This window comes from Mariniflexile sp. HNIBRBA6329 (genome assembly GCF_043558645.1).
In the GTDB taxonomy this organism is placed as follows: Bacteria; Bacteroidota; Bacteroidia; order Flavobacteriales; family Flavobacteriaceae; genus Mariniflexile.
This window is the reverse complement of the sequence record NZ_JBIFXS010000011.1, coordinates 1-57,671: the sequence shown is the minus strand read 5'-3', so window position 1 is coordinate 57,671 and position 57,671 is coordinate 1. Positions and strand designations below refer to the sequence as shown.

General features: G+C 35.2%; 51 protein-coding genes and 1 tRNA gene (1 of these 52 running past the window's edge). 28 read left to right on the top strand and 24 right to left on the bottom strand.

The annotated features are described in order from the left end of the window. The 3 genes from ACGK9U_RS12280 to ACGK9U_RS12270 all read left to right on the top strand — a co-directional run. Positions 1 to 693: the end of a right-handed parallel beta-helix repeat-containing protein gene (locus ACGK9U_RS12280; protein ID WP_394466674.1), read on the top strand. 870 nt of this gene lie to the left of the window's left edge; only the last 693 of its 1,563 coding nucleotides appear in the window; the start codon falls outside the window, past its left edge; its stop codon occupies positions 691 to 693. Between the two features lie 193 nt (positions 694 to 886). Next, positions 887 to 1,366, top strand: coding sequence for a DUF1877 family protein (locus tag ACGK9U_RS12275; protein WP_394466673.1), 480 nt, complete (start codon positions 887 to 889; stop codon positions 1,364 to 1,366). A gap of 207 nt (positions 1,367 to 1,573) precedes the next feature. Next, positions 1,574 to 2,191: a DUF4386 domain-containing protein gene (locus ACGK9U_RS12270; protein ID WP_394466672.1), complete on the top strand. Its 618-nt coding sequence runs from the start codon at positions 1,574 to 1,576 to the stop codon at positions 2,189 to 2,191. Positions 2,192 to 2,353: 162 nt separating this feature from the next. On the opposite strand, the gene glyA is transcribed toward ACGK9U_RS12270, so the two are convergent. Further along, positions 2,354 to 3,625 carry a serine hydroxymethyltransferase gene (gene glyA / locus ACGK9U_RS12265; RefSeq protein ID WP_394466671.1) on the bottom strand — a complete coding sequence of 424 codons (1,272 nt, stop codon included), beginning with the start codon at positions 3,623 to 3,625 and terminating at the stop codon, positions 2,354 to 2,356. Positions 3,626 to 3,825: 200 nt separating this feature from the next. Between glyA and fahA the strand changes: the two genes are divergently transcribed. After that, a complete protein-coding gene (gene fahA, locus ACGK9U_RS12260) occupies positions 3,826 to 5,109 on the top strand; it encodes a fumarylacetoacetase (RefSeq protein ID WP_394466670.1) in 1,284 nt (427 codons plus the stop codon). A gap of 264 nt (positions 5,110 to 5,373) precedes the next feature. Continuing rightward, positions 5,374 to 6,552: a hypothetical protein gene (locus tag ACGK9U_RS12255; RefSeq protein ID WP_394466669.1), complete on the top strand. Its 1,179-nt coding sequence runs from the start codon at positions 5,374 to 5,376 to the stop codon at positions 6,550 to 6,552. Positions 6,553 to 6,708: 156 nt separating this feature from the next. Here ACGK9U_RS12255 and ACGK9U_RS12250 read toward each other — a convergent pair whose 3' ends face one another. The 4 genes from ACGK9U_RS12250 to ytxJ form a co-directional block, all read right to left on the bottom strand. Then, a complete protein-coding gene (locus ACGK9U_RS12250; RefSeq protein WP_394466668.1) occupies positions 6,709 to 8,394 on the bottom strand; it encodes an RluA family pseudouridine synthase in 1,686 nt (561 codons plus the stop codon). A gap of 93 nt (positions 8,395 to 8,487) precedes the next feature. After that, the gene (locus ACGK9U_RS12245) at positions 8,488 to 8,901 is read right to left on the bottom strand and encodes an SRPBCC family protein (protein ID WP_394466667.1); all 414 of its coding nucleotides are present in this window, start codon (positions 8,899 to 8,901) and stop codon (positions 8,488 to 8,490) included. A 96-nt stretch (positions 8,902 to 8,997) separates the two neighbouring features. Further along, complete coding sequence (locus ACGK9U_RS12240; protein WP_394466666.1) at positions 8,998 to 9,402, bottom strand: gamma-glutamylcyclotransferase; 405 nt, start codon at positions 9,400 to 9,402, stop codon at positions 8,998 to 9,000. Positions 9,403 to 9,415: 13 nt separating this feature from the next. Further along, positions 9,416 to 9,805, bottom strand: a complete 390-nt coding sequence (ytxJ, locus tag ACGK9U_RS12235; RefSeq protein ID WP_394466665.1) for a bacillithiol system redox-active protein YtxJ — start codon at positions 9,803 to 9,805, stop codon at positions 9,416 to 9,418. Between the two features lie 192 nt (positions 9,806 to 9,997). Here ytxJ and clpB point away from each other — a divergent pair, with 192 nt between their 5' ends. Both clpB and deoC read left to right on the top strand, forming a co-directional pair. After that, positions 9,998 to 12,604: an ATP-dependent chaperone ClpB gene (gene clpB, locus ACGK9U_RS12230; protein WP_394466664.1), complete on the top strand. Its 2,607-nt coding sequence runs from the start codon at positions 9,998 to 10,000 to the stop codon at positions 12,602 to 12,604. 316 nt (positions 12,605 to 12,920) lie between these two features. Continuing rightward, positions 12,921 to 13,664, top strand: a complete 744-nt coding sequence (gene deoC, locus ACGK9U_RS12225; RefSeq protein ID WP_394466663.1) for a deoxyribose-phosphate aldolase — start codon at positions 12,921 to 12,923, stop codon at positions 13,662 to 13,664. A gap of 19 nt (positions 13,665 to 13,683) precedes the next feature. Here the strand turns inward: deoC and ACGK9U_RS12220 are convergent, their stop codons facing one another. The 18 genes from ACGK9U_RS12220 to glp all read right to left on the bottom strand — a co-directional run bounded on the left by ACGK9U_RS12220 (position 13,684) and on the right by glp (position 33,031). After that, entirely contained in the window at positions 13,684 to 14,529 is an 846-nt protein-coding gene (locus ACGK9U_RS12220; protein WP_394466662.1) for a biotin-dependent carboxyltransferase family protein, read from the bottom strand. Continuing rightward, on the bottom strand, positions 14,522 to 15,253 hold the full coding sequence (gene pxpB / locus ACGK9U_RS12215; protein WP_394466661.1) for a 5-oxoprolinase subunit PxpB: 732 nt from the start codon (positions 15,251 to 15,253) through the stop codon (positions 14,522 to 14,524). The genes ACGK9U_RS12220 and pxpB overlap by 8 nt, the downstream gene beginning before the upstream one ends. Before the next feature lie 4 nt (positions 15,254 to 15,257). Then, positions 15,258 to 15,998 (bottom strand): 5-oxoprolinase subunit PxpA, encoded by a 741-nt coding sequence (gene pxpA, locus ACGK9U_RS12210; protein ID WP_394466660.1) that lies wholly within the window; start codon positions 15,996 to 15,998, stop codon positions 15,258 to 15,260. Next, positions 15,998 to 17,230, bottom strand: a complete 1,233-nt coding sequence (locus ACGK9U_RS12205; RefSeq protein ID WP_394466659.1) for an Nramp family divalent metal transporter — start codon at positions 17,228 to 17,230, stop codon at positions 15,998 to 16,000. Before ACGK9U_RS12205 ends, pxpA begins: the two co-directional genes overlap by 1 nt. Then, entirely contained in the window at positions 17,223 to 18,338 is a 1,116-nt protein-coding gene (locus tag ACGK9U_RS12200; protein WP_394466658.1) for a DUF2891 domain-containing protein, read from the bottom strand. The genes ACGK9U_RS12205 and ACGK9U_RS12200 overlap by 8 nt, the downstream gene beginning before the upstream one ends. Before the next feature lie 194 nt (positions 18,339 to 18,532). After that, positions 18,533 to 21,361 carry a T9SS type B sorting domain-containing protein gene (locus ACGK9U_RS12195; RefSeq protein WP_394466657.1) on the bottom strand — a complete coding sequence of 943 codons (2,829 nt, stop codon included), beginning with the start codon at positions 21,359 to 21,361 and terminating at the stop codon, positions 18,533 to 18,535. Positions 21,362 to 21,626: 265 nt separating this feature from the next. Continuing rightward, complete coding sequence (locus ACGK9U_RS12190) at positions 21,627 to 23,162, bottom strand: YifB family Mg chelatase-like AAA ATPase (RefSeq protein ID WP_394466656.1); 1,536 nt, start codon at positions 23,160 to 23,162, stop codon at positions 21,627 to 21,629. Positions 23,163 to 23,299: 137 nt separating this feature from the next. Beyond that, the gene (locus ACGK9U_RS12185) at positions 23,300 to 25,534 is read right to left on the bottom strand and encodes a nitric-oxide reductase large subunit (protein WP_394466655.1); all 2,235 of its coding nucleotides are present in this window, start codon (positions 25,532 to 25,534) and stop codon (positions 23,300 to 23,302) included. 272 nt (positions 25,535 to 25,806) lie between these two features. Continuing rightward, positions 25,807 to 26,814: a GTP 3',8-cyclase MoaA gene (gene moaA, locus ACGK9U_RS12180; RefSeq protein WP_394466728.1), complete on the bottom strand. Its 1,008-nt coding sequence runs from the start codon at positions 26,812 to 26,814 to the stop codon at positions 25,807 to 25,809. A 78-nt stretch (positions 26,815 to 26,892) separates the two neighbouring features. Beyond that, the gene (gene moaCB, locus ACGK9U_RS12175; RefSeq protein WP_394466654.1) at positions 26,893 to 27,804 is read right to left on the bottom strand and encodes a bifunctional molybdenum cofactor biosynthesis protein MoaC/MoaB; all 912 of its coding nucleotides are present in this window, start codon (positions 27,802 to 27,804) and stop codon (positions 26,893 to 26,895) included. Between the two features lie 25 nt (positions 27,805 to 27,829). Further along, positions 27,830 to 28,183, bottom strand: a complete 354-nt coding sequence (locus ACGK9U_RS12170) for a four helix bundle protein (protein WP_394466653.1) — start codon at positions 28,181 to 28,183, stop codon at positions 27,830 to 27,832. Positions 28,184 to 28,219: 36 nt separating this feature from the next. Beyond that, positions 28,220 to 28,663 (bottom strand): molybdenum cofactor biosynthesis protein MoaE, encoded by a 444-nt coding sequence (locus ACGK9U_RS12165; protein ID WP_394466652.1) that lies wholly within the window; start codon positions 28,661 to 28,663, stop codon positions 28,220 to 28,222. Between the two features lie 64 nt (positions 28,664 to 28,727). Beyond that, on the bottom strand, positions 28,728 to 29,816 hold the full coding sequence (gene moeB / locus ACGK9U_RS12160; protein WP_394466651.1) for a molybdopterin-synthase adenylyltransferase MoeB: 1,089 nt from the start codon (positions 29,814 to 29,816) through the stop codon (positions 28,728 to 28,730). A 103-nt stretch (positions 29,817 to 29,919) separates the two neighbouring features. Next, positions 29,920 to 30,153, bottom strand: coding sequence for a MoaD/ThiS family protein (locus tag ACGK9U_RS12155; RefSeq protein ID WP_394466650.1), 234 nt, complete (start codon positions 30,151 to 30,153; stop codon positions 29,920 to 29,922). Further along, a complete protein-coding gene (locus tag ACGK9U_RS12150; RefSeq protein WP_394466649.1) occupies positions 30,150 to 30,722 on the bottom strand; it encodes a molybdenum cofactor guanylyltransferase in 573 nt (190 codons plus the stop codon). The genes ACGK9U_RS12155 and ACGK9U_RS12150 overlap by 4 nt, the downstream gene beginning before the upstream one ends. Before the next feature lies 1 nt (position 30,723). Next, the gene (locus ACGK9U_RS12145; RefSeq protein ID WP_394466648.1) at positions 30,724 to 31,464 is read right to left on the bottom strand and encodes a sulfite exporter TauE/SafE family protein; all 741 of its coding nucleotides are present in this window, start codon (positions 31,462 to 31,464) and stop codon (positions 30,724 to 30,726) included. Between the two features lie 39 nt (positions 31,465 to 31,503). Next, positions 31,504 to 31,842, bottom strand: a complete 339-nt coding sequence (locus tag ACGK9U_RS12140) for a winged helix-turn-helix domain-containing protein (protein WP_394466647.1) — start codon at positions 31,840 to 31,842, stop codon at positions 31,504 to 31,506. 10 nt (positions 31,843 to 31,852) lie between these two features. Continuing rightward, a complete protein-coding gene (glp, locus tag ACGK9U_RS12135) occupies positions 31,853 to 33,031 on the bottom strand; it encodes a gephyrin-like molybdotransferase Glp (RefSeq protein WP_394466646.1) in 1,179 nt (392 codons plus the stop codon). Positions 33,032 to 33,385: 354 nt separating this feature from the next. Here glp and ACGK9U_RS12130 point away from each other — a divergent pair, with 354 nt between their 5' ends. The 12 genes from ACGK9U_RS12130 to ACGK9U_RS12075 all read left to right on the top strand — a co-directional run bounded on the left by ACGK9U_RS12130 (position 33,386) and on the right by ACGK9U_RS12075 (position 46,652). Next, complete coding sequence (locus tag ACGK9U_RS12130) at positions 33,386 to 34,033, top strand: Crp/Fnr family transcriptional regulator (RefSeq protein WP_394466727.1); 648 nt, start codon at positions 33,386 to 33,388, stop codon at positions 34,031 to 34,033. A 593-nt stretch (positions 34,034 to 34,626) separates the two neighbouring features. Continuing rightward, on the top strand, positions 34,627 to 35,040 hold the full coding sequence (locus ACGK9U_RS12125) for a globin family protein (RefSeq protein WP_394466645.1): 414 nt from the start codon (positions 34,627 to 34,629) through the stop codon (positions 35,038 to 35,040). 25 nt (positions 35,041 to 35,065) lie between these two features. Beyond that, positions 35,066 to 35,893: a DUF3365 domain-containing protein gene (locus ACGK9U_RS12120; protein ID WP_394466644.1), complete on the top strand. Its 828-nt coding sequence runs from the start codon at positions 35,066 to 35,068 to the stop codon at positions 35,891 to 35,893. A gap of 550 nt (positions 35,894 to 36,443) precedes the next feature. Further along, positions 36,444 to 37,472 (top strand): 2Fe-2S iron-sulfur cluster-binding protein, encoded by a 1,029-nt coding sequence (locus ACGK9U_RS12115; protein ID WP_394466643.1) that lies wholly within the window; start codon positions 36,444 to 36,446, stop codon positions 37,470 to 37,472. Between the two features lie 11 nt (positions 37,473 to 37,483). After that, positions 37,484 to 38,200 (top strand): cytochrome c3 family protein, encoded by a 717-nt coding sequence (locus ACGK9U_RS12110; protein ID WP_394466642.1) that lies wholly within the window; start codon positions 37,484 to 37,486, stop codon positions 38,198 to 38,200. Positions 38,201 to 38,547: 347 nt separating this feature from the next. Further along, complete coding sequence (locus tag ACGK9U_RS12105; protein ID WP_394466641.1) at positions 38,548 to 39,933, top strand: CmpA/NrtA family ABC transporter substrate-binding protein; 1,386 nt, start codon at positions 38,548 to 38,550, stop codon at positions 39,931 to 39,933. Between the two features lie 23 nt (positions 39,934 to 39,956). Further along, complete coding sequence (locus tag ACGK9U_RS12100) at positions 39,957 to 41,063, top strand: ABC transporter permease (protein WP_394466640.1); 1,107 nt, start codon at positions 39,957 to 39,959, stop codon at positions 41,061 to 41,063. An 88-nt stretch (positions 41,064 to 41,151) separates the two neighbouring features. Continuing rightward, a complete protein-coding gene (locus tag ACGK9U_RS12095) occupies positions 41,152 to 41,997 on the top strand; it encodes an ABC transporter ATP-binding protein (protein WP_394466639.1) in 846 nt (281 codons plus the stop codon). A gap of 11 nt (positions 41,998 to 42,008) precedes the next feature. After that, positions 42,009 to 42,836, top strand: coding sequence for an ABC transporter ATP-binding protein (locus ACGK9U_RS12090; RefSeq protein WP_394466638.1), 828 nt, complete (start codon positions 42,009 to 42,011; stop codon positions 42,834 to 42,836). Positions 42,837 to 42,958: 122 nt separating this feature from the next. Continuing rightward, a complete protein-coding gene (locus ACGK9U_RS12085; RefSeq protein WP_394466637.1) occupies positions 42,959 to 44,197 on the top strand; it encodes an alginate export family protein in 1,239 nt (412 codons plus the stop codon). Between the two features lie 181 nt (positions 44,198 to 44,378). Further along, entirely contained in the window at positions 44,379 to 45,467 is a 1,089-nt protein-coding gene (locus ACGK9U_RS12080; RefSeq protein ID WP_394466636.1) for an AI-2E family transporter, read from the top strand. 6 nt (positions 45,468 to 45,473) lie between these two features. After that, complete coding sequence (locus tag ACGK9U_RS12075; protein WP_394466635.1) at positions 45,474 to 46,652, top strand: class I SAM-dependent methyltransferase; 1,179 nt, start codon at positions 45,474 to 45,476, stop codon at positions 46,650 to 46,652. Between the two features lie 239 nt (positions 46,653 to 46,891). On the opposite strand, the gene ACGK9U_RS12070 is transcribed toward ACGK9U_RS12075, so the two are convergent. Beyond that, positions 46,892 to 46,965 (bottom strand) — tRNA-Arg (locus tag ACGK9U_RS12070). A gap of 211 nt (positions 46,966 to 47,176) precedes the next feature. On the opposite strand from ACGK9U_RS12070, the gene ACGK9U_RS12065 reads away from it, so the two are divergent. From ACGK9U_RS12065 to ACGK9U_RS12025, 9 genes are all read left to right on the top strand, one after another. After that, positions 47,177 to 47,809, top strand: a complete 633-nt coding sequence (locus tag ACGK9U_RS12065) for a Crp/Fnr family transcriptional regulator (protein ID WP_394466634.1) — start codon at positions 47,177 to 47,179, stop codon at positions 47,807 to 47,809. Between the two features lie 67 nt (positions 47,810 to 47,876). Beyond that, positions 47,877 to 48,668: a sulfite exporter TauE/SafE family protein gene (locus ACGK9U_RS12060; RefSeq protein ID WP_394466633.1), complete on the top strand. Its 792-nt coding sequence runs from the start codon at positions 47,877 to 47,879 to the stop codon at positions 48,666 to 48,668. 73 nt (positions 48,669 to 48,741) lie between these two features. Further along, positions 48,742 to 50,151: a rhodanese-like domain-containing protein gene (locus ACGK9U_RS12055; RefSeq protein ID WP_394466632.1), complete on the top strand. Its 1,410-nt coding sequence runs from the start codon at positions 48,742 to 48,744 to the stop codon at positions 50,149 to 50,151. Then, on the top strand, positions 50,133 to 50,495 hold the full coding sequence (locus ACGK9U_RS12050) for a rhodanese-like domain-containing protein (protein WP_394466631.1): 363 nt from the start codon (positions 50,133 to 50,135) through the stop codon (positions 50,493 to 50,495). Before ACGK9U_RS12055 ends, ACGK9U_RS12050 begins: the two co-directional genes overlap by 19 nt. A gap of 4 nt (positions 50,496 to 50,499) precedes the next feature. Then, on the top strand, positions 50,500 to 50,796 hold the full coding sequence (trxA, locus tag ACGK9U_RS12045; RefSeq protein WP_394466630.1) for a thioredoxin: 297 nt from the start codon (positions 50,500 to 50,502) through the stop codon (positions 50,794 to 50,796). Between the two features lie 226 nt (positions 50,797 to 51,022). After that, a complete protein-coding gene (locus ACGK9U_RS12040; RefSeq protein ID WP_394466726.1) occupies positions 51,023 to 52,354 on the top strand; it encodes a cytochrome ubiquinol oxidase subunit I in 1,332 nt (443 codons plus the stop codon). 3 nt (positions 52,355 to 52,357) lie between these two features. Beyond that, positions 52,358 to 53,434, top strand: a complete 1,077-nt coding sequence (cydB, locus tag ACGK9U_RS12035) for a cytochrome d ubiquinol oxidase subunit II (protein WP_394466629.1) — start codon at positions 52,358 to 52,360, stop codon at positions 53,432 to 53,434. 333 nt (positions 53,435 to 53,767) lie between these two features. Then, entirely contained in the window at positions 53,768 to 55,195 is a 1,428-nt protein-coding gene (locus ACGK9U_RS12030) for an L-serine ammonia-lyase (RefSeq protein WP_394466628.1), read from the top strand. A 722-nt stretch (positions 55,196 to 55,917) separates the two neighbouring features. Further along, positions 55,918 to 57,671: hypothetical protein (locus ACGK9U_RS12025; protein ID WP_394466627.1), on the top strand; the 1,754-nt coding region annotated here is incomplete at its 3' end.

Sequence of the window (57,671 nt, the reverse complement as noted above, 5' to 3'; positions counted from 1 at the left end):
AAAAATGCTTCCATAGGTATTTTATGCGACGGTAATCCTAATGTTATTGGTCAGAAATTAAAAATCACAAATTCACAAATATATAATTCCAGCAATTTTGGCATTTTGGGCAGAAACACATCTATTACAGGTGAAAATGTGGTGATTAACAATAGTGGGCAATCATCATTCGCAGGTACTTTTGGTGGAAAATATAATTTTACACACTGTACCATTGCCAATTATTGGAGTGGCTCCAGACCATTACCTTCTGTGTTGTTAAATAATTTTATTACTGATGAAGAAGACAATGCTATAGTAACCAATTTAACGCAAGCCAATTTTAATAACTGTATTATTTACGGAAACGATAATCCTGAAATTCTATTAGACGAAATTGAAGATGATGCGATAGTTTTCAACTTTAAGTTCACCAATTGCCTAATCCGTTTTGATAATAGAAACACAACTTTAACTGGACCAAACTACGATTTAAACGATACCAACCACTACGAAGGCAATATTTTTAACAAAGACCCTAATTTTAAAGATGCTAATAAAAACATGCTTATTATAGGTGATGATTCTGCGGCTATAAACAAAGGGCTTTCTACGTTTGCTACCCAAGTGCCTTTTGATATTTTAAATGTTGATAGAACTGCGTCTCCAGATTTAGGGGCTTATCAGCATATTATTTTTCCTGTGGAAGATTGATTAATAAAGACTAAGAAAGCTAATAGATAACTTTTATTTTCTTACTCTTTTTATAAGAAAACTAATTATATTTACTGTATAACAGTAACAAAAAGCTTACTATATTCTGATATATTTACGGGATATGAGTAATAAAAGTTACTATATATCACATTGTACACAATTTGAGAAACGAGATTAAAACCGAGTAAATTTGGGAATTGTTTGTGAATTATACAGAATGTCTGACTCAAAAATTGAGGAACTTAAAAAAATGGAATCTGAAGTCGCAGAGGAATTTCTTGATGAAAATTTCGCAAATATTTTTGGGAAATATCATAAAGAAAATGACACTGTTTTTTCAATGGACAAAGGTTGGGACATTACCAGATTTTTAATAAAACAAAACGACAGCACTGAAGATGGATTTTTAAAAATACTTGACTCAAAACACATTGAATCTGGAAAAGCAAAACGTGTGAATGAATTACTTTGTGGAATAAATATTGACGAGATAAAAGAAGTTTGCGACCGAAAACTAATGGCTAAGAAGCAAGTTTATCTTGCCATAAGATTAGAAGATTGGACTGAATCTAACTTCTGGAATTACATTATACCTCATTTAGAGACATATAAAAAAGCATTTCAAAAAGCGGTAGAATTAAATCACGGAATAGTATTTCACTTTCACTAATGAATAAAAAAACTGCGTACAACAACAGCTATAGTTTATTGCTGCGGAATTTCCGAGAGTAAATTCCTGCGTATTTGTTAACTTCGGTTTACGGCGGAATAGTTCTGCCGAACCATTCCGCAACGAAACCATAGCCAAAACCGTCACGTAATGCCAATAAGACTGTTTAGTTAACCCATAATTTAACTCTAAAAACGAAACAGAACTATGAAACCAAGAACACTCTCAATAATTGCAGGTATTAGCTACCTCATTATTTTCTTCGCTGCGATATTTGCTAATTTTTTTATCCTTGAATCAATTCAAAATGCCCCGTTAGAAACCATCCAACAGAATCATATGATGGTGAGATTTGGAATATTAGCATTTATATTAACTGTTGTTTTTGACGTTGTTGTTGCATGGGCACTTTTTGAAATATACAAAGAACACTCTTTATCAAATCTAAGTACATATTTTAGAATGATGCATGCTGCAATTATGGGTGTTGCAATATTTACACTTCCTGTAGCATTAAGTTCAAATACCAGCCAAGAAATTCTTAAACAAATAGACACCTTCAACATTATATGGCTTATCGGCCTTTTCTTCTTTGGAATTCATCTTATCCTACTTGGAAAAATAATTGGAAAGCCCAAAATAATTGCATTTTTTCTCTTAATTGCAGGTACAATGTATATGATTGATACAGGAGCACATTTCATGCTGCCAGATTATGAAGCATATGGTTCAATATTCTTAGCACTGGTGGCAATTCCCAGTATAATTGGGGAGATGTCATTTGCGATTTGGCTTCTGATAAAAAGCGGCAAAGAAAAAAGTTGATTTATACTACTTTAAATCTCGTAACTTTTAGTCCAGCCTAATATAGTAAGTCCAATCGAAGCGAAGCTTAAAAAAAATATATAGCGGAAAGCGTGTTAAAACACCCAAAAACAAAAAATCCCGCACAAAGCAGGATTTTTTATTCATTTTATTTCTATTTGATTACACAAATAATGGACGCCCTGCCATCATCGCGTTTACTTTTTCTTTTACAACTTCTAAAACCGCTTCGTTTTCGTAGTTGTTGATTACTTCATCAATCAACTCAACGATTTCAATCATATCGGCTTCTTTTAAACCTCTGGTTGTTACCGCTGCAGTTCCAAGACGAATACCTGATGTTACAAATGGTGAACGGGTATCGAAAGGTACCATGTTTTTGTTTACTGTAATATCGGCTTTTACTAAGGCGTTTTCTGCATCTTTACCAGAGATGTTTTTGTTGCGTAAATCTATTAACATACAGTGGTTATCGGTTCCGCCAGAAATAATATCGTAGCCTTTTTCAACCAAAGCTTTTGCTACAGTAGCAGCATTTGCTTTTACTTGTAATTGATAATGCAAGAAATCATCGGTCAACGCTTCACCAAAAGCAATGGCTTTAGCAGCAATAATATGCTCTAAAGGACCTCCTTGGTTTCCTGGGAATACAGCTGAATCCAATAACGACGACATTTTACGTAAACTACCATCTTTTAAAGTAATTCCGAAAGGGTTATCGAAATCTTGTCCCATCATAATCATACCACCTCTTGGACCTCTTAAGGTTTTATGGGTTGTAGTTGTTACAACGTGGCAATGTGGCATGGGGTCGTTTAAAATACCCTTTGCAATTAAACCTGCTGGATGTGAAATATCTGCCATTAAAATAGCACCAACGCTATCGGCAATAACTCTAAAAAGTTTAAAATCGATATCGCGGGAATATGCAGATGCACCAGCAATGATTAATTTTGGTTGCTCTTTGGTAGCGATTTCCTGAATTTTATCATAGTTTAAAACACCTGTCTCCTGTTCTACACCGTAAAATACAGGATTGTACAATTTACCTGAAAAATTTACTGGCGATCCGTGTGTAAGATGACCACCGTGCGATAAATCGAATCCTAAAATTTTGTCTCCAGGTGTTAAGCACGCGTGGTAAACTGCAGTGTTTGCCTGACTTCCAGAGTGTGGTTGTACGTTTACATATGCAGCACCAAACAAGGCTTTTGCTCTATCAATAGCTATTTGTTCTACTTCATCAACTACCTCACAGCCACCATAGTAGCGTTTCCCTGGGTAACCTTCAGCATATTTATTGGTTAACACAGAACCTGCTGCCTCCATTACTTGTGGGCTTACAAAATTCTCTGATGCAATAAGTTCTATACCATGTAATTGGCGTTCTTTTTCAGCTTCAATTAGTTCAAAAATTTGTTCGTCGCGTTGCATAAAATTAATTTCTTGTTAAATATTCGGCAAAAGTAACAAATAGATTAGTTAAATACACCAAAAAACATATATTTACTTCTAAGTTTTTAACGGTTTTATTAACGGTTAAAAGAAACCTAATTTTTATGCATTTTATTCCTTTAAAATGAAAAAAATGTGTAGGTTTGAATATAATTCAATAAACATTAAACTTTAAAGTTATGCCATTATCAGCTAACAATCCAGATAGAAAATCGTGGTTACACGTCGATAAGAATTCAGATTTCCCAATACAAAACATTCCGTTTGGGGTGTTTTTAACGCGTGATGACATCATTACTATTGGAACCCGAATTGGCGATACGGCTATCGATTTGGGAGCATTGCACCAATTGGGGTATTTTGATGGCATTCCTTTAACCGATGATATTTTTCTTCAAGACACCTTGAATGATTTTATTGCCGATGGTAGAAAAACATGGCGTGCCGTTAGAAACCGTATTGCCCAAATTTTTGACAGTAATAATAAAACCCTAAAAGAAAATAAGAGCCATAAGGAAATTGTACTTTTTCGTTTAGATGAAATTGAAATGCAATTGCCTGTACAAATTGGCGATTATACCGATTTTTACTCAAGTATTGAGCACGCAACCAATGTAGGTTCTATGTTTAGAGACCCTGAAAATGCCTTATTACCAAACTGGCTGCACATACCCGTGGCTTATCATGGTAGAAGTTCTTCTATCATTCCATCGGGAATTCCGGTTCATAGACCTCAAGGACAAATGCTTCCTAATGGTGCTGATACTCCTGTATTCGGCCCAAGTAAATTGGTGGATTTTGAATTGGAAATGGCATTTATTACAACCGTTGCCAACGATTTAGGCGAACCCATTCCTATTGAAGAAGCCGAAGAATATATTTTCGGGTTGGTACTTTTAAACGATTGGAGCGCACGTGATATTCAAAAATGGGAATATGTACCACTAGGCCCTTTTTTAGCTAAAAACTTTGCATCATCCATTTCACCATGGATTGTAACATTGGATGCTTTAGAACCCTATCGTGTTGAGAGTCCTAAACCTATTAAACCACAATTGGAATACCTTCAATATAAAGGCAAAAAAAGTTACGATATTAATTTAGAAGTTGCCATTCGCCCAAGTGGTGCCAAAGAAACAGTTGTTAGCAAATCAAATTTCAAATATATGTATTGGAATATGTCGCAACAACTGGCGCACCATACCATAAATGGATGCCCTATAAATTCGGGCGATATGATGGGAAGTGGTACGATTTCTGGGCCTACTCCGGACTCTTTCGGCTCGATGCTAGAGTTGACTTGGAAAGGTGAAAAACCAATTAAAATGAAAGATGGTAGCGAACGTACTTTTATAAATGATAACGACACCGTTATTATGCGTGGTTATTGTGAAAAAGACGGAACGCGTATTGGTTTTGGCGAAGTATCTACCAAATTACTACCTGTTTTTAAACGAAAATAGTAAATTTCCCAACATTGAGAGGCACGAAGCAATCTCATTCTATAATTTACTATACACACAATCCTGCAAGGTTTCATAAACCTTGCAGGTCTTTAGTTGTTACTTCAATTATACCCTCTATGTAATGACGTAAATATGAAATATTATTCTTTCAAATAATTCAAAACAAAATCATTTTAACGGATTTATTAGTGTTTAATCTATTGTTTTAGTATTTTGGCACCCTTATTGGAATACCAGCCAAATAAACCAAACATAGAGACCATGATGAGAACATTACTTTCTACATTACTAATAGCTTGCATCCTATCTTGCAGCACCAGTAAACAAATTGAAAAATCGTTAAGCTCAGGTAATTACGACCAAGCTATTTACGATGCAATTGGAAAATTACGCACCAATAAGGACAAAAAAGGAAAAGCCGATTATATTGCGATGCTTCAAGAAGCTTACAATAAAGCTAACGAACGCGATTTAACCAATATAAATTTTCTTAAAAAAGACAACAATCCTGAAAATTATTTACGTATTTATGATATGTATGTGGGTTTAAACAAGCGTCAGGAACTTATAAAACCTTTATTACCGCTTGCTATTAATGGCAAAACGGTAAAGTTTGATCTTAAAGATTATTCCAGCGACATCATCAAATTTAAAAACGATGCATCCTTACAAATCTATAACAATGCGTTGGGGCTCTTAAAGTCAAAGAACAAACTGGATGCTAGACAAGCATTTAACATGTTTCAAGATATTGAAGACATCAACCCTAATTATAAAGATGTACGCAATCAGTTAGAAATTGCACATAATAAAGGTACTGATTTTGTTTTAGTAGATATGATTAACGATACACGCAAAACCATCCCCACCCGTTTGGAAGACGATTTATTAAACTTCAGCACTTACGGACTAAACAATTTATGGACGGTTTACCACAACGCACCTGTAGCTAAATTAACTTACGATTACAACATGCGTGTTAATTTAAGAGAGATCAACCTATCACCCGAGCAAATTAAGGAACGCCAAATTATTAAAGAAAAACAAGTGATTGATGGTAAACAGAATTTGTTAGACTCTAAAGGAAATGTGGTTAAAGACAGTCTTGGTAAAGCGATACAAGTTGATAAATTAATTACCGTACGTTGTGAATACTACGAAAGCACCCAATTTAAATCGGCACAAGTAACAGGAAATGTGGAGTATATTGATGTTAAAAACAAACAATTAGTGGATGCTTTCCCTATAAGTAGTGAATTTGTGTTTCAACATATTTTTGCAACCTCACGTGGTGATAGACGCGCTTTAGAAACCACCTTGTTACCATTTTTGAATAACCGACGTGTGCCCTTCCCTAGCGAAGAACAAATGATTTATGATACCGGTGAAGACTTAAAAGCACAACTTAAAAAGATTATAAATTCCTATAACCCAAGATAAACGGCAACAACAAATATCATCTTTTTGTCCGTTCGAGCGCAGTCGAGAACTTTGAGTTGTTAACGAAGTATTAAGTATCTACTTTAGTTTATCTTGAGCGAAGACGAAAGACTTTACTTTATAAATCAAAGTAATTAAGAAAACAAACAAAACAACTTAAAAAGGCACTTCACAAGTAACCGTAAGCACTTCTTTAGTAATAGGATGCGTAAAGGTAATGCGTTCCGCATGTAAGTGGAGTCGGTTGGCTTTGGTGCCATACAAATCATCGCCCACAATAGGGGTTTTTAGTCCTTCGCTGTGGGCTGCATGTACACGTAGTTGGTGTGTACGTCCCGTAATGGGGTAAAAATATACGCGGGTTTTTCCGTTTTCTGTATCAATAACCTCGTAGGTGGTGGTCGCTGGTTTCCCGTGGGTATCGCATACCAATTGCTGTGGGCGGTTATCTAAATCGATGCGCAATGGTAGGTTTATAGTGCCTCTGGTGTTGGGCAATATGCCATCTAACAACGCTACATACCGCTTTTTCACGCTGCGCTCAATAAATTGCTTTTGCAAATTTTTGTAAACACGGTTGCTTTTTGCCACCAACAACAAACCAGACGTAGACATATCCAACCGATGCAATAACAAAGGGCCGGTAGCATTGGGCAAGTATGCCTTCATTCTACTCAACACCGATTCGTTGATGCTTTTCCCCGGCACCGATAGAAATTCGTGGGGCTTGTTTACCAATAGCAAATGTGCGTCTTCGTAAACGATTTCTAACTCTTGGTTAAAAACAATTTGAGATTCAATGGGGTTGGCATCAACCAACAAACCCTGCATCATATGCCCTAAAATAGGTTCACACTTACTTCTACATGAAGGGTAAAACTGTTGGTGTTTCCGCACTTCCGATTTTGGAGAAGCACCCCACCAAAATTCTGCCATACAAATAGGCTTCAAATTGTTTTCATAAGCATATTGAAACAGTTTGGGTGCAGCGCATTCCCCCGAACCCGCAGGTGGTATGGGCGATATAGTATCTTTAAAAATATTGAGCAAATCTTTGGTAGCACCTTCGGCATTTAAAAATTGGTACTGTTGGTGAATACGTTGTTGCAAAGACGCCGATAAAGTAGCACGCTGTGTTTTTAAAGTTTGTATGGTTTTATTATAACCACTTAAAACGGTTTCCAGCTTTTTTATTTGGGTTTCGCCTTCTTGTTTTAAATACTTCAACCGCAATTGATACCCAATGCTTTGTTTGTTTAAAGTTTCAATAAATTCCGAATAAGCCTCTACGGACATACTCAGTTTTGCAGTTTCCCGTTGTTGGTTTCTATCTTGCTTTGCTTCTTTAATTTCAGCTTTAAGAAGGCCTAACGCTTCCGCAAAAGCAATTTTACTATTTTCAACTTCCGCTTTAGCACTTAGATAATCTGGTGTGTTTTCCAACCGTTCAATCTCTGCATTGATGCTGTTTAATTTTGCCTCCCCTTTTTTGTAAAAACCAGCTTCATTTAAAGTATTATAAACGGTAGGCACAAAACCTTTTACATCGTTACTATCTGCTAACTTCCCTGAAAATGCTGCTAAATATCCTAATTTACCTTCAGAAGTTTTCACTACCATAACTCCAAACATTTTCCCTATTATGAGTCCGTTTTGACTGGGATTTAATCCGAAATTATGAATAAAATCGGTTTGAGTCTCTAAATAGGTTTGAAGTTGTTTTGCCGCCAATACACTTAAAGGATGTGGCTCGTAATAAAATGGAAAGGTGAATTTTTCGGGTAAATTAATGCCCAAATTATTTTCCAAAGGATGAAAACATGAAATACAAAAATGAGACATAACTTAACTAAAATGGTTGCAAAGAAACGAAATTAAAATAAGTTAAATACTCTATTGATATCATCCTATGGATGTGTAAAAAACCTTAAATAATTAGTTAGCTTCAACATACTCTTTAAAGTTATTCAAAATAGATTGCCAACCATTTTTTTGCATTTCTAAAGGATTTTGGTCTTCGGGGTCAAAAACTTCAGTTACTACCGTTGTATTTCCTTGCTTCTCAAAAGCCACCAGTACTTGTCTACCATCTGCCATAGCGTATGCTATTTTGTTTAGTTCAACAACTTCATTATAAACACCTTCAAAATCAAAACTCATAGTTCCATCTTTCGACGCCATGGTAGCAGAAAATTTTCCTCCTACCCTTAAATCATTTGTTGCTTTTGGGCAATGCCAATCATCTGAAGCAAAATTCCAATTAACAATATGCTCAGGCTTTGTCCAAAAATCCCAAACTTTCTGCAAATTTACATTTACAACAACTTCTATTGTGATTCTATTTTTCATAATAAAATTTGGCTTAAAAATATTTTGCTTCAACGAAGTTAATTATTTGTTTTTAAAACTAAAAAAAACAAATTTACAAACTAAGGAGATCCTGTTTTATGTATTCCTTTCAAAATAATTTCCTGAGGTAATTTGTTTTAAATTTTCAGTAGAATTATTATAAATATATACCCAGATTTTAATTGATTTATTTTCATTTGAGTAGGCATCAATTAGTGTACGTGTATACTCATTTGCATACTCTCCTGTATCACCAATACCTTCATAATCGTCTAAAACTTGAAAGGTTTTTTGAGGATTTTGGATTTTGAAAATATGTCCGTACACTTTATCATCAGGGTCATTACTTAAAACAGCCCCTGGATACCACGAAATTTCGAACAATTTCCCAATAAAATACCCTGCGCCAACAAACTCAGAATTCCGTTCTAAAAATTTAGACATGTCACTCTCAAAATCTTTTAGCAACGTACCGTATACAAACAAATACTCTGGTTCCATTCACGAAAAGCACTTAAATAAAATTACTTAAATCCAAACTATTAATACCGCCATGGCTTTCATAAGCTACCGCTTCACCATTTTTTATGACCAACAGTTGTGGCGATTCGTGCATCAACTGAAATTTAACAGCTATTTCATTCGAAATATCGCGGTAATTCAACAAATCTAAAAAATACATATCCAAATGATTTTCGGTAAGATGGTAATCTGCTTCAAACTGTTTTAACACCATACGACTGATACCGCAACGGGTGGAATGTTTAAAAACAACCTGTAATTTTGTGCTGGATTTGGTTTCCATTTCCTGTAATTGTTCCATTTTGGTTAACGGAATCCATGGCAATGTTTTGGTCTCCTTTTCTTCAGTAGAACCACTAAATAGTTTGTTAAATAATCCCATAAATTGTATCTTAAGATAAATAAGTCTAAATCGTTTTTAAATCTTACAAACTGACTAAAAGTCATTAAAAATCAGTGTCTAACCGACATTTTGTCTCTAAAATCGTACTGGTAAGATTATTGACTTATACAGGTTGTAAAAGTAAAACAATAAAAATAGATTCCTCGTTTCGAATGCATAAAAAACATAGATATGAACTTAAATAATTATACAATTAAATCGCAAGAAGCCATACAGCAAGCGCAACAAATTGCTCAAGGCTTCGGACATCAACAAATTGAAAACGAACACCTTTTTAAAGGTATTTTTGAAGTTGACGAAAATGTACTGCCATTCATTCTAAAAAAATTGAATGTAAATATCAACATACTAGAACAGGCTTTGGACAAACAAATTGAAAGTTTCCCTAAAGTTACTGGTAGTGAATTGATGCTGTCTCGTGAAGCAGGAAAAACGCTCAACGAAGCTGCTATTATTGCTAAAAAAATGAAGGATGATTATGTTTCAGTAGAACATTTAATCATTGCTATTTTTAAATCGAACAGTAAAATAGCGCAGATGCTAAAAGACCAAGGTGTTACCGAAAAAGCACTCACCGCAAGCATCAATGAATTACGAAAAGGTGAAAACGTAACGTCCCAAAGTCAAGAAGAAACCTACAATTCGTTAAACAAATATGCAAAAAACCTGAACCAACTTGCCAAAGACGGCAAGTTAGACCCGGTCATTGGACGTGATGAGGAAATTAGACGCATCCTTCAAATTCTATCGCGTAGAACCAAAAACAATCCCATTTTAGTAGGCGAACCAGGAACAGGTAAAACCGCTATCGCAGAAGGGTTGGCCCATAGGATTATTGATGGCGACATCCCCGAAAACTTAAAAGACAAGCAAATTTTCGCTTTAGATATGGGCGCTTTAATTGCAGGTGCCAAATACAAAGGCGAGTTTGAAGAACGTTTAAAAGCCGTGATAAAAGAAGTAACAACCAGCGAAGGCGACATTGTACTTTTTATTGACGAAATACACACCCTTGTTGGCGCCGGTGGCGGACAAGGCGCTATGGATGCTGCCAATATTTTAAAGCCCGCATTGGCAAGAGGTGAACTTCGCGCTATTGGCGCTACCACTTTGGACGAATACCAAAAATACTTTGAAAAAGACAAGGCTTTGGAACGCCGTTTCCAAAAAGTAATGGTAGATGAACCCGATACTGAAAGTGCTATTTCTATACTTCGTGGTATTAAAGAAAAATATGAAACCCACCATAAAGTACGTATTAAAGACGAAGCCATTATTGGTGCGGTTGAATTATCGCAACGCTACATAACAAACCGTTTTTTACCGGATAAGGCTATCGATTTAATGGATGAAGCCGCTTCAAAATTGCGCATGGAAATCAACTCTAAACCCGAAGAATTGGATGTTTTAGATAGAAAAATAATGCAATTGGAAATTGAAATAGAAGCCATTAAACGTGAGAAAGATGAAAACAAGCTGAAAACACTTCGTTCCGATTTAGCGAATATCAAAGAGCAACGCAATGAAATAAACGCGAAATGGAAAAGTGAAAAAGAAGTGGTGGAAAACATTCAAAACACCAAACAGGCCATTGAAAATTTCAAACTAGAAGCTGAAAAAGCCGAACGTGATGGCGATTACGGAAAAGTTGCCGAATTACGTTATGGAAAAATAAAAGAAGCCCAAGCAGAATTGGAAACCTTCCAAAAGCAACTACAAGCCCAATCTGAGAACTCTTTAATAAAAGAAGAGGTTACTTATGATGATATTGCTGAAGTAGTCGCAAAATGGACCGGAATCCCCGTTACCAAAATGCTTCAAAGTGAACGTGAAAAGTTATTGAAATTAGAAGACGAATTACACAAACGCGTGGTAGGACAAGAAGAGGCTATCGAAGCAGTAAGTGATGCGGTTCGTAGAAGTCGTGCAGGGTTGCAAAATCCTAAAAAACCCATTGGAACCTTCTTGTTTTTAGGAACCACTGGGGTTGGCAAAACCGAATTGGCCAAAGCTTTAGCCGAATATTTGTTTGATGACGAAAACGCCATGACCCGTATTGATATGAGCGAATACCAAGAACGCCATGCGGTAAGTAGATTGGTTGGCGCCCCTCCTGGATACATAGGTTATGATGAAGGCGGGCAATTAACGGAAGCTGTACGCAGAAAACCGTATTCTGTAGTGCTTTTGGATGAAATTGAAAAAGCGCATCCTGATACTTTCAATATCTTATTGCAAGTATTGGACGAAGGACATTTAACGGACAACAAAGGACGTGTGGCCGATTTTAAAAATACCATAATAATCATGACTTCCAACTTAGGGAGCCAGATTATACAAGAACGTTTTGAAGCGACCAAAGACATAGACTCAGCTATTGAAGCTGCCAAAATAGAAGTCTTAGGTCTTTTAAAACAAAGTGTTCGGCCAGAGTTTTTAAACCGTATAGACGACACGATCATGTTTACACCTTTAAGCAAAGAGAATATAACAGCCATTGTTAAATTACAACTTAAAGGCATAACGAAAATGATAGCACAACAAGGTATTACGTTTGATGCTACAGAAGAAGCGGTAGCATACTTAGCCGATAAGGGATATAACCCCGAATATGGCGCACGACCTGTAAAACGTGTCATTCAGAAAGATGTTTTAAACTCCTTGAGCAAAGAAATTTTAGCTGGCAAGGTAACAACAGATAGCATCATTCTTTTAGATGCCTTTGATGACAAATTAGTTTTTAGAAACCAAAGTGATTTGGTAACTGAAAAGATATAAACACTGTAACAAAACAACACAAAAACAGTCTAATAGTTGGTTGGTTAGGACAAGCAACATGATTCTCAATTTGAGATGATTGTTGCTTTTCTTTTTCCCTTTTATCAACCAACTTCCGTTTAACGATTTTATAATATTTTGATTCTAAATAAGTTAATAAGTCAGTTAATAAAAATCATCTGTAAATCGATGAAATGCAAACTAATATCGATGAAATTACCTAATTTAGCATCATTGTAACCTCCCAACCATTACAATAACGTTAACAGATTTTCTGTTTTCAAAAAATAATAAACCCTAAAAACCTACTTATAGCATGGATATATCCAAGTATATTGACTTTTCTTTATTGAAAGCAACGTCATCAGAACGCGACGTTATAAATCTTTGCAACGAAGCAAAACTGAATAATTTTAATGCTGTTTCCATAAACACCGCTTATGTAGCATTAGCAAAACAACTTTTAGAAAACACCAATGTAAAAGTGTCTTCTGTTGTTGGCTTCCCTTTAGGCGCTATGTCTACTGCCGCAAAAGTATTTGAAGCAAAAAAGGCCATTGAGGATGGTGCCGATGAAATTGAAATGGTTATAAATTTAGGCTACCTAAAAAGCAAGAACTACGTATTGGTTCTAAAAGACATTGTCGATGTGAAAATGGCCATAAAAAAGATACCCCTAAAGGTTACTTTAGAAATCTCTGAACTAAACAAAAACGAAATTATAAAAGCCTGCGCCATTTGCATGGATGCCAAGGTGGATGTTATAAAAACTTCAAGCGGATTTTCAAAAGGAGGCGCCACATTAACCGCAACAAAAATCATCAAAAAGACCATTAAAAACGGAGCTAAAATAATGGTTTCAGGTGGCATTGAAGATTTTGACACCGCTATTAAATACCTAGAAGCTGGCGCGGATAGAATTGGAACTTCAACCAATATCAACAACGTTAAGCCTATCAACAGCTCCCTTTTAGCTAGGAATATAAAAATTTACAAAAAATATTTAGAAGTTGAGAAACTAAAGGAACTTGAGCCATTTGAATCAACAGAAAAAAACTAAAACAATTAATACCAACTTATTAAATCAACTCAAAATTCACCGGAAATCCGGTGAATTTTTGAGCTAAAACACTTATTGCAGATTCTTTCAACTGAAACACTCTAGGATAACCACCTGTAGTTTGACAATCGCGCATCAAAATAATCAATTTACCGGATGGCGTTAGCTGTACAGTTCCTGGTAATACGGCCGATGTTATAATAGGTTTTAAACTATTCTCTAAAGGCTCTAAAAGTTGATACGCCATTCGGTTATTTTCTTTTGAAATGGTAAATTGATTTTGAAGTAAAAATTCTTGTTGTTTTTTTGATAACATATCAAACTCCAGACCTCTAAAAGCTTCTATTTTTTTAGTTGAAAAATGATAATCTTTTACTTTAATTAAAGCATTTTTAGATTCTGTAAAAGAATCACATACACCTATTTCCAATTCATCTTTTTTAGAAAGTTTAAAATGAGTAGTGACGCCTTTATACATGCTTCTGCTGTTCATAACCACCTCGGTTTTAAAACCATTCAAAACAGCTAAATAACATCGAAACCCTTTAGTTAATCTTCCAAAAGACAACACATCACCTGAACTGATTTTTACAGCTTTAAAAGACGGGATAGAAACATCATTTAATTTAGGCGACATATTTGCACCTGTAATACAAATAAAAGTGTCGCAAACAAACTGAAGTGTCGCCCCCGTCATGGTCATTTCAATAACAGCATCGTTCTGTTCATTTCCTAAAATATGATTTGCTAAAGATGCAGAATACACATCCATCACCCCAGAATACGGTACGCCATATTGCTGAAAACCTACACGTCCTAAATCCTGTAGTGTGGAATAAAACCCTGCATTTAACACTTTAACCATGAAACACCTCGCTTTCTATTTGATACACCCCTGCTTCAACCAAGGCTTTAATGTCTGAGTACTCTTTAAAAGACACAGGATTAAAAACAATTTTATCACCAGCTTTTGCAAAACAAGGTGGATCTGATTTTGGATTAAAAAAATCAATTGGCGAATTTCCTATAATATTCCAACCGCCCGGACTCGCAGTTGGATACACCCCCGTTTGATTTCCCCCAATAGCGACTGATCCTTTTTCAATTTGTAATCTTGGAGTCGATTTTCTAGGCATAAATAATGATTCATTCAAACCACCCAAATACAAAAATCCAGGTAAAAAACCAATAAAATAAACCGTATAAATAGCTTGGGAATGCAGCTTAATGATTTCTTCTCTTGATAGTTTTTTTTCAACAGAAATCACATCTAAATCTATCCCGAATTCTTCATCATAACAAACGGGTATTTTCCACAATACTGACACCGTGTCAGCACTTTTATTAACCGATTTATATGTTTTTTTAAGCCAAATTACCTCATTTTCAATATTCCTACAAAATGAATCATAAATTATTAATAACGAGTTATATGCAGATTTTATTTCAACAATAGATTTAATATTATTTTCTAGAATACGGGCTTTGAATTGAATAATATCATCTAGGTTTTTCTCATCTATAACCTCTGGCCATTCTACTAAAATAGAACGCTCTCCGAATGGTTTATATTTAAGTTTAAAAGCCATTAAATTATAGGATCCTGACGTCTTTCGATTCTAAATCTAAACGTAATTTTTTAACCAATTCTGCAGCTTTAAGATTATCACCATGTACACAAAATGTTTCCGCTTTAATATCAACCTCCACCCCAGTAATCGTTTTTACTTTTCGTTTCGAAATCATACCATATACATGTTCAAACATCTTATCCGAATCATGAATTAAAGCATCGTTTTCACTACGCGATACTAAAGATAAATCGTCGTTGTAATTTCTATCTGCAAAAGCTTCGTAAGTAATTGGAATGTTATTTTGCAATGCTAATGTTTCAATAACCGACTTGTAAGGCACATACAGTTTTATTGGTAGAGCGATGCTTTTCATTACCTCAACAATAGCAGTTGCAATCCTCGCATCTGCAATAGCCATATTGTATAATGCGCCATGTGGTTTTACATGATGCAATAGGGTGTTTTCTTCCTGTACAATCGCCATTAAATCATTTATCTGTCCCTTTAACGATGCAAACAACGCCACACAAGTCATTTCCATAGGTTTTCTGCCAAAATTTTCAACATCTGGGAATGATGGGTGCGCACCTATTTTTACGCGGTACTGCTTGGCTAATTTCACTACTTTGCGCATAGACTCCCTATCACCGGCATGACCGCCACAAGCAATATTGCATGAAGACACATAGGGCATTAAGTGGGATTCGTTACCAATTCCTTCGCCTACATCTACATTTATATCTATAGTCTGACCTAGCATTAAATTAAATTCAGATTAAATACTTTATTCATGGTTGCTATTGAAAGAAAGATACTGATTCCTAGAATTAAAACCGCAAAAATATTTTGCTTCGTTGTGTTTTTATAGCTTCCTAAAATAGTTTGCTTATTCATAATCCAAATTAAAATACCAGCAATAATGGGCAATAACACGCCATTGGCTATTTGAGCAAACTTAATAATATCAATAGGTTTTATACCCAATGACGAAAACAAAATACCTAAAACCAGAATACACATCCAAACAGCTCTAAATTTATTGGTTTTCATGTTAGTTGACCAACCTAAACAGCCACTTGCTACGTAAGCAGCCGCTAAAGGCGCTGTAATAGCACTGGTAATTCCTGCTGCAAATAAGCCTATGGCTAAAAAATATTTTGCAAAACCACCAAACAAAGGCTCTAGCCCTTTAGCTAAATCAGAAGCGCTTTTAATATCTGTGCTTTGTATTGAAGCTGCAGAAATAATAATGCACATAGACACCAAACCACCTAAAACAACCGCTATAATGGTGTCATTTTTAGCAAAATTTAAATCGTTTTTAGAATGCCATTTCTCTTTAACTAATGCTGCATGTAAAAACAAATTATAAGGTACAACCGTAGTGCCTATAAGTGCAATAACCAGCAACAGACTATCTTTTGGGAGTTTAGGGAATAACGCACCTTTCAGCATTTCCAAAACATTTGGTTTGGTTAGAATAGCTGTAATTAAAAATGCTAAACTCATTAAAACAACCAAACCTATAAGTGTTTTTTCAAGTACTTTGTAGTTCCCTAGATATAACAAACCAAAAGCAAACACACCCACAATAACACTTAATATATTAATTGAAAATTCACCCATTTTAAAACTTGGGTTACCAATAATAGCTTCTAAACCTAAAATACCTCCAGAAATATTTCCAGCTTCATACGCCGCATTTCCAATAACAATAGCACTTAGCACCAAAAGAATAATGAAAAATTTAAAAACAGGATTCTTAATTTCGGTTCTAATAATTTCCGATAAGCCTTTTTGGGTAATGATACCCAAACGTGCCGACATTTCTTGCAAAACAATAGTTGCAACAATAGATAAAACCATTGCCCATAAAAGCGCAAACCCAAAATTAACACCTGCTAATGTACAAACTGTAACTGTACCTGGACCAATAAAGGCAGCAGCAATTAATGGTCCGGGGCCAATATTCTTAAACCAGTTATTAATCATTAGGAACCGTATTTAACGCATAAATAGCAAAGCTACCCAACCAATGTCCACCCTCATAACTATCTTCAAAAATACTTGGTAGTGAATAATTTATATGCTGGTTTGCAATATTTTTTAAATGTTGATATTCCGGTAGGTTTTCGGCAATTGTGTACAAACTCCAAGCACGCGAAAAATTCACACCATCTAAATGCACCAAATACCCGTCGGTTCTATCAGACACCTTACCCGTTTCCAAAACAAAACTTTTATCTTTTAATTGCGGCAAAAAGGCATCTAACCAAGGTTTAAATGCTTCTTCAGGTAAGAGACGCTTCATTAGAGCAGCTTCTTCTAAACAAGGCGATAAAAAATCACTTCCACTAGGTTCCCAACTCATGGGACAATCCTTATCATTTAAAAAGAAAAATTTAGCACGTTCTTCTATTGCCTGCTTAAGCAATTCATGGTTTAAAGTTTTAGCATAATCGTAAGCAAACGACAAACCAAAAGATGTATTGGTATGCGTTCCCACACGCTGAGGATAGTTTAATTTTGGTAGAAATTCAATGTATTTTTCAATTATTAAATTTGTTAAAGGTCGCAAATTGACTTCTAATGTTCTAGCTACAGGAGTGTCCCAAGTATGAAGTTCTTCAGCCAATTTTAATAACCACGCCCAACCATAAGTTCTTTCAAACGATTTGTTATGTTCACCTAAAAAAAAGTTGATTTCTAATTCAATATTTTTTTTTGATATATTGTTGAGTAGGCGTTGTTCTATGTCGCTCGCATTTTCTAGGTTTGGAAATTGTTTTAATAAACTCACCAAACTCCAATGTCCATGAACCGCCGAATGCCAATCGAAACAGCCATAAAATGCAGGATGCAACTCCATAGGCGTTTTTAAATCCGCATCACCACCAAGTGTTTGCGATAACTTGTTAGGGTACTCGGTATTTATACAATGTAGCGGTAGTTGCGCTAAGCGATTGGCTTGTTCTAAATTTAAAATGGGTGCTGGCTCTTGTTTTATTTCAGGAGTTTCTGTAACGGCCATTTTCTCTTCCTTAGTATTGTTACAACTCAAGGTTATAATGGCTAGTGATAAAGAAATTATTTTTTTCATTTTATAGTTTTAATTTGATATACTAAAACTAATAAAACTTTTTGGTTTTGCTGTGAATGATTTTGTTTACTTTAATACTAAGCGGAATTTAGTGGTAGTGGAGAATGACCATATTTACTCGTTTAGTTTCCAATTTTAATTGAAATTGCCAATACAAACCAAACAAATGCACTTTAGGTTGCTATTCTTACTTCTTATCTTTTCAGAGAGAAATGAGATCGAAAATTTTTAGCGGCATTGCCTTCCTCATAATAAATCACAAACCAATAATCATTAGCAGGCATTGGTTTTCCATTATAGCGACCATTCCAACCGACATTATTAGGTCTTATTTCTTTTAAAAGTTTACCGTAGCGGTCAAATACTAAAATTTTAGTATTCACATCAGTTAAAGAATTTATATTCCAAGTATCATTTTGACCATCTCCATTAGGTGTGAAAAATTTAGGATAATCAACCACAAAAATTCCTCCTTTAGTTAACGGAGCATTACAACCATCTGGATCACTTACCGTTACGGTATGCTCGCCATAAGAAACATTCTCAAAAACAGGACTTGTTTGAAAAGGACCCGAGTCTAATTGATATAAATAATCTCCTGGCTGAATTGCACTTATGGTAATAACTTGATTCTCTGAAAACGCTTCAGTTACAGTCCATTGAAAATTAATTAAATTATTAGATGGTTTTACCGTGATATCCATTGCAGTTGCACTAGCACATTGACCTGCATCAGGCGTAAACACATAATTAACCGTTCCTAAAACGGTACTATCTACAAAAGAGGGACTCCAAGTACCAGTAATTGCCGGTGAGTTATTCGAGGCTATTGGCAAAATAAAATTTCCAGAATTTTCACAAACAACAGAAGGTATTGCATTAAATACAGGATTAATTACAGGATTAACCGTTATGGTCAAATTTACCAAATTAGCACATTGTCCTGCATTAGGCGTAAAAGTATATGTTGTTGTTTTGGTATTATCGATAGCAGGAGACCAACTACCAGAATAACCATTATCAGACGTTGTTGGCAAAGGTGCCAAAGGATCACCCGAGCAAATAGGCCCTACAGCTGCAAATGTTGGGTTATCTTTAGGGTTTACGGTTATCGTCATAGTCGTACTTAAAGCACACTGATTGGGATTGGGCGTAAAAGTATAAGTTGTTGTTGCTGTATTATTCAAAACTGGCGACCACCCACCTGTAATACCTTCATTGGAAGTGGTAGGTAATGCTGTTAAGGCATCCCCTGAACATATTGGACCTACTTGAGTAAATGTCGGGTCTACTATAGGGTTTACCGTTATAGTCATAGTCGTACTTAAAGCACACTGATTTGGATTGGGCGTAAAAGTATAAGTTGTTGTTGCTGTATTATTCAAAACTGGCGACCATCCACCTGTAACACCTTCATTGGAAGTGGTTGGCAGAGATGCCAAGGTATCCCCTGAACATATTGGACCTACTTGAGCAAATGTCGGGTTTACTATAGGGTTTACTGTTATGGTCATAGTAGCACTTAAAGCACACTGATTTGGATTGGGCGTAAAAGTATATGTTGTTGTTTTGGTATTATTGATAGCAGGAGACCAACTACCAGAATAACCATTATCGGACATTGTTGGCAAGGGCGCCAAAGGATCTCCCGAGCAAATAGGCCCTACAGCCGCAAATGTTGGGTTTACATTAGGGTTTACCGTTATAGTCATAGTCGTACTTAAAGCACACTGATTGGGATCGGGTGTAAAAGTATAAGTTGTTGTTGTTGTATTATTCAAAACTGGCAACCACCCACCTGTAATACCTTCATTGGAAGTGGTAGGTAGTGCTGTTAAGGCATCCCCTGAACATATTGGACCTACTTGATCAAATGTAGGTGTAACATTGTTTGGTATTACCGTTATGGTAACGGTTGTAGGTGTCATAGAAACACATTGTCCTGGATCAGGATTAAATATATACGTTGTAGATCCTAAAGCCGAAGTATTTACAACCGAAGGTGTCCACGTTCCTGTAATAGGCGGTGTATTATTTGAACTTGTTGGCAATATTGGAGGTGTGGCTCCCTGACAAACGGTTGATGGAATCCCGTTAAAAACTGGAGAAGCCAAAGGCAATACCGTTACATTCAAGGTTTGCGCTGTAGCACAGGGAAACAAAATCGGGTCTGGAGTAAACACATAACTACCGCTAGCCGTGTTGCTCACAACTGCGGGCGACCAAGTTCCTGAAATTCCATTTGGTGAGGTAGGCTGTAAAATGGGAGCTGGTGATCCTGTACAAATTGGAGGTATCGCTGGAAAATCGGGGCTTACGGTTGCCGTACCACATGGCACAGTACAGGTAATCGTTTCGGTAGGAGCACAAGGATAGAAAGTATAAGACAAGGTCAGGGTTGCACTTTGCCCTGGCTGCATTCCAAAAACTTGAAGATTAGAGGGCCCTGTTGTTCCCGAAACAGGAGCTCCTCCTTGAATCGTATAAGTATAAGTATATTGATTAATAGGGTTTAAGGGATTATTAGACCAATCAAAAAACACAGAACTATCCTTATCTGCTGGTAAAATTTGGGATGGATCACATCTCAAATTCAAAATTGCTCCCCCAGTATCAGCAACTACATTTACCACTATAGAGGCTCTTGGACTTTCATCTACCCCATCTGTTTGGCTAACATAATAAGTAGTAGAGCCTACTGAAGTCGTTGAAGGTGTTGGAGCAGTAGAAGATGGTGTCCCTCCTGTAGACGCTGTACCATACCAAATTAACGTATGCCCACTTAAGGCCGTTGCCATTAAAGGCGATGCAGAACTACCTTGACACAAATAGATGGGCGATTTTACCACTGGTGCTGGCGGAGCTAGTCTTTTAAAATGAGAAAAGGAAATCAACTCTTCATTTACACGCTCGCTACTATAAATACTACTACTCTTAGCTAGACTACTGCCATACAGATTACTATTTAATAAAAAAAGGATTATATAACTCAGACCGGTTAATGACTTGGCGCTTTTCTTCATAATATAAATTTTTATAATTGAGTAAAAGTGATGAATTACATTACATCAATTATTTAGTAAATATATAAATTAGTTCAGTCTATAAAAAAGTCGATAGACCAAATACATCATTATAACTACAAAAAACATCCATCACTAAATATTTTGTACCTGGAGAGCAAAAATAGAAACTCAAAAAACTCGTACCCATTCCCTTTATGATTTTTTTCAATGACGCTAAAGAATCGTTAAATCCTTAAAAAAGCGCCATCACACCTTGGGCACACTACCCCAACCAGCCTTCTCTATCCAAACTTCTATATTGAATGGCCTCACTAATGTGCGAACCATTTACTTCTTCAACACCTTCTAAATCGGCAATAGTTCTGGAAACTTTCAAAATCCTGTCGTAAGCACGTGCCGATAAATTCAAACGCTCCATAGCGGTTTTTAGGAGTTGTTTAGACCCCTCATCCAACACACAATATTTTCTTATTTGCTTGGTGCTCATTTGGGCATTATAATGCACCGTATCACTTTCTTTAAAACGTTCAGTTTGAATTTCCCTAGCTTTGGTTACCCGTTTTCTAATATCTACCGAGGTTTCGCCTTTTCTGTCCTCTGATAGCTTTTCAAAAGGCACTGGTGTAACTTCTATATGAATATCAATCCTATCCAATAATGGTCCAGAAATTTTACTTAAATACCGTTGCATTTCGGCAGGACTTGAGGTTACGGGCGCATTGGGATCGTTAAAATAACCACCCGGACTTGGGTTCATACTCGCTACCAACATAAAACTACTTGGATAGGTAACGGTAAACTTTGCTCGCGAAATGGTGACTTCTCTATCTTCCAACGGTTGCCGCAAAACCTCCAATACATCGCGCTTAAATTCAGGCAATTCATCTAAAAACAACACACCGTTATGTGATAAGGAAATCTCTCCCGGTTGCGGAAAACTACCTCCACCAACAAGCGCCACATTTGATATCGTATGGTGTGGGCTTCTAAAAGGCCGTTGCGCCATTAACCCTGCATCTTTTACACGTCCTACTACGGAGTGTATTTTGGTAGTTTCCAAAGCTTCATGAAGCGTCATGGGAGGTAAAATGCTTGGTAAACGTTTGGCTAACATGGTTTTTCCTGCTCCGGGTGGACCAATTAAAATAATGTTATGTCCGCCAGCTGCTGCAATTTCCATACAACGCTTGATACCTTCTTGCCCCTTCACATCGGAGAAATCGTGTTCGGGAAAATCTAGGTTTTTCTCGAATTCTTCACGGGTATTTACAATGGTTTGTTCTAAAGGTTCACCTTTATCAAAATAATCAATAACCTGCTTGATATTATCAATACCGTAAACTTCCAAATCGTTAACAATGGCAGCTTCCTTAGCGTTTTCTCTAGGAAGAATAAATCCTTTAAAACCTTCCTGTCGCGCCTTTACAGCAATGGGCAATGCGCCTTTTATGGGTTGTAAAGTGCCATCAAGCGAAAGTTCACCCATAATGATATAGCGTTCTAAATCTTCAGCATTTATTTGATTGGAAGAAGCTAAAATGCCTATGGCCAAAGTCAAATCGTACGCTGAGCCTTCTTTACGTAAATCGGCTGGCGACATATTGATGATTATCTTTTTACCAGGGATTCTGTAACCGTTGTTTTGAAGCGCCGCCGCAATACGGTAGTTGCTTTCCTTTATGGCATTATCGGGCAAACCTACTAAATGGTAACCAATACCTGTATCGGTATTCACTTCTACTGTAACCGTGGTCGCTTCTACCCCAAAAACAGCACTTCCAAAAACTTTTTTAAGCATATGAATTGTTTACTGCCTAAATGTAAGAAATGTATCTTTTAGTAAGAAGATTAGTTTTGAAATAATTCCATAAAAAAAACAGCAACTTTTAAACTGAAATGCTTAAAGTTGCTGTTTCTATGCAGTGAATTTAGATTTTATTTCTCTCCATTCACTTTTTTTCTTTTAAAATTATAAATAGTTTCATCAATGGTAAACCAGCAGAAATAGAAAATACCAATTGAGAATATCACATCGCCAATCATACGCATCCATTTTAAAGTTTGAACCGTTGGTGAATATAATAATTCAGATTCTCTTGCAAAAGAATAGCCTTGAGTGATGGAGGTATAGGCTTGAATAATTCCAATAGGCAGCAAACTGAACACCACCATGGCAACCAAACCAATATTCAAATACCAAAAGGCGCGTTTTAGTTTTTTGCTTTTCCAGGCTCTGTTAGAATAAAAACGTAAACATATTAATATAAAGCCCATCCCCAGCATACCGTAAACGCCAAATAATGCAGTGTGGGCATGTACCGCTGTGGTGTTTAACCCTTGAATATAATACAAGGCTATTGGCGGATTGATTAAGAACCCAAATACTCCGGCGCCAACAAAATTCCAAAAAGCAACAGCGATGAAGAAGAAAATGGGCCATTTGTATTTTTGCATCCATTGTCTGCTTTTTAATAGGTTCCAATTTTCTCTTATTTCGAAGCCCATAAGTGTAAGCGGCACTACTTCCAAAGCACTAAAAGTAGCTCCCAAAGCGATGGCTTGCACGGGGGTTCCTGAATAATATAAATGGTGAAGTGTGCCTATAATACCCCCTGCTAAAAATATAGAAGCAGATGCAATGGAAACACGACCAGCCGTTTTAGTTGATATAATTTTCATTTGAGAAAATATATAAGCAATTACAACGGTGGCAAAAACTTCAAAGAAACCTTCAACCCAAAGGTGCACCAACCACCATCTCCAATAGTTGATAACGGGTAAGCTGCTGTTTTCGCCATACATCAATCCAGAGAAAAAGAACATTCCAATAGCCATTACCGATACCAAAAGTATAATCAATAAGTGTTTTGATGCATCGTTTTTTCGAATGGCATATAGAATATGACGACTTACCATAACTACCCAAAGCACCAGACCAATACCTAGGAATATTTGCCAAAAACGACCTAAATCCATGTATTCATAACCTTGGTGACCAAAAAAGAAATTGGTAGTTAAATCTAAAAATTGGTGAACACCCAACCATTCGCCAAACATGGAACCTAAAACGATAACCAATAAAGCGAAGAACAAAAAGTTGATGCCAAAGCGTTGGTATTTCATTTCCTTGCCAGAAATCATCGGCGCTAAAAACAAACCAGTGGCTAACCAGGTGGCGGCTATCCAAAACACCGCTAACTGAGTATGCCATGTTCTGGTTATTGAATAAGGCAAATATCTAGATAAATCGAAACCGAAAAACGCTTGTCCTTCTACAGTGTAATGAACGGTAGCTGCACCCAAAATAACCTGTAAAGCAATTAACAATGAAATAACGATGAAGTACTTTAAGATGGCTTTTTGACTTGGGAACAACTTCAAGTTTGTTAATGGGTCTGCATCTGGTTTTTCAAGCAACTCCCCTTTTTCATGATTAATTAAATAGTAGTAAGTAAGAATCCCAATAAATAGTAAAAGTAACACAATAGATAAGCCAGACCAGATGATAGAATCGGTTGTAATGGTGTTATCAATTAATGGTTCGTGAGGCCAGTTGGATGTATAGGTGTATTCTTTTCCGGGGCGGTTTGTACTGGCTGCCCAAGAGGTCCAAAAAAGGAATGCATTTAGTTGTTCCAACTTTGCTTCATCAACAAGTGCCCCTTTTGGTATGGCGTATTCTTCTTTTCCTTCAGAAAAAATAGATTTGTAATGTTTGATGTTTTCTTTAATGGCGGCTAATCTGCTTTCAGAAATCGTAATCGATCTGTCTGATTCATTAAAGGTATTCGTTTTAACATCTTTAATTAAACGCGCTTTCAAAACTGCTTTTTGTTCAACATTTAAAAATTCATAATTTGAACTATAATCATTTTGTGCCCAAGTTTCAAGCATAAAAGTAGCTTCTTTGTGAATCCAATCGGCAGTCCAATCGGGTGCCACATAACTGCCGTGTCCCCAAATAGAACCTACTTCCATACCGCCTATCGATTCCCAAACGTTTTGCCCTGTTTGAATATCATCCTTTGTATATAGAACTTCTTTGGTTTCTTTAACAATAACCGTTTCCGGTATGGGAGGTTGTGTTTGGTAAACCTCTGTCCCTATCCAAATTAGCGTAATAAACGATAGCGTTACAACACTAATAAATACAATCCATGTTTTTTTCATTTTTATATGATTTTGTTGATTTTTAAATTTTTACTTGTTCTTTAGAATAATTTAGATTTTGGTTTTCTTAGTCATGTTGTTGTTATTTTATTTAGGTTATTTTTAGTTATTATGTTCACTCAATAGCAAATGTTTTATAAAGGACATTTTTATCTTATTTTAAAACGTATTGCTCTAAAATTTTTCACAAAAATAAACCTAAATTAAATAACGGACAAATTTATCCTATTTAAAATTTCGATAATTTTTTAAGAATCAAATAAGAACAACAACTACCCTCCAATAGTAATCATGCTCCTATTATTGTTATGTAATTTGGGTTCTTGAAGTTTTTTAAGCGTATCCATACCACCTCGCACTTTAAACTTAGCTTGTACTGCTTTTTGAATAATAGGTTCTATGGATTTGCCTTCACGAAGTGTTGTAAGCAAATCAGATTCTGTTGAGGAAAATAAACAGTTTTTTAATTGGCCGTTAGCGGTTAAACGCAATCTGTTACAGGAATCACAAAACGGATTGGTAACAGAACTAATCACAGCAAAACTACCTTTATAACCTGATATTTTATAATTTTTTGAGGTATCGTTTGGCGCATCTTGTAAACGTTGTACGTTTTCTTTGGAGAAAGAGGCATTAACATAAGCCATCACTTCTGCATAAGAAACCATTTTACCCATATCCCATTTATTACCGTCAAAGGGCATAAACTCAATAAAACGAACCGATATAGGCATGCTTTTAGTTAAGTTGATAAAATCGATGATTTCATTTTCATTAAAACCTTTCATCAATACGACATTCACTTTTACATTAAAACCTTCTTTCACTAAAAGCAAAAGGTTTTTATACACGATGTCAAATTGATCACGACGCGTTATGTGTTTGAATTTTTCTCTATCTAAAGAGTCTAAACTAAGATTGATTTTATTGACACCATGCTCTTTTAAAACATCAATAAACTTATCAATAATAACAGCGTTTGAAGTGATTGATAATTCCACAGGAAGTGTAGCCAGTTTTTCTAAAATGATAGGAATATCTTTTCTGATTAAAGGCTCTCCACCAGTCAATCTTATTTTTGTAACCCCATGTTTCACAAAGGTTTTAGCGATGTCGTAGATTTCCTCGTAAGTCATTAAATGGCTTTTAGGTGATAGCTGCACACCTTCTTCGGGCATGCAATACGAACAACGTAAATTACAGCGTTCAATTAATGAAATACGCAAATATGCATGATTTCTGCCGTGTAAATCTTGTAATATGTTTTTGTTTTCGCTCATTTTTTTGTCCTGTTTCATTGTTGAATCGTTGAATCGTGTAATCAGTAAAACGACTTAACGATTCCACGAATAAACACTTTAGTCATGTCTCGCTCCTCTTAAAATACCAAAAATGTGTAAAACCGATGGAAATATGGCATCCATAGATTCACTTGCTCCGTTAGTTGAACCCGGTAACGCCAATACCAACGTGTTTTTTATGGTACCTGCCACACTTCTGGACAACATGGAGTAAGGCGTTCTATCCTGTCCATAACTACGAATGGCCTCTTCAATACCCGGGATGCGCCTATCTAAAAGCGGTGCCAATGCTTCTGGAGTAACATCGCGTGCCGAAAGCCCCGTACCTCCTGTATAAATTATTAAATCCACACCTTGTTCTTGATACTGTTTTGCTTTGTTTTGAATCACTTCCAATGCATCCGGAATTATTTCATAAGCTTCCGTTTGAACACCGCAGATTTTTAGTTTTTCAATAATAGCCTTTCCTGCTTTATCTTCTTTATGTCCTGCCGAAATTGTATCGGAACACACAATAACCGCAGCGGTAATATCGGTTCTAAATCGGTTTTTAAAATCGGACTTCCCTCCTTTTTTGTTCAGCAATTTTATATGATGAATCTCAATACCTTTATCAATAGGTTTCAGCATATCGTACATATTTAGAGCCACAACGCTGGCACCATGCATCGCTTCCACCTCTACCCCTGTTTTATAAATGGTTTTTACAGTAAATAAAACGGTGATTTCCAATCCGTTTATTTCATATGCTACTCCTGTATATTCTATGGGTAATGGATGGCAATCGGGTAAAATATCGGGTGTTCGTTTTACACCTAATAAACCTGCTGCTTTACTCATAGCAAATACATTTCCTTTAGGAACAGTATCGTTTTGAATAGCTTCAATGGTTTCGGGTTTACTCACCTTTACAATAGCTTGTGCTACTGCGGTGCGTAATGTGGTGTTTTTATGTGTGATATCTACCATTTTTTGATTTATTATTGTTTAATTATTATTGATTATTAGAAATCGCGGTTTTTCTTGATGCTATGAAAACAGAAGTTAATTCGCGTGATTCTTTTAACAAACAATCTATTGCTTCTTTAGAAATTAAGTTTTCATCTAAAGCAAATTCCAACCAAAAATTAGACTCGTCTACTTCTTCTATAACAATACTAATTTTTGCAATAAAACTTGGTTTAGATTGCGCAATACATGTAGCTCTGTAATTTGCTGCTACAGAAGTTGAACATCTAATCAGTTGTCCTTTAATATGATTAGCCAAATACGTGTTTGGAAAGGATTGCGTTAATTTAACACAGTTGTGGGCAAACACTTTAGTCCTTATTTTTAATTGCTCTTTCATGGTAGGTTTTAATAATAAATAATCAATAAAAAATAATCAATTGTTAACTTTCCACTGATGTGTATCATCTTCAAAAATCTCCTTTCCAAAAACCGGAACGTGCGCTTTTATTTCTTCTACAATATATTCTAAAGCTTCAAAAACTACTTTTCTTCTAGGTGAAGACACAAACACAAAAAGACAAATTTCGCCTGCTTTCACAATACCTAAACTGTGGTAAATGTGCATGCAAGTGAGTTCAAACTTCTCAAAAGCTGCTTCACGAATCTCGTGAAATTTTTGGTTTGCCATATCTTCATAGGCCGTATATTCTATAGCTGAAACGGTCTTTTCATCAATAACATCGGCTCTAACTTGACCTAAAAATATGTTATGGGCACCAATACTGGTTTTAGTTTGGTGTTTTGCGATGGACTCTCCTATAAATTCTGAAGAAATCGCCCCTTGTTTAAATACGCTTTTTACCTTTTTATCTGTCATGATTTATATTCTTTTGAGACCTACAAGGTTTTTGAAACCTTGTAGGTCAAGTTCATTTATTCTGTTAATCTTGCGAGGTTTTCAAAACCTCGTAAGCATCAATTATTTGTTTAACACCTTCTTTCAAACTATAGCAGTTTTTAATATTTGCTTTATTTAAAATAGAAACCGCTTGCTTACTTCGAATACCTGATTGACAAAAAACCACTTTTTGCTTTTCAGTATCTATTTTATTTATTGAATTTTCAAGTTCACTTAAAGGAATTGAGATGATAGGGATGCTTTCAATTTTTGGAAGTTCATGCAATTCCCGAACATCTATAAACTGCATGTTTTCAAACGTTGAAATGTCTTTGATAGAAATTTCAGAAGTTGTAAAATCACAATTTTCTATTAATTGTTTTTTATGAAAATTACTTTGTTCCTTTAAAACTTTAGCTATTTCCGTTTCAGATTTATTGATCTTTAAAATGGATGTTTGAGAATTTAATGCGTTATAGCAAAGCAATTTTCCGCTTAAAACATTTCCAATACCTAAGATGATTTTCAGCACTTCATTGGCTTGCATACTCCCAATAATTCCTGGTAAAACACCTAAAACACCAATCTCGGTGCAATTAGGAACTGCATCTTTTTTTGGCGGATTTGGAAACAAACATCTATAACTCGGTCCGTTTTTATAATTAAACACAGATACCTGACCTTCAAACTTATAAATAGCAGCAAACACCAAAGGCTTGTTGGTTATGATGCAAGTATCGTTCACCAAATAACGCGTTTCAAAATTATCGGAACCATCCACGATGATATCAAATTGCTTGAATAAAATGATAGCATTTTGATAGGTTAACTTTTCTGGATAGGCTATAATGGATATCTCATCATTCAAATCTTCCAATCGTTTTTTTGCGGCTTCTGCTTTATTTTGCCCTAAACTAGAAGTTCCGAATAATACCTGACGCTGTAAATTGGATACTTCAACCACATCAAAATCTATAACGCCCAAAGTGCCTATACCTGCTGCGGCTAAATATTGCAGCACAGGACACCCCAGTCCGCCAGCACCAACCACTAAAACTTTAGCGTTCAAGAGCTTCTCTTGACCTGTTTGACCAATTTCTGAAAGGATGATATGTCTGGTGTATCTGTTCATTTTATTTAACCTGCAAGGTTCTATTTAACCTGCAAGGTTTAAAAACCTTGTAGGTATAAAAGAGCAAGTCAAACCTACAAGGTTTTTAAACCTTGCAGGATGTTTATCCGCCTGCGAAAGGTGGCAATAATGCGATTTCTTGTCCTGTAGCTCTTGATTCTAACGATACCAATTCTTGGTTTTGAGCAACTTGGAACTCCTTGTTTTTTAATTTGGGGTATTTTGAGTGTAATATTTTTAAAAAATCAGAAACGACATTTCCCGAAAAATCAATGATTTCTTCTTCACATTGTGTTGTTTCTGCTATCATTCCGAAATATTTTACAGTAATTTTCATTTTAAAATATCGTTTAATTGTTCTGGGGTATTGATGTTTTTTGTAAAGCATGCCTCTTCATTATCCAATACCACATTTTTTACTTTACATTGATTGACTGCAAATTGCAATCTTCGTTCACCGGCATTTAAAAGGTCTAAAAAAATATGTTCGCATGTTTTTTTATAAAGTGCTATGAGAGGCATGTTTCTATGTTGGCTTTCAATTTGAATAACCTCTGCTTCATCATCAATGGCTTCTATCAGTTTTTTTAAAATGTCCGTTTTAATCAAAGGAATGTCGCAACTCAACACTAAATTATATGCTGTTGAAGACTGCTTCAATCCCGAATAAATTCCAGCCAACGGACCTGCATTTTCAATAACATCTTCAATACGTTCTAGCCCAAAAATATCGTAATCTTCACTATTGGAAACAATCATTATTCTTGAAACTAAGGGCATCAATACTTCTATACTATGTTGAACGAACGGTTTTCCATCATACAATAAAAACCCCTTATCATTCCCCATACGCGAACTTTTTCCACCAGAAAGAATAATACCTGTTATGTGTTTTTTGTCCATCATTTTATTTGAAAAATAATTTTACGCATGCAATTAAAAGCACAAAAGCTAAGATGTATCGCAAACTTTGATTGTTTATCTTTTTACTTCCAAAATAGCCTCCTAAAACACCTCCAATTAAGGCAACCAATACCAAAACAAAGGTTTCTATTTCTAATTTTACGCCACTACTTAATTGACCTACAAGTCCTGCTGCGGAATTCACCCAAATAAACAAGGCGGAAACTGCTGCAGCTTCTTTCATATTCCCCCAATGAAGCAACAATATTAACGGCGTTAAAATGATACCGCCCCCAATACCAATAAGCCCCGAAAAGAATCCAATTATACCGCCTACCAAAAGCCCTTGCCAAAGCTTCACTTCTTTTATAGATTCACTTTCTTTTCCAAAAACATTCAGCATTTTTAAAATGGCGAACACCAATAAAACGGCTAATAATTTTTTATAGATGGAAGCATCAATTTCTATAGTACCTCCCAAAAACGCCAATGGAATGGATGCTATTGCAAACGATAAAAACAGTTTTTTGTTAAAGTAACCACCTTTATAGTAATAGTAAAATGAAATGCCTGCAACAAATAAATTGAGCACTAAAGCAGTGGGTTTCATGGTTTCGGGCACAAATGAAAACAAAGCCATTAATGCCAAATAACCACTGGCGCCACCATGACCTACGCTTGCGTAAAGGAACGCTACAATGGGGAGCAGTATTAAAAACAGGGCTATACTTTGGGTTTCAAGCATTTTTCTATTGATTATTTTTTAATGATTATTGGCTACCAGCTACAAATTTTCAATTTTGACTAATTGTTGATCTAAAAACTCCCAACAATTTTGGTTGATTTCATCAAAAACCAGAATTAAGGCTTTGCCATAATCGGTTAATTCAGCGCCTCCTCCACCTTTGCCTCCAGTTGAATTTATGGTCACCGGTTTTTTTGCCGATTTGTTTACTGAGTCAATTAAATTCCAAGCTTTTTTATAAGATAGATTTAAGGTTTTAGCAGCTTTAGATAACGAACCTGTTTCGTTTATAGCTTTTAATAGTTGCACGCGTCCTTCGCCTAAAAGCACGTGTTCATTACATTCAATCCATATTCTGCTTTTTATTTTGTAGCTCATAGTTTTCTGTTTATATGTGCAGCAAAATAACTTCTACCAAATCTCCTTTTTCAATCGTTTCAATAGATTCAGGCACAAACACTAATGCGTTCGATATGGCAAATGTTTGTTGCATGGCAGAACTTTGTCCTTCTAAAATTTCGACTTGATTATCGCTATGAATAGCTTTTAAAAATTGCGGTCTGTCACCATTCTTTTTAAAATTTGAAATTGATTTAGCTTGTACACGTGGCAACCCAACCACCTCGTTATCCATCATTTTTTGCAATGCCACATACACATACACATAAAAACAAGTTAAAGCAGCAGCAGGATTTCCGGGTAACGCAAATATGGATGTGTTATTTTTTGTTCCGAAGAATAAAGGCTTACCTGGTTTTTGTTTCACTTTATAAAAATGCTCGGTCACCCCCAGTTCGTTCAGTGCTTTTCCAACAAAATCGTAATCGCCCACCGAAATACCACCGGTAATTATCACTAAATCGGTTTCATCAATAACAGTCTTCAGTTTAAAAAGTGTTTCATCATAATCATCTTCCACTTTATGTATGGTAACATCGTAAAATTTCAAACTATAAAGCGCACTTAAAAGCGTTTTTGAATTACTCTCGTATATTTTTCCGAAAGTCAAATCGCTACCAGCATCCACCAACTCATTACCCGTAGTAATTAACGCAATAGTTGGCTTTTTAAAAACCTTGACTTTTGAAATACCCAACGAACTTAAATATCCAATTGCCGCTGGCGTTAACTTAGTATTTTTGGACAAAGCCAATGCGCCCATTTTTACTTGCTCACCTAAAGGACGAATGTTTGTATCAACTGCAATCTGGTGTTGCACCGTTATAAAACCTCCATCTACAACTACTTTTTCCTGCATCATAACCGCATTGGCCGTATCAGGAACAGGAGCACCCGTAAAAATACGTACCGCTTCTCCTTTCTTCAGAACAGGTTGATGGGCATCTCCTGCCTTTACTTCTCCTATTAAATTATAAGTTAAACCATCATGCAAGCATAACGCATAACCATCCATAGCCGATTGCCTAAAAGGAGGCATATTAATCGGAGCATAAACATTCTCAAAAAGTTTATACCCTCCTGCTTTTTCAACAGGCTTGCAAGTACTCTTTAAAAGTGGCGTACTATGCTTTTTAACAAATTGAATGGCTTCTTCAATGGATGTCATAATACTTTTCGTTATATCTTTGTAAATATAACGAAAAACAATTTACAAAGCCTCTATGACATGAACTAATTAAGAAAAAATACGTAGTAAGTAAAATAAAGAGTTTATTATTTTAAAGTCCCTAATAAAGCTATTGCTATTTTATGAAACTCACAAAAATACGTATTTATCATAAAATATTAAGTATAAATACGTATATTTGCTACTATAACATACTATTAACTAAGCTTAATAAATCTTTAATTGCAATCAACTACTCAAAATACCAACCATAGCATTATAAGAAAACGTGTAGTACTCAATACATCGTGCGATGCTTGTGTAAACCACGATTGCTTAATTAAGAAAAATCTTTTGACTTTGGAGAATTTTAAAATTACCGAGAACAAAAGCAATCTTAGATGTAAAAAGGGACAACAATTTATAATGGAGGGAGCCCCAGTAAACGGTTTGTTTTTTGTCCTAAAAGGGAAGGCAAAAGTATTTAGAACAGGTATTAATGGTAGAGAACAAATTGTTCGATTTGCTAAAGAAGGTGAAATTATAGGACATCGTGGATTTGGTACTGAAGAATATTATTCCATTGGTGCGATTGCCTTAGAAGATACGACATTGTGTTATTTTTCTAAGAATAGCCTGCAAGAAGCTTTATTAAACAATCCGAAATTCGCTTACGATTTTATGCTTTTTTATGCTAACGAACTCAACAGAAGCGAATCTAAAGTAAAATCCATATCCCAGATGACCGTTCGAGAACGGGTTATTGATACCTTATTATATATTAACAGAAAGTTTGGTGACTTAAGAGGGTTTCTAAACCTGCCATTAAGCAGAAAAGAATATGCAGATTATGCAGGCACCACTGAAGAGCAAGTTATTCGTATATTTTCTGCTTTAAAAAAGGAAAAGCTGATTGCTGCCAATGGAAAAAGAATTGGAATTTTAAATGAAAAAGCGCTTAAGCAAGAAATTGAAGAGCATCATTACTACTTAGGGAGCTAGAATACATAGTAATTAGCTACTCATACATACAAATTAATAGATTAAGACCACCTATACAGGTGGTTTTTTTTATGGAACTCGTTTAAACTTTTTTTGATTGAAGTGAAATGTAACCCTGCGCCAGCTGGCTCGTTCGCTAAAATAACCCTGTGGGTTATCTTTAACACCCCGCCCATTGTACAATTGAAGGCTTTTTTAGTTGCATAGCATGTTAAGGAAGGAAAGATAGGGCTGAGCGTTAAGAAACCGTAAGGTTCACGAACACGTATTTTTCAAATAATTAAGTGTCGTGAGTAAACAGTCCAGTGGACTGTTTTAGTGAAATCGTAGATTCGGCGTAGCCAATGGGACTGGGAGGCATATGGACAAAAAATGACCATTTTCTAGCCAATTATGAAAAGTTTAAACAAGTTTTCATGGTATAAAACCATCTTTTTGTATTAAAAATAGCAGTTTATAAGGTGTTAAAAAAGATAAGTGCTCTTGTATTATAGCATATTATTTAACAATGTGTTCAATTACTTTTGAAAATACTTAATTTCAAATACTTAGTAAAATAAGTATTTACATAAAAACCTTAAAAAGAACTAATCATGGAACAAAAAACAATTACACTGGTACAAGAATCTTTTGAAAAAGTAAAACCAATAGCACCAACAGCTGCAAAAATATTTTACACAAAGTTATTTGAATTAGACCCAGCACTCAAACCTCTTTTTCCATCAAGTGACGAGGCTATGGTAGAACAGGGCAATAAATTAATGATGATGTTATCTAGTGCTGTTGCAGGATTAAGCAATTTAGACATGTTAGTTCCTGTTTTACAAAATCTAGGGAAACGCCATGTTGAGTATCAAGTAAAACCATCTCATTACGATACCGTAGGTACCGCATTATTAGGCACCCTAGCAATAGGCCTTGGTGACGATTTTACACCTGAAGTTAAAGACGCCTGGACCGATGTGTATGGCACTATGGCGACAGTAATGATAGACGCTTCTTATTAATTTTAACAAAAAAACCAAACCAATTATGAAAAATTCAATATATACTTCCATTATAAAAACAGCCTTATTAGCTGTTCTGTCTTTAATACTAAATGCCTGCGGTGGTGTACCTGATGAGAAAGAAGAAACAGCATCTGCCGAAAAAGTTTTTTCTGTAGACGAGGTTTTGGAAATGGTAGCCAAAGAAAATGATATTACCAGAACACTGTACACCAAAGCAATTGTTGGTGAAGGCAAAAAGCAAGGAATGAAGTTTGATGAGGATTGGAGAAAAAATGATGTAGAGGCAGGTCCTTTACCAGCATTATTTTTAAGAGGAATAGCTACAAGCATTAGAAAAGGCACTGTGCCATTAGGCTTATATCTAGGATCGGACTTTCCAATTAACAATGCAAATAAACTTAAAGGAAAGCAAGCCAATTTATTTGAAAAGATCAAAAAAGATCAAAAACCACAATTTTTTTATGATGAAGAGCAAAAATTACACACCGCTATGTTTGCCGACTTAGCCAGTGCAGATGCCTGTGTTACATGCCACAACAATCATAAACAAACTTCTAAAACTGATTGGAAGTTAGGAGACGTTATGGGCTCTACAACGTGGCAATACCCAGCCGATTCCTTAAGTTATGGCGATGCTATTAAGGTATTAAATGCTTACGCTAAAGGTACGGTAGATACCTATATTGAATATTTAAATGAAATTGAGAATTTTAAAAACAGTCCGAAGCCTGAGATTGGAGACAAATGGCCTTCTAAAGGTAATTATTTACCAAAACCAGATGTGTTTTTAGATAGTGTTCGAAAACTGTCCTCTTTTGGAACCATGAAAAACTTGCTAGCGTTCAAATAATCTGGATTAAAGTAAAAAACCGCTTTTTAATAAACCAAAAGATCTTTTTTAAGTGAAAATTAATAAATTAACAAGTGTTGGTCTTCTATTACTATTTCTGTACTTGATGCAGTTTATTTTGGGACTCAAATGGGAATGGCTATATAATATGCAACAAGAAGAGCTTTTTAAAAGGTGGTCTGGCCTTGGTTTAGCTCTATTTATTGGAATACAATGGTTGTTAACTTTTAGCCGAATCGTAAAAAAACTAAAAAAATATTCTTTTAAAGTTACCAGTCTTCATAAATGGTTTGGAGCTTTAAGCCCGTTACTTTTTTACTTTCACAGCATGAGTTTTGGTTATGGATACCTCATGTTATTAACCTATATTTTTCTCGTAAACAACTTTATAGGTTATTTTAATTTAGATGTTATAAAATCCACTAACGAGATCTTATTTAAAGGATGGATGATTACTCACGTAGCATTTTCAATGGTTATTACTATACTAATGTTTTTTCATATAAGCATGGTATTTTACTATAAATAAAAGCTGAAAACTAAAAAATAAATGAAGTTAGTTGTAAAAGATATAAAAAGAGAAACGAATGATGCCGTTAGTATCTTTTTTAAAAATGGCAATTTTTTTAATAAAGTTAAATACAAACCAGGCCAGTTTTTAACCCTGCATGTCCCCATAAATAATAAAATAGAAAAACGATCCTATTCCTTTAGTAGCAACCCTTATACTGATAAGGATTTAAAAATAACCGTTAAGCAAGTTGACAAAGGGTTGGTTTCAAATTTTATATGTCAAAATTTAAAAATTGGTGATGCACTGGAAATTGATAAACCACAAGGAAGCTTTTACGTAGAGCCTAAAAAAAATGAAGAAAAACAATATGTTCTTTTTGCTGGTGGAAGTGGGATAACACCTGTATTTTCTATAATTAAATCGGTTCTCACAAACGAACCTAAATCCAAGGTTTTACTTATCTACGCCAATAGGGATAAAACGTCCATTATTTTTCATCAAGAGATATTAGCTTTAAAAGAAGCTTATCCCAACACATTTAATGTAGAGCATATTTTGGCTGATAATAAGGAACCACATGAAAACTACCATGATGGATTAGCTACCAATGACTTATATATTAAAATCTTAAATAAACACCATATTAATTTTGAGAATAATGTTTACATGATTTGTGGCCCTTTCGGATTCATGGAGAAAACAAAGGAAATACTAATTAATAACCATGTGAAACCTAATGAAATAATTGTTGAAGTATTTAAAAAGCCTAAAGTTAAAGTTTCAGGAAAAGATTTCATGAGTGATGTAGAGATCATTTTTCAGGGCAAAACACATCAAATACAGGTGCCAGGAGACAAATCCATATTAAGAGTAGCCATGGCAAACAATATTGCCTTGCCATACTCTTGTAGATCTGGGGTTTGTTCAACTTGTAAAGCTGTTTGCGTTTCTGGAGACATTGAAATGACCGCAGGACACTTCTTATCACAGACAGAAGTTGACAAAGGAAACATCCTTACTTGTATCAGCTACCCTAAAAGCGAAAAAATCACTATCAATCTATAATTCAAATCATTATGATTAAAGTAAGTCCATTAAGAAGAAGGCAATTTATTGGTGGAATTACAGGTCTAACTATAGGAGGCCTTCTATTCATATTTCTAAATTTAGAATCTTCTGAAAAATATATTTCATTGGGCCCAATGAATTCTAGCCATGCCGATGTTTCCTGCATAGCATGTCATGCAGATGCGAAAGGAAATCTGATGCAACAAATGCAATCCAATATAGAACATGCTGTTGGGATGCGTAAAAATAGTGTTGATTTTGGAACCAGTGATGTAACAGTCGACAACTGTTTAAGTTGCCATGATAGACCTAATGACAGACATCCAACGCATCGATTTACAGAACCTAGATTTAGTGATGCTATCAAGCAAATAAATGCTACAACATGCATCACGTGCCATACCGAACATAAAGGCGAACGCGTAACGATAGCTTCTGTAAGCATGAACTATTGTATGAACTGTCATAAAGATTTAGAAGTTGAAGACGATCCTTTAGACATCTCACATAAAACACTTATTGCCAATAAACAATGGTTCACCTGTATTGAATGTCATGATTTTCATGGAAACCACACCTATGAGGTCCCTGTTAAACTAAAAGACACAATTCCTATGAAGCTTATTAAAGCTTATTTAAAAGGAGGTTTCGACCCCTATGGTAATGACAAAAAATATATTGGATTAACCCAATTGGAGTGGGTTAAAAAAATGAATGACAAATAACGCTCTCTACATTAATTGTCAATTTGCAGTTCTTTAAAATTATCAAATAAATACTTCCTTTCATATACTTACAGATCTAATTACTTAATTAATCTAGCAACAAAATAAACGGTTTTACGTATTAATACGTAAAACCGTTTGCTCTAATTAACAAATCATAACTAATTATTTTTCAAATAATTAAATCATAAAACTGTTTTATAGCAGTTTTTTTCATGTTGTTTAAGTCCTTTAAACATGCATAAAAGGTTATTGTTACATGTTGTATGTCATTGAATAAAAACAATACTACTTATATATTTGCCCTGTAATTAAGTATTAATACTTATTAAATAAAATCAAGCAATATGAAATCACTATTAACAAAATCAACATGGATCTTATCACTAGGACTATTACTAAGTGCCTGTGGTGGAAAAACAAAAAAAGCATCAACTGAAGAAGTAACTACAGAAACTTCTAAAACAAAAACATTAGATATTGAAAAGCCACAATTAACTTTTGGGTTTATCAAATTAACAGATATGGCACCATTAGCTATTGCCAAAGAAAAAGGCTTTTTTGAAGATGAAGGCTTATTTGTTTCTGTGGAAGCACAATCGAACTGGAAAAATGTTTTAGACCGTGTTATTGATGGTCAATTAGATGGTTCTCACATGCTTGCAGGACAACCAATAGCCGCAGGTGCTGGTTTTGGTAGACAAGCGGAATTAGTAACCGCTTACTCTATGGATTTGAATGGAAATGGTATTACCGTATCTAACGATGTTTGGGCTAAAATGAAACCAAATGTACCAAAAGATGCCGATGGCAAACCCGTGCACCCTATAAAAGCAGATGCTTTAAAACCCGTAATTACAGAATATAAAAACAAAGGAAACGCCTTTAAAATGGGTATGGTATTCCCAGTATCTACTCACAATTATGAAATCAGATATTGGTTAGCCGCAGCAGGAATAAATCCTGGTATGTACACTGCCGATAACGTACAAGGACAAATTGGTGCCGATGTATTGCTATCTGTAACACCGCCACCACAAATGCCGGCAACTCTTGAAGCAGGAACTATTTACGGATACTGTGTAGGCGAACCATGGAACCAACAAGCGGTGTTTAAAGGGATTGGTGTACCGGTTGTAACAAACTATGACATTTGGAAAAACAACCCAGAAAAAGTGTTTGTAATGACCAAAAAGTTTGTTGAAGAAAACCCAAACACAGCCATTGCCGTTACCAAAGCCTTGATTCGTGCAGGTAAATGGTTAGACGAACCAAGCAACAGAGCCGAAGCTGTAAAAATATTATCAATGTCTCAATATGTAGGTGCTGATGAAGTGGTTTTAGCAAATTCCATGACAGGTACTTTTGAATTCGAAAAAGGCGACAAACGTGAGATGCCAGACTTTAACGTATTCTACAAATACAATGCTACCTATCCTTTTTACTCTGATGGTATTTGGTTCTTAACACAAATGCGTAGATGGGGACAAATTCCAGCTCCAAAACCTGAAGGTTGGTATGCTGAAACCATTAAAAAGATTTACAGACCAGACATCTGGAAAAAAGCAGCCGATTTATTGGTGGCTGAAGGACACATTCCTGCTAGCGATGTGCCAAATACAGATGGATACAAACCTGCAACAACCGATTTTATTGATGGCACCAAATACGACGCTAAAGACCCCATTGGCTACATCAATAGTTTCTCTATAGGAAATAAGGATAAAAAATAAAAACACACAAAAAGTTAGTAATCATGAAGCAAAGCATCACATTAGATAAGATAACCAAGTTTATGGGATTCGAGTTTTTAAGAACCTTAAAATTGATATTCACTGGGAAGATTGAAAAAGAAGATTTTAGAAACTTCTTACGAAAAGTTGTAGTGCCTCTTGCTTCCATGCTTTTATTTATAGGGCTATGGCACATGGGATCTCAAGCACTATACAATACTGAAGCCGCTTACAAAATTGAAAAAGCATTATCCGAACAAGGGCAGGAAGCAGCCGATGCCATGGAAGCATGTATAGCATCGGGTGCCGTAAAATGCCAACCAAACACATTACCATCTCCTGCCCAAGTTTGGGGGTCTTTTAACACCTTGCTTGATGACCATTTCACAATCAGGGCCGACAAACAAGCCTTTATTGAAAAAACAGCTGCTTTAAATGCAAAACGAATAGCCGAAGGCAAAGATGCCATCACCTATACCGGAAGACCATCGTTTGTAGACCAGATTTTAACCAGTATTAAAACGGTTTTTGCAGGTTTTCTTTTAGCATTGCTTATTGCAGTTCCAATAGGAATTGTAATAGGACTAAGCAAAACCTTAAGAAGCTCGGTTAACTGGTTAATTCAAATTTTCAAACCCGTATCTCCCGTAGTTTGGTTGTTATTGGTTTTTATGATTGTAAAAACATTAACCAAAGATTCAAATTCTGATAGTGCTTTCATCATCTCGTTTATTAGTGTTGGTTTATGTTCTATGTGGGCTACGCTGGTAAATACGGCCATGGGGGTATCATCGGTTGACAAAGATTATATAAACGTAGCAAAAGTATTGAAACTGGGCACCTTTCAAAAAGTATTTAAAGTGATATTACCATCTGCTTTACCATTAATATTTACCGGATTAAGAATTACACTTTCAGTGTCTTGGATGGTGCTTATTGCTATTGAATTGTTGGCTCAAAGTCCTGGTTTAGGATCGTTTGTTTGGGAAGAATTCCAAAATGGTGCTATAGATTCTAACTCAAAAATAATTGTTGCCATGTTTGTTATTGGTGGTATTGGATTTTTGTTGGACAGAATAATGCTTACCGTTCAAAACATGATTTCTTTCAATAAGAATGATGGAATTTAAGTAAATGTTTAACTGTTGAATTGTACAAACGTTTAGTCGTAACCAACAATTCAACAAATAACCAAATCAACAAATAAACAGAAAACAAATGGCATACTTAGAATTAAATAATATTTATAAAACCTACGGAAAGGGCGAACATGCCACCGAGGTACTTTCAAACATTAATTTGTCTATTGAAGAAGGTGAGTTTGTTGCTATTGTTGGATTTACTGGTAGCGGAAAAACAACCTTGGTAAACTTAATAAACGGATTGTTGCAACCCACCAGTGGCGAGGTGTTGTTTAAAGGCGAACCTGTTGTTGGAACAAGCCATGAGCGTGGGGTTATTTTTCAAAATTACTCGTTATTGCCTTGGTTAACGGTTGGACAGAACATTTATATGGCTGTGAAAGAGGCATTTCCTAAAAAAAGTAAGGCTGAGATAAACGGCATTGTTGCTGAATATGTGGAAATGGTAAGCTTATCGCATGCCATCAACAAACGCCCAAAAGAATTATCAGGTGGTATGCGTCAACGTGTTGCAGTAGCACGCGCTTTAGCTATGAAACCCGAAATGATCATTATGGACGAACCTCTTGGTGCTTTAGATGCTTTAACACGTGGTAATTTACAAGATGAAATTTTAAACATTTGGGGAAAAGACAAACGCACTGCCCTATTGATTACCAACGATGTAGATGAAGGTATTTACATGGCAGATCGTATTATTCCACTGCGTCCAGGACCAAATGCCACTTTAGGACCTGAGTTTAAAATTGATATTGACCGTCCACGAGATAAAACGGAACTAAACGATAACCCAAATTTCAAGAAAACCAGAAATGCCATTATTGAGTATTTAATGGATATTGGAAATGAACGGAAATCGGTATCTAAAACAGAGTATGTACTTCCTGAGTTAACCCCTAAAGATTTTGTAAACCGATTTTAATAAGAAAAACCATGAGTATAATAACAGCAAATAGAACAACAACTCTAGATGATAATGGGCTTTTCCCTTCGAATGAGGTGATGTTGGATTTAAAGAGCCTTAAGAAAGTATATCCAACACCAAAAGGTGATTATGTAGTTCTGGAAGATTTAAATCTTCAAATAAGAAAGGAAGAGTTCGTTACCATCATTGGACATTCCGGTTGTGGTAAAACAACCATGCTTTCCATGATTGCGGGACTTAATGACATTTCTGGAGGGAATATTTCAGTACTAGGAAAACACATAAAAGGCCCAGGCCCCGATAGAGGTGTTATTTTCCAATCGCCCAGTTTAATGCCTTGGATGACGGCACTTCAAAATGTATTATTAGGTATAAATCAAGTATTTCCAGACGCCACTAAAGCTCAACGCAACGATATCGCTAAATACTATTTGCAAAAAGTAGGTTTGGAAGATGCGTTTAACAAACGTGCATCCGAGCTATCCCAAGGGATGCAACAACGTGTAGGTATTGCCAGAGCTTTTGCCATAAAACCCAAAGTATTATTGTTAGACGAACCTTTTGGGATGCTGGATTCTTTAACCAGAGGCGAGCTTCAGGATATCTTAATTGAAATTTGGAACAGAGAAAAAATTACGGCAGTAATGATTACCCACGATGTAGATGAAGCCATCTTTTTAGCAGACCGTGTGGTGATGATGACCAGCGGACCCAAAGCCAAAATAGGTGATATTTTAAACATAGACTTTGAACGCCCCAGAACCCGAAAATCTGTACTGGAACACGACGATTATTACAAATACAGAAAGCATCTTATAGATTTTTTAGAGCACTAAAAATTACATGAGATATATCATATAACAAAAAAACAGCTACTTATATATTTGAATAATGAAATATAAGCAGCATCTAAAAAGAAAACAAATAAAGAACAACCATAACTTAAAAATCAAAAAAAATGAAAAAACAATATGTAATTCTAGGACTTTTATTAAGCTGCTTACAATTTGCACAAGCACAATTTACTTTAGATGGCGAATTTAGACCAAGAACCGAATATCTGCACGGATTTGGCAATTTAATTCCAGAAGCCAGCGAACCAGACTTTTTTACAGTAACAAGAGCTCGATTGAATGCAGGATATTCTACCGAATCCTACAAAATCTATATGAGCATTCAAGATATTTTACTTTGGGGTGAAAATCCTCAAATCATCCATAGCGATAAAAACAATAAATTTGATTTGTTTGAAGCATGGGCAGAATTGCAATTGAGCAAAGGATGGTCTACTAAACTAGGTCGTCAAGTACTATCATACGATGATCAACGTATATTGGGTGGATTAGATTGGGCACAACAAGGGCGCAACCACGATGCGGCATTAATTAAATATGCAAAAGGTGGTTTTGCTTTAGATCTAGCTTTGGCTTTTAATCAAGACGATTTAGGAGCTGCTGGTAATTTATATGCCACAACTGCACTTTTCTCATATAAAACCATGCAAATGCTGCATTTAAATCAAAAATTCGGCAATCTTTCAGCTAGCCTTTTAGCAATGAATACTGGTTACCAAAATGGCACACCTGGGGTTTCTAATTTACAAACTTTCGGTACACATTTAAACTATAAAAAAGGTGCTTTTGGTGTAGCTGCAAATGCATACATTCAAACTGGCGAAAGACTTAATGAAGTAGATGTAAAAGGCGCATACGATTTAAGTCTGGATTTATCTTATAAAGCTTCTGAAAAAGTGAGCTTTGGTGCAGGTGTTGAAGTTATTAGCGGAAACGATGCAGATGCTGGCGAAACAGGTGCTTTCTTCCCACTTTATGGAACCAACCACAAATTCAATGGTTTAATGGATTACTTCTACGTAGGCAATCATGCCAATGATATTGGTTTAGTTGACATCCATGTGGGTGCAGATTTCAAATTAAGCGCAACTTCTAACCTATCTGTAAACCTATTAAACTTTAGTGGCGAACAAGAATTAACTAGCGGTGAAAAATCGTTAGGAACCGAATTAGATTTGGTTTTCGCTAAGAAATTCAAAGGCTACAGTTTAGTTCTTGGATATTCTCAAATGTTTGCTGCCGATGGCATGTATGATTTAAAAGGAGTAACCAAAGCCGATGCTGCCGATGGTCAAAATTGGGCTTGGGCTATGTTAGTAATTAAGCCAAAGTTTATAAATTAACAAAAAAAATAATCTGAAATTTATTATCTGAGTTAGTTAAGTGTTTTAAATCCGAAAGCATCCCATAAAATTATGGGATGCTTTTTTTTTGACGCGTATAAAAATTTCTATTTGCATGATTGCATAACCATACCCAATAATGACGTAAATAATATTATATTTACTCATTAATTTTTTTCAATTGAATTCAAAAATAATATCAAATGGTATTTTAAGAGCATTAGCCATTATTGTTGGCATTGCTATACTAATTTGGTTTTTATATAAAATTCAATCGGTTATTGGGTATATTGCTATTGCTTCCGTAATTTCATTAATTGGCAGACCTATTGTGTTGTTTTTAGAACGACGTTTAAAGTTTAGAAATACTTTAGCGGTTGTAATTACCATGGCTATCCTTATTGGTTTATTTATAGGATTAGTTAGCTTGTTCATTCCTCTAGTTGTAAAACAAGGTCACAATTTATCGTTGTTAAACATTCATCAACTTCAAGAAAATATTGAAGATTTGTACATAGAAATTGTAAACTATTTTAATTTGCACCATATTGATTTAGAGCAATCTATAAAAGACTCAAACCTATTATCAAAATTAGATTATTCACTTATTCCCAATTTCTTAAATGCATTTATTAGCGGACTGGGAAGCTTCAGTATCGGTTTTTTTTCTGTATTATTTATTTCTTTTTTCTTTTTAAAAGACAGCAGATTGTTTGAAAGTGGCGTATTAACTTTTATTCCCGACAGCAAAGAAACACGATGGAAAAATTCTTCAATAAAAATTAAAGACTTACTATCTAGGTATTTTGTAGGGCTCATTTTTCAAATCCTCATCCTATTTGTAATTTATACCATTGGCTTACTCATTATAGGTGTAGAAAACGCGATAGTTATTGCCTTTTTGTGTGCTTTGTTAAATCTTATTCCATACGTTGGCCCTTTGGTTGGTGCCTTTTTAATGTTTACACTAACCATGACCAGTAACCTTGGCGAAAGTTTTAGTGAGGTTATCTTACCTAAAACTTTTTGGGTTTTTATTGTGTTCATTATGGGGCAATTAGTGGATAATTTCTTCAGTCAACCTTTCATATTTTCAAAAAGTGTAAAGTCCCATCCGTTGGAAATATTTTTGGTTATTCTAATTACAGGTATTTTATTTGGTATTATTGGGTTAATCCTAGCCGTACCTGTTTATACAGCCATTAAGGTTATTTTAAAAGAGTTTTTATCTGAAAACAAAATTGTAAAAAAACTGACTAAAGATTTATAATACCTTTTGAACAATCCTATACTAAATACTGAAATTCAAGAGTTTATAAATCATAATTTAAACTCCAATATTGCTACGCTTTTATTAAAAGGAACATTATTTCCTCAAATAGAAACCAAAGATATTATAGAGCAAATTGAAGCAAAAAAACGTAGCGAAAAGAAACTACCTACTTGGTTTGAAGCTGATAATATTTATTACGCCAACAAACTAAATATAGAACAAACATCTTCTGAAACTACAGCACAATACAAAGCGAACTTAATAACTGGTGAATCCATCATCGATTTAACTGGTGGTTTTGGTGTAGATTGTTACCACTTTTCAAAAATTTTTAAAGAGGTGGAACACTGCGAAATTAACCAAGAACTTTCTAAAATAGTTGCGCACAATTATAGGCAATTAAACGTTCAGAATATTAAAACACATGCGGTTGATGGTATGGGGTTTTTAAAAAGCAGCGCAAAAACTTTCGATTGGATTTATATAGATCCTTCAAGAAGGCACGACAGCAAAGGCAAAGTGTTTTTCTTAAATGATTGTTTACCAAACGTTCCAGAACATTTGGATTTGCTATTCAAACGTTCAAAAAACATCTTAATAAAAACATCGCCATTGCTCGATTTTACGGTAGGTATTAATGAATTAAAACACGTAAAAACCATACATGTGGTGGCAGTAAACAATGAAGTAAAAGAATTGCTTTGGGTTTTAGAAGCTGATTTCAATGGGATTATTTCTATTAAAACTATCAATATTAAAAAAGATAATGATGAAGTTTTTGATTTTTATTTGGAAAATGAAAAAACCGCAACCGCAACATACAGCAAACCTCTTACCTATCTATACGAACCCAACAGTGCTATTTTAAAAGCAGGAGGGTTTGATTCCATTTCTACTCAACTAAATGTTTTCAAGCTCCATAAACACTCGCATTTATATACAAGTAGTGTTTTAATAGATTTCCCCGGAAGGGGTTTTAAAATTGAAAATAGCCTGCTTTATAACAAAAAAGCCTTAAAAAAACTAGGTATAAACAAAGCCAATATTACAACACGAAACTTCCCTGAAACGGTAGAACAACTGCGTAAAAAATTCAATATTAAAGATGGTGGTGATGACTATTTGTTTTTTACTACCGATACAGAGGATAAAAATTTGGTGTTACTAACTAAAAAGGCCTAAAATAATTAACTATTCAACACATAGTAACGTGTCTATAAAAACGTTTTATAAGTAATGTTTGAAACAGCACAAGATTCTATAGTTTCTTTCTATTAAATAGATGCTTTCATTTACGTGCCTTTTACGTGCTTTTTTTGTACAATTTTAGTATAAATTAGCATAAAAACCTAATATTTTTTTAAACTAATATTTAACCATTAAACGCAAAAAACCCCGCTAATAGCGGGGTTTTACACTTGTGAGCCCTTCAGGATTCGAACCTGAGACCGCCTCCTTAGAAGGGAGGTGCTCTATCCAGCTGAGCTAAGAGCCCTCAACACGATAAACAAAACATTTTTGTTTTCCAGTGTGCAAATATAAAATTAACTATAAATCTAACAAAGATAAAATTGATATTTTTATTAGCTAATTCGTTTTGTTTTATCATACAGCTAATATTCACATACATAACCACTTTAAAGATACTAAATTCTGCTTTAATTTAATTTTAAGTCAATACCTTTATGGTTCAAACTCATACGAAAATGATTAACGAATTAAAAGAAAACTACGGCTACCTGTTTGAAGATAGCCTTTTAATGGAAATTAACAGCGTGGGGACTTTTAAAGAAATACCCGAAGGTTTCCAACTTATAGATATAGGCAATTATATAAAATCCATGCCTTTATTGGTTAGTGGTGCCGTAAAAATCTTGCGTGAAGATGATAAAGGCGACGAATTGCTACTCTATTTTATTGAACGTGGCGATACGTGTGCCATGACTTTATCGTGCTGTATGGGACAGAAAAAAAGTGAAATTAGAGCGGTTGCTGAAACACCCACCAAACTTATTATGATTCCTATTGAAAAAATGAGTGAATGGATGGGAAAATACAAAAGTTGGCAAAATTTTATTCTTCAAAGCTACCACGATAGAATGACCGAACTTTTAGAAGCTATTGACACTATTGCTTTTTTAAAAATGGACGAACGTCTTTTTAAATACCTAAAAGACAAAGCTATGGTAAACCATAGCGATGTTATTCAGGTAACACATCAAGAAATAGCTTTCGATTTACATACCTCCAGAGTTGTAATTTCACGATTACTTAAAACTTTAGAAAATGAGGGCAAAATTAAACTTCATAGAAACAACATTAAAATTTTAGACTTTTAATGATGTGTAACCTATGTTACTGAATGAACCTTTTTAGTAGTCTAGTTTTGCAATGTAAAACACTACTATGGCTATCATTGATTTTTTAGGTTTTTTAGGCGCATTCTTAATTGGGGTTGTTTTAGGTCTTATTGGTGGTGGAGGCTCTATACTAACTGTGCCTTTATTGGTATATCTTTTGGGCTATAATCCAGTGGTCGCTACGGCTTATTCGCTTTTTGTAGTAGGCACATCTTCCATTATTGGGGTCTATAAAAAACACCAAAAAAAATTGGTGGATTTTAAAACAGGGTTAGCATTTTCATTCCCTTCGTTTTTAGCCGTTTACATAACTAGACGTTTTTTAGTACCCAATATTCCTGATGTAATTTTCAATTCAAACGGATTTGTAATTACAAGAGAAATTGCCATCATGGTATTCTTTGCCATCGTTATGTTTGCTGCATCAATTTCCATGATAAAAACGAAAGAGAAAACAACAGGTATTTTTGTTAAACAAGCATACTACAAAACTTTTACTCAAGGACTAATTATTGGTGTTATTACTGGGTTAATTGGCGCTGGTGGTGGTTTTCTATATGTACCAGCATTGGTACTTTGGGCTGGTTTATCTATGAAAAATGCCGTAGGTACATCATTAGTAATCATTTCTATAAATTCTATTATTGGGTTTTTAGGCGATTTGCACAACTTAAATACCGATTGGGTATTTCTACTAACATTTTCATTTTTAACAATTTCAGGGGTTGTATTAGGTGACTATTTATCAAAATACATCTCAAACAAAAAACTAAAAAAAGGCTTTGGTTGGTTTATTTTAATCATGGCCATTTATATAATTATCAAAGAATTTTCATAAATAAGAATTGTAACCTTTGTTACCGTCCAAATTTGAAAAATGACCTATTTTTACAATTAATAACTATTTGATTATGAATATTGAACAAATATACACAGGATGTTTAGCACAAGGCGCCTATTACATTGAAAGTAATGGCGAAGTGGCTATCATAGACCCGTTAAGGGAAGTAATACCGTACATCAACAAAGCCAAACGTAATGGTTCAAAAATTAAATACATTTTTGAAACACATTTCCATGCCGATTTTGTTAGTGGCCATGTTACCCTATCTAAGCAAACAGGCGCACCCATAATTTATGGTCCCAGCGCAAACCCAACTTTTGATGCTATTATAGCTGAAGATGGACAAGTTTTTAAATTAGGTGACATAACCATAACAGCGTTACATACCCCTGGACATACCATGGAAAGCACCACTTATTTACTTAAAGATAAAAACGGAAAAGACCATGCCATTTTTAGTGGAGACACGCTGTTTTTAGGCGATGTGGGCAGACCGGACCTAGCACAAAAAGCGGCTAACATGACACAAGAAGAATTAGCTGGTTTACTTTTTGATAGTTTACGCAATAAAATTATGCCTTTAGCAGATGATGTTATTGTATATCCAGCACATGGTGCTGGTTCTGCTTGCGGAAAAAACCTAAGCAAAAAAACCATTGGAACTATTGGCGACCAAAAGAAAACCAATTATGCACTTCGTGCGAATATGACCAAAGAAGAATTCATTAAAGAGGTTACCGATGGTTTATTGCCTCCGCCACAATATTTTCCTCTAAACGTAAAAATGAACAAAGAAGGCTATGATGATGTAGATGATGTGATTGAACGTGGCACTACCCCATTAACGCCTTCAGAGTTTGAACATCTTGCTAACGAAACCGGTGCTATTGTTTTAGATGTACGCCATCAAGACGAGTTTGCAAAAGGACACATACCAAGATCTATTTTTATTGGCATTGATGGTAATTTTGCCCCGTGGGTGGGAGCGCTTATTGCCGATGTGGAGCAACCTATTTTACTTGTTACCCCCGAAGGAAAAGAAGAAGAAAGCATCATCCGTCTATCACGCGTTGGTTTTGACAACACCATAGGTTATTTAAAAGGTAGTTTTGAAGCTTGGAAAAAAGCAGGATTGGAGTATGATACCGTAACCTCAATTTCGGCTTCAGAATTAAAAGAAACATTAGAAAAAGATGCTGTACCGGTTTTTGATGTTCGAAAAGATGGCGAATTTAAATCAGAGCATATAAAAAATGCCTACCACACATCTTTAGATTATTTAAATGAGCATTTAGATGATTTTCCTGAAGATAAAACATTCTACCTGCATTGTGCCGGTGGTTACAGGTCTATGATTGCTGCTTCCATTTTAAAAAGCAGAGGTATTCACAATTTAATTGACATAACTGGGGGCTTTGCCGCTATTAAACAAGCCGGAATTCCCGTAACAGATTATATATGTCCAACAACATTATAATGATGGCTTTATTTTCATTTCTTTTTGGTTCCAAAGTACAAAATGCCAATATTAAGGTTTTGGCTCCAAACGAGTTCAAAAAACAAATTACAAACCATTCGGTACAATTAATTGACGTAAGAACTGCTAATGAATTCAAATCTGGGCACATTAAAAAGGCCAATAACATCGATTTCTTTTCGAGTAGTTTTATCGCTCAATTAGAAAAATTAGATAAACAGAAGCCTGTGTACGTGTATTGCCGAAGCGGTAACCGAAGTAACAAAGCGGCAAACCAATTGGCCAAAATGGGCTTTGTTGAAATTTACGATTTAAAAGGAGGATTTTTAAATTGGAAGGAATAAAGCAATGAGCAATTTTTCAGAAATAATAAGTAAAAACAAACTTGTTTTAGTTGATTTTTATGCTGAATGGTGCGGCCCCTGCAAAACCATGCACCCAATTCTAAAAGAAGTTAAGGATGCTTTAGGTGATGAAATTTCTGTTATTAAAATTAATATTGACAAAAATCAATCACTAACAGAAAAATACCGCGTAAAAGGTGTACCTACTTTCATGCTTTATAAAAATGGTGTTCAAGTTTGGAGGCAATCAGGCATAGTTCAAAAGAATGAATTAATTATGTTAATAAAATCTCACAACTAGCTAATGTAACTTTTGTTACTTAGCGCCTGTTATAATTAATATATCTTTGAATCGTCGTAAAAGACTCACCCATCAAGGTGATTAATAGCACTAAAAGCATCCTTAATCAAGGATGCTTTTTTTTCTTCCAAAATTTTAAACAAAATTGAGAATTTAATAAATCTATAACCGAAAACACCCCGTAAGTTCGTACAGAATTGTATTTTTGCAACACAAAATTCTTTTTATGGAAGACATGCTCTTTTACGATAGAATGCAGTTTGCGTTTACTATCACCTTTCATTATTTATTTCCGCAATTAACCATGGGACTTTCTTTAATGATTGTCTATTTTAAATGGAAATTTTTAAAAACCAACACAGAAACTTACAACGATGCCGCTAAATTTTGGATGAAAATTTTTGCCCTAAATTTTGCTATGGGTGTGGTTACGGGGATTCCTATGGAATTTCAATTTGGCACCAATTGGGCTAAATTTTCCGAACTCACTGGCGGTATTATTGGGCAAACCTTGGCCATGGAAGGCATGTTTTCATTCTTCTTGGAATCTTCTTTTTTAGGCCTCTTCATTTTTGGTGAAAAACTACTCGGTCATAAATTACATTTTGTTACAGGTTTTTTGGTGTTTTTAGGGTCGTGGGCAAGCGGATTTTTAATAATAGCCACCCACTCTTGGATGCAACATCCCGTTGGTTTTGAAATATTAGAAAGCGGCAAGTTTATATTAAATGATTTTAGTGCTTTGTTTACCAATGAATGGTTGTGGCCTTCATATTTGCACAACCAAGCAGCATCGTTAGTTACAGCTTCATTTGTTGTAGCAGCCGTTGGTTCTTTCTATATTTTAAATAATAAACATAGTGCTTTTGGAAAGCTATTTGTAAAAACCGGAGTCATTTTCGGATTGATAGCCAGCATTCTTGTCGCATTTCCAACCGGCGATATGGTTGCCAAAAACGTTGTTAAACACCAACCCGTAACTTTTGCGGCTATGGAAGGTATTTTTGAAACTGAAAAAGGTGGTTCTGAAATTGTTTTAATTGGTCAACCCGATATGAAAGACAAGAAACTGGACAATAAAATTGCAGTCCCAAACATTTTGAGTTTTTTAACCTATCAAAAATGGGATGCCGAAATAAAAGGCTTAAACGAATTTGATGAAGATGTGCATCCTACCAATGTTCCAGGACTTTATTATGCATATCATATTATGGTTGGTTTAGGCACTATTTTTATTGGCTTATTATTAGCGGCATTGGTACAATTATTAAGAAAAAAACTTTATCAAACCAAATGGATATTATGGTCGCTTATGTTTATGCTGCCATTTCCTTATATTGCCAATACTACGGGCTGGTACACTGCCGAACTTGGTAGACAACCTTGGTTGGTTTACAACTTGCTTAGAACCGCAGACGGCGCTTCACCAAACGTATCGGCAGGAAACACATTATTTACTTTATTAGGCTTTATTGGACTGTACTTATTGCTCGGGCTCTTATTTTTAATGCTTGCCGGAAAAATAATCAACAAAGGTCCCGAAACCGTAAAACATTAAACTATGGAATTATTTTGGTATATCGTTTTAATGACCATGCTAGCCGTTTATATTATTTTAGATGGTTACGATTTTGGTGCGGGTATTATCCACTTATTTTTTGCAAAAACCGAAAAAGACAAAAAAGCCATTACCAATGCCATTGGCCCTTTTTGGGATGCCAATGAAGTTTGGTTAATTGCCGCTGGAGGGGTTTTGTTTTTTGCATTCCCCACGCTGTATGCTGTATCGTTTAGCGGGTTTTATTTGCCTTTAATAATGATTTTATGGTTATTGATTTTTAGAGCTATTGGTTTAGAATTACGCGGACAAATACACAACAAAATATGGGAAACCATTTGGGATAAAGCCTTTGGGATTGCCAGCTTGCTTTTGGCTCTATTTTTTGGTATTGCTCTTGGCAATGTGGTTAGAGGTGTAAACTTAGGTATGGTAACCAATGGCGTTTCGGCGCACGAAGCGCATTATTTCTTTTTACCGCTATGGAACCCAACGCTTAGCCCTAAAGCGGAACATTTAGGAATTATTGATTGGTTTACTATATTATTAGGGGTTATTGGCGTTGTTGCCCTAACCATACACGGTGCCAATTGGATAATTTATAAGACCAATTCCGATCTAAATACCAAATTAAAAAATGTTATTTTCAAACTTAATTTTGCGCTTTTAGGCTTGGTAATTACATCCTTATTGGTTTGGCATATTATTGAGCCTAAACCATTTCATAACTTTATAAAACACCCCTGGCTATGGATATTTCCTTTAATAACCTTTACTGGGTTGTTTGGGTTGTTTAAAATTAAAACCTTTGCTAAAGATGGTATTGGCTTTATATTTTCATCCTTATTTTTATTTGGAGGTATTGCATCTACTGTAACTTCTATTTTCCCTAAACTTTTACCTTCAACAAATAATACTAATCCAGATTTAACTATTTATAATATGGCTGCAGACCACTATGGTTTATCGGTTGGTTTAAATTGGTTTATTGTTGCCATTATATTGGTGGTTATTTATTTTATTATTCAATACAAAGTTTTTAAAGGTAAAATGGATGATATTGGCTATGGAGAGCATTAATTTATATTGTGGTTTATATAGAATAGCATAACTTAAAAATTTATTTAAACCCTCAAAATAAAAACTGTTTTTCTTATCCTAAACAAAGCTTCAAAGAGTTTTAATTAAAGCCTGTTCTTCATTTTAAAGTTACGAACTTCTTAGGAGACATTCCTTACTTTTTTAAAAGCTGTTGAAAAATGGCAAGGTTTTTTTGTATCAAACTATTTCAGATACCTCACTTGGAATTGTTACTTTTACTCGGAAAGGAAATTTAATGCCATTTAACATATAATGATTACAAACACGTGTAAAATGGTATTTCCAATTTGAATTTACTAATAAGTTTACAATATGGAGTGCATAAGTATATTTGACATGCTTAAAATAGGGGTTGGACCATCAAGTTCCCATACCTTAGGACCTTGGCGAGCTGCAGAAAGGTGGATTCTCGAATTAAAGTCCACCAACTTATTTTATGAGGTTGAAAAAATAAATGTACACATCTATGGATCACTTTCTTTAACAGGAAAAGGACATGCCACCGACTTAGCGATAATGCTTGGGTTATCTGGGACAGACCCTGTAACTATTCCAATTGATGATATAAATAAAATTGTAGAAAAAGTACAGAATACCCAATTTTTGAACTTTGGAAACGAAATTAAACTACCTTTTGATGCAAAAACAAATATAACTTTTCATAAAAAATTCTTACCATTCCATGCAAATGGTATTAAGTTTGACGCTACACTAAAATCAGGAAGTAAAAAAACGAAAACATATTATTCTATTGGTGGTGGATTTGTAGTGGAAGAAGAACGCAAAAATGCTAAACGTAACATTAACACCTTTAATAAGTTCCCTTTCCCAATTCAAAACGGGCTGGAACTATTAACCTACTGCAAACAAGAAAACAAATCAATTTCAAAAATTGTCTTAGAAAACGAACAATCTCTTAGAACCGATTTAGAAATAGACACCCAAATACAGAAAATTTGGGATACTATGCTAGAGTGCATGTTTATTGGCTGCCATACAGAAGGTAAACTTCCTGGAGGACTCAATGTTCAACGTCGAGCTTATAGTTTAAATGAAAACCTATTAGGAAAAAACAAATCTTACACATCCCCAAAAAATTGGTTAGAAACCATTCGGAATACCGAAGTGAAATTTAGACAAATTTTGCAATGGGTTAGCTGTTTTGCCTTAGCGGTGAATGAGGTAAACGCTTCATTAGGTCGTGTAGTTACTGCACCAACTAATGGTAGTGCTGGCGTTATTCCTGCGGTACTGATGTATTATATGGTCATTGAAAACCATGAAGCTGATTTTGAATCTGTTAAAAAATTCTTATTAGTAGCTGGAGAAATTGGCAGTATCTTTAAAAAAGGGGCTACTATTTCTGCAGCAATGGGTGGTTGCCAAGCTGAAATCGGCGTATCAAGCGCTATGGCAGCTGGAGCGTTAACCGAACTATTGGGTGGTACACCTGAACAAGTTTTAATGGCTGCTGAAATTGCTATGGAACATCATTTGGGTCTTACTTGCGACCCTATAGGTGGTTTGGTACAAATTCCATGCATTGAACGAAACTCCATGGGTGCCATTAAAGCTATTAATGCAGCTGAACTAGCTATGGGATCTGACCCTAAGAATGCTAAAGTACCTTTAGACAAGGTGGTAGAAACTATGTGGGAGACCGCTAAAGACATGAGTTCTAAGTATAAAGAAACTTCTCAAGGTGGTTTAGCCGTTGGAATAAATATGAGTGATTGCTAGATAATAGAATTTTACAGAACTAAAAAACTAAATGAATTCTTAAGAAAGGCATTAATTGCATAAAAAAACATTTTTTAGCAAATCATTTATTAACAGAGCATGGCATGAAATTATAGGGAAACAAACCATCGCAGATGCTTTGCAGATCATCTTGCTCATAATCCTCAAATAATAGATATTAAAGGAGATTCTATCCTTAAAAAATGAAAAACTAATACTAAATTTAATCACAAATGAATCTATTTTTGAGCAATTACTTTGCTATGTCCATTTTGTCCACCCTATCCATTCAAAAAACATTCATCAATTTTTACCAAAAAAACAGAATATTTAAATTAATACAAATAACTATATATCAGTCAATTAATAAATGATTAAAAATTAAAATATGTATTTTATCGGATTTTTTTGCGTTTAATAGATATTTTTATATTATATTCGTCCTGTGAAAGATAAAAGTAAATATTCAGTATTCTTTAACTATACGTTTTTAACTGTTATACCTTAGTTGTAATTCATTAAAAATAAAGCGTACATACGTAAGAATAAAAAGGTATTTCACCGAGTATTTTTGACATTACTGTACTATTAGTCCTAAATTTGCAACATCCCTCATAGAATTGGTTAATAGCACGTTAAACCTGAAATGAGTTTATCTTTGAGTATAACAGTCTCTTGGATTGCTTTTTCATGTTTATGTGAAGCCCTAAAATTAACTGTTTATGAAGAAAAATTACTTTACAAAAATTCTATGCATTTTATATTTATTACTGATAAGTATTAATATAGCGCATGCAAGAAACCTAAGTGGCACACCTACACCCACCACTCCGATCCATAATATACAATATAAAGTTATTTCTTTTTTTGCGGACTTGTTTTCTGACAATCAAGTGTCTAAAATTGATAAGACTAAAAGGTACAATAAATCTTTAAGTAATTATAAATTAACATCTTCATCAACGTCTTTTGCTTTAGCAGCTGTAGCAGATGTTGCTGGTGATTTTAGATCCACTGGTAACGGAAATTGGACAAATTCTGGTTCTTGGGAAGTATTTAATGGTGCCGCTTGGTTACCTACTCTATCTTACCCAGGGCAAAATACTGTAGGTCCTCCTTACCCAAATGTAACTATTGTATCAGGCCATAACATAACCATAGCTACTAATCTAAATACTCAACTCATGGGTACGGTTACGGTTAATGGGACTTTAACATTAAATATTTCGGCATCACCAAATAATGCAATAATAACCACACCTACAATTAATGTCGATGGTGGAACCATAAATTTTACAGGTTCAAAAGCACGTTTAACTTTGCCCGATCCAGACCCTGGGTACGATCCAGTTATAACTCTGTCAAATGGTGGTACATTAACCGCTGCTATTTGTAACAACAATAATGAAATTTTTATTGGTTCTAGAAAATATGCAGCTTGTGCTGGTGCTCCTGGTAGCACCTATACGTTTGGTGAAGTTAACGCAGCTGGCGGAACCGTTAATGCAACAATTAGTAATCCAGCGACTGGTCCTATAACTATTTGCTTTGGTTCTCAAACTTTAGAAGGGGGTTATTTAGGACCTGATACTTATGTTACTTATACATGGACTGCCAGAAACTATGATACAGGTGCCTTATTACCATCTAGTGTGTTTTCAATTCCACATACAGGTACATTACCCACGAATGCATCTACGACCAATACAACATTTACACCACCAGCAACGCTTTCCCCTCCAGCCAGCGACCAGTTTTTAATTTCATTAGAAATTAAATCAGGATCTTTTATCAACGTGGAGTCAAGAATAATTAATATACAAGCGGTTCCTTCTGCAGGAACTATTAGTGGTGTTCAAACCATTTGTGATGGTGGTGATCCTGCTGCTTTTACCAGTACAGTGGGCACCGGGAGCGGAACAATCACTTACCGTTGGGAAAGTGCCACAAGCCCATTCTCTACTTGGAATACTATCGGCGGTGCCACAGCCGCTACTTATGATGCACCCTCTGGTTTAAACGCTACAACTCAATATAGAAGGACCACCATCTCTACATTAAACGGTGTCGCGTGTGAAAGTAACCCAACTGCAACTATACAAGTTACCGTGCAAGCGGTTCCTACTCCGGGAAGTATTGGTTCAAACCAAACTATTTGTAATGGCACTGCTCCTGCTTTGCTAACTTCAACAACAACTGGTACTGGTTCAGGTAGCATAACCTATCAATGGCAAACTAATGCCAGTGGTAGTTATATTGATATTCCTAGTGCCAACGCTGCAACTTACCAACCGCCTTCATTAACAAATACAACAAGCTATAGAAGAAGAACCGTTTCAACACTTAACAGTATTGCTTGTAATTCTGCACCAACGGCACCTGTGGTTATTACGGTTGGGGATACTACAAACCCGACAGCTTCTAACCCTGCACCTATTAACGTGCAGTGTCTTGCTAGTGTCCCAGCGCCTGATGT

Bases quoted from the DNA above. Each gene is read 5' to 3' on its own strand.
- ACGK9U_RS12270 (WP_394466672.1), top strand. From the start codon at position 1,574: ATGAAACCAAGAACACTCTCAATAATTGCAGGTATTAGCTACCTCATT.
- glyA (WP_394466671.1), bottom strand. From the start codon at position 3,625: ATGCAACGCGACGAACAAATTTTTGAACTAATTGAAGCTGAAAAAGAA.
- fahA (WP_394466670.1), top strand. From the start codon at position 3,826: ATGCCATTATCAGCTAACAATCCAGATAGAAAATCGTGGTTACACGTC.
- ACGK9U_RS12255 (WP_394466669.1), top strand. From the start codon at position 5,374: ATGATGAGAACATTACTTTCTACATTACTAATAGCTTGCATCCTATCT.
- ACGK9U_RS12250 (WP_394466668.1), bottom strand. From the start codon at position 8,394: ATGTCTCATTTTTGTATTTCATGTTTTCATCCTTTGGAAAATAATTTG.
- ACGK9U_RS12245 (WP_394466667.1), bottom strand. From the start codon at position 8,901: ATGAAAAATAGAATCACAATAGAAGTTGTTGTAAATGTAAATTTGCAG.
- ACGK9U_RS12240 (WP_394466666.1), bottom strand. From the start codon at position 9,402: ATGGAACCAGAGTATTTGTTTGTATACGGTACGTTGCTAAAAGATTTT.
- ytxJ (WP_394466665.1), bottom strand. From the start codon at position 9,805: ATGGGATTATTTAACAAACTATTTAGTGGTTCTACTGAAGAAAAGGAG.
- clpB (WP_394466664.1), top strand. From the start codon at position 9,998: ATGAACTTAAATAATTATACAATTAAATCGCAAGAAGCCATACAGCAA.
- deoC (WP_394466663.1), top strand. From the start codon at position 12,921: ATGGATATATCCAAGTATATTGACTTTTCTTTATTGAAAGCAACGTCA.
- ACGK9U_RS12220 (WP_394466662.1), bottom strand. From the start codon at position 14,529: ATGGTTAAAGTGTTAAATGCAGGGTTTTATTCCACACTACAGGATTTA.
- pxpB (WP_394466661.1), bottom strand. From the start codon at position 15,253: ATGGCTTTTAAACTTAAATATAAACCATTCGGAGAGCGTTCTATTTTA.
- pxpA (WP_394466660.1), bottom strand. From the start codon at position 15,998: ATGCTAGGTCAGACTATAGATATAAATGTAGATGTAGGCGAAGGAATT.
- ACGK9U_RS12205 (WP_394466659.1), bottom strand. From the start codon at position 17,230: ATGATTAATAACTGGTTTAAGAATATTGGCCCCGGACCATTAATTGCT.
- ACGK9U_RS12200 (WP_394466658.1), bottom strand. From the start codon at position 18,338: ATGAAAAAAATAATTTCTTTATCACTAGCCATTATAACCTTGAGTTGT.
- ACGK9U_RS12195 (WP_394466657.1), bottom strand. From the start codon at position 21,361: ATGAAGAAAAGCGCCAAGTCATTAACCGGTCTGAGTTATATAATCCTT.
- ACGK9U_RS12190 (WP_394466656.1), bottom strand. From the start codon at position 23,162: ATGCTTAAAAAAGTTTTTGGAAGTGCTGTTTTTGGGGTAGAAGCGACC.
- ACGK9U_RS12185 (WP_394466655.1), bottom strand. From the start codon at position 25,534: ATGAAAAAAACATGGATTGTATTTATTAGTGTTGTAACGCTATCGTTT.
- moaA (WP_394466728.1), bottom strand. From the start codon at position 26,814: ATGAGCGAAAACAAAAACATATTACAAGATTTACACGGCAGAAATCAT.
- moaCB (WP_394466654.1), bottom strand. From the start codon at position 27,804: ATGGTAGATATCACACATAAAAACACCACATTACGCACCGCAGTAGCA.
- ACGK9U_RS12170 (WP_394466653.1), bottom strand. From the start codon at position 28,183: ATGAAAGAGCAATTAAAAATAAGGACTAAAGTGTTTGCCCACAACTGT.
- ACGK9U_RS12165 (WP_394466652.1), bottom strand. From the start codon at position 28,663: ATGACAGATAAAAAGGTAAAAAGCGTATTTAAACAAGGGGCGATTTCT.
- moeB (WP_394466651.1), bottom strand. From the start codon at position 29,816: ATGAACAGATACACCAGACATATCATCCTTTCAGAAATTGGTCAAACA.
- ACGK9U_RS12155 (WP_394466650.1), bottom strand. From the start codon at position 30,153: ATGAAAATTACTGTAAAATATTTCGGAATGATAGCAGAAACAACACAA.
- ACGK9U_RS12150 (WP_394466649.1), bottom strand. From the start codon at position 30,722: ATGATGGACAAAAAACACATAACAGGTATTATTCTTTCTGGTGGAAAA.
- ACGK9U_RS12145 (WP_394466648.1), bottom strand. From the start codon at position 31,464: ATGCTTGAAACCCAAAGTATAGCCCTGTTTTTAATACTGCTCCCCATT.
- ACGK9U_RS12140 (WP_394466647.1), bottom strand. From the start codon at position 31,842: ATGAGCTACAAAATAAAAAGCAGAATATGGATTGAATGTAATGAACAC.
- glp (WP_394466646.1), bottom strand. From the start codon at position 33,031: ATGACATCCATTGAAGAAGCCATTCAATTTGTTAAAAAGCATAGTACG.
- ACGK9U_RS12125 (WP_394466645.1), top strand. From the start codon at position 34,627: ATGGAACAAAAAACAATTACACTGGTACAAGAATCTTTTGAAAAAGTA.
- ACGK9U_RS12120 (WP_394466644.1), top strand. From the start codon at position 35,066: ATGAAAAATTCAATATATACTTCCATTATAAAAACAGCCTTATTAGCT.
- ACGK9U_RS12115 (WP_394466643.1), top strand. From the start codon at position 36,444: ATGAAGTTAGTTGTAAAAGATATAAAAAGAGAAACGAATGATGCCGTT.
- ACGK9U_RS12110 (WP_394466642.1), top strand. From the start codon at position 37,484: ATGATTAAAGTAAGTCCATTAAGAAGAAGGCAATTTATTGGTGGAATT.
- ACGK9U_RS12105 (WP_394466641.1), top strand. From the start codon at position 38,548: ATGAAATCACTATTAACAAAATCAACATGGATCTTATCACTAGGACTA.
- ACGK9U_RS12100 (WP_394466640.1), top strand. From the start codon at position 39,957: ATGAAGCAAAGCATCACATTAGATAAGATAACCAAGTTTATGGGATTC.
- ACGK9U_RS12095 (WP_394466639.1), top strand. From the start codon at position 41,152: ATGGCATACTTAGAATTAAATAATATTTATAAAACCTACGGAAAGGGC.
- ACGK9U_RS12090 (WP_394466638.1), top strand. From the start codon at position 42,009: ATGAGTATAATAACAGCAAATAGAACAACAACTCTAGATGATAATGGG.
- ACGK9U_RS12085 (WP_394466637.1), top strand. From the start codon at position 42,959: ATGAAAAAACAATATGTAATTCTAGGACTTTTATTAAGCTGCTTACAA.
- ACGK9U_RS12065 (WP_394466634.1), top strand. From the start codon at position 47,177: ATGATTAACGAATTAAAAGAAAACTACGGCTACCTGTTTGAAGATAGC.
- ACGK9U_RS12060 (WP_394466633.1), top strand. From the start codon at position 47,877: ATGGCTATCATTGATTTTTTAGGTTTTTTAGGCGCATTCTTAATTGGG.
- ACGK9U_RS12055 (WP_394466632.1), top strand. From the start codon at position 48,742: ATGAATATTGAACAAATATACACAGGATGTTTAGCACAAGGCGCCTAT.
- ACGK9U_RS12050 (WP_394466631.1), top strand. From the start codon at position 50,133: ATGTCCAACAACATTATAATGATGGCTTTATTTTCATTTCTTTTTGGT.
- trxA (WP_394466630.1), top strand. From the start codon at position 50,500: ATGAGCAATTTTTCAGAAATAATAAGTAAAAACAAACTTGTTTTAGTT.
- ACGK9U_RS12040 (WP_394466726.1), top strand. From the start codon at position 51,023: ATGGAAGACATGCTCTTTTACGATAGAATGCAGTTTGCGTTTACTATC.
- cydB (WP_394466629.1), top strand. From the start codon at position 52,358: ATGGAATTATTTTGGTATATCGTTTTAATGACCATGCTAGCCGTTTAT.
- ACGK9U_RS12030 (WP_394466628.1), top strand. From the start codon at position 53,768: ATGGAGTGCATAAGTATATTTGACATGCTTAAAATAGGGGTTGGACCA.